At 70.5% G+C, this 41,823-nt stretch carries 41 protein-coding genes; 21 read left to right on the top strand and 20 right to left on the bottom strand.

The window, feature by feature from the left end:
• Window positions 1-91 precede the first annotated feature (91 nt).
• The 6 genes from ABT004_RS23730 to ABT004_RS23705 are packed head-to-tail and all read right to left on the bottom strand — an operon-like array spanning window position 92 to window position 5,044.
• Window positions 92-1,036 carry a threonine/serine dehydratase family protein gene (locus ABT004_RS23730; protein WP_351340308.1) on the bottom strand — a complete coding sequence of 315 codons (945 nt, stop codon included), beginning with the start codon at window positions 1,034-1,036 and terminating at the stop codon, window positions 92-94.
• Between the two features lie 47 nt (window positions 1,037-1,083).
• Entirely contained in the window at window positions 1,084-1,752 is a 669-nt protein-coding gene (locus ABT004_RS23725) for a Type 1 glutamine amidotransferase-like domain-containing protein (RefSeq protein ID WP_351340305.1), read from the bottom strand.
• 53 nt (window positions 1,753-1,805) lie between these two features.
• A complete protein-coding gene (locus tag ABT004_RS23720; RefSeq protein ID WP_351340302.1) occupies window positions 1,806-2,663 on the bottom strand; it encodes an aldo/keto reductase in 858 nt (285 codons plus the stop codon).
• Window positions 2,660-3,094: a cupin domain-containing protein gene (locus ABT004_RS23715; protein WP_351340300.1), complete on the bottom strand. Its 435-nt coding sequence runs from the start codon at window positions 3,092-3,094 to the stop codon at window positions 2,660-2,662. Before ABT004_RS23715 ends, ABT004_RS23720 begins: the two co-directional genes overlap by 4 nt.
• Before the next feature lie 58 nt (window positions 3,095-3,152).
• Window positions 3,153-4,139, bottom strand: a complete 987-nt coding sequence (locus ABT004_RS23710) for an aldo/keto reductase (protein WP_351340297.1) — start codon at window positions 4,137-4,139, stop codon at window positions 3,153-3,155.
• Window positions 4,140-4,141: 2 nt separating this feature from the next.
• Complete coding sequence (locus ABT004_RS23705; protein WP_351340294.1) at window positions 4,142-5,044, bottom strand: helix-turn-helix transcriptional regulator; 903 nt, start codon at window positions 5,042-5,044, stop codon at window positions 4,142-4,144.
• Between the two features lie 152 nt (window positions 5,045-5,196).
• Between ABT004_RS23705 and ABT004_RS23700 the strand changes: the two genes are divergently transcribed.
• The 4 genes from ABT004_RS23700 (at window position 5,197) to ABT004_RS23685 (ending at window position 8,225) form a co-directional block, all read left to right on the top strand.
• The gene (locus ABT004_RS23700; protein ID WP_351340291.1) at window positions 5,197-6,045 is read left to right on the top strand and encodes an oxidoreductase; all 849 of its coding nucleotides are present in this window, start codon (window positions 5,197-5,199) and stop codon (window positions 6,043-6,045) included.
• Complete coding sequence (locus ABT004_RS23695) at window positions 6,045-6,659, top strand: TetR/AcrR family transcriptional regulator (RefSeq protein ID WP_351340289.1); 615 nt, start codon at window positions 6,045-6,047, stop codon at window positions 6,657-6,659. The genes ABT004_RS23700 and ABT004_RS23695 overlap by 1 nt, the downstream gene beginning before the upstream one ends.
• 265 nt (window positions 6,660-6,924) lie before the next feature.
• Window positions 6,925-7,803 (top strand): MEDS and STAS domain-containing protein, encoded by an 879-nt coding sequence (locus ABT004_RS23690; RefSeq protein WP_351340287.1) that lies wholly within the window; start codon window positions 6,925-6,927, stop codon window positions 7,801-7,803.
• Window positions 7,803-8,225 carry an ATP-binding protein gene (locus ABT004_RS23685; RefSeq protein WP_351340284.1) on the top strand — a complete coding sequence of 141 codons (423 nt, stop codon included), beginning with the start codon at window positions 7,803-7,805 and terminating at the stop codon, window positions 8,223-8,225. The genes ABT004_RS23690 and ABT004_RS23685 overlap by 1 nt, the downstream gene beginning before the upstream one ends.
• A gap of 16 nt (window positions 8,226-8,241) precedes the next feature.
• Here the strand turns inward: ABT004_RS23685 and ABT004_RS23680 are convergent, their stop codons facing one another.
• Window positions 8,242-9,765: a PucR family transcriptional regulator gene (locus ABT004_RS23680; protein WP_351340282.1), complete on the bottom strand. Its 1,524-nt coding sequence runs from the start codon at window positions 9,763-9,765 to the stop codon at window positions 8,242-8,244.
• A 245-nt stretch (window positions 9,766-10,010) separates the two neighbouring features.
• Between ABT004_RS23680 and ABT004_RS23675 the strand changes: the two genes are divergently transcribed.
• The 3 genes from ABT004_RS23675 to ABT004_RS23665 all read left to right on the top strand — a co-directional run bounded on the left by ABT004_RS23675 (window position 10,011) and on the right by ABT004_RS23665 (window position 13,313).
• Window positions 10,011-11,414, top strand: a complete 1,404-nt coding sequence (locus ABT004_RS23675; RefSeq protein ID WP_351340280.1) for a purine-cytosine permease family protein — start codon at window positions 10,011-10,013, stop codon at window positions 11,412-11,414.
• Window positions 11,411-11,908: a nucleoside deaminase gene (locus ABT004_RS23670; protein WP_351340277.1), complete on the top strand. Its 498-nt coding sequence runs from the start codon at window positions 11,411-11,413 to the stop codon at window positions 11,906-11,908. The genes ABT004_RS23675 and ABT004_RS23670 overlap by 4 nt, the downstream gene beginning before the upstream one ends.
• A 61-nt stretch (window positions 11,909-11,969) precedes the next feature.
• Window positions 11,970-13,313, top strand: coding sequence for an amidohydrolase family protein (locus ABT004_RS23665; RefSeq protein WP_351340275.1), 1,344 nt, complete (start codon window positions 11,970-11,972; stop codon window positions 13,311-13,313).
• A 66-nt stretch (window positions 13,314-13,379) separates the two neighbouring features.
• On the opposite strand, the gene ABT004_RS23660 is transcribed toward ABT004_RS23665, so the two are convergent.
• Complete coding sequence (locus ABT004_RS23660; RefSeq protein ID WP_351340272.1) at window positions 13,380-14,549, bottom strand: glycosyltransferase family 4 protein; 1,170 nt, start codon at window positions 14,547-14,549, stop codon at window positions 13,380-13,382.
• A complete protein-coding gene (locus ABT004_RS23655) occupies window positions 14,546-15,688 on the bottom strand; it encodes a glycosyltransferase 87 family protein (protein ID WP_351340270.1) in 1,143 nt (380 codons plus the stop codon). Before ABT004_RS23655 ends, ABT004_RS23660 begins: the two co-directional genes overlap by 4 nt.
• A 142-nt stretch (window positions 15,689-15,830) precedes the next feature.
• Here ABT004_RS23655 and ABT004_RS23650 point away from each other — a divergent pair, with 142 nt between their 5' ends.
• Window positions 15,831-17,033 (top strand): sensor histidine kinase, encoded by a 1,203-nt coding sequence (locus ABT004_RS23650; RefSeq protein WP_351340268.1) that lies wholly within the window; start codon window positions 15,831-15,833, stop codon window positions 17,031-17,033.
• Complete coding sequence (locus tag ABT004_RS23645; protein WP_351340266.1) at window positions 17,030-17,782, top strand: response regulator; 753 nt, start codon at window positions 17,030-17,032, stop codon at window positions 17,780-17,782. The genes ABT004_RS23650 and ABT004_RS23645 overlap by 4 nt, the downstream gene beginning before the upstream one ends.
• Here the strand turns inward: ABT004_RS23645 and ABT004_RS23640 are convergent.
• On the bottom strand, window positions 17,715-18,197 hold the full coding sequence (locus ABT004_RS23640; RefSeq protein WP_351340263.1) for a MarR family winged helix-turn-helix transcriptional regulator: 483 nt from the start codon (window positions 18,195-18,197) through the stop codon (window positions 17,715-17,717). The genes ABT004_RS23645 and ABT004_RS23640 overlap by 68 nt on opposite strands.
• Before the next feature lie 172 nt (window positions 18,198-18,369).
• Between ABT004_RS23640 and ABT004_RS23635 the strand changes: the two genes are divergently transcribed.
• Genes ABT004_RS23635 through ABT004_RS23625 form a run of 3 tightly spaced genes read left to right on the top strand, consistent with a single transcriptional unit; the run spans window position 18,370 to window position 21,001 of the window.
• A complete protein-coding gene (locus tag ABT004_RS23635; protein WP_351340260.1) occupies window positions 18,370-19,593 on the top strand; it encodes a cytochrome P450 in 1,224 nt (407 codons plus the stop codon).
• 11 nt (window positions 19,594-19,604) lie between these two features.
• Window positions 19,605-19,802 (top strand): ferredoxin, encoded by a 198-nt coding sequence (locus tag ABT004_RS23630; protein WP_351340257.1) that lies wholly within the window; start codon window positions 19,605-19,607, stop codon window positions 19,800-19,802.
• Entirely contained in the window at window positions 19,799-21,001 is a 1,203-nt protein-coding gene (locus ABT004_RS23625) for an NAD(P)/FAD-dependent oxidoreductase (RefSeq protein WP_351340255.1), read from the top strand. The genes ABT004_RS23630 and ABT004_RS23625 overlap by 4 nt, the downstream gene beginning before the upstream one ends.
• A gap of 48 nt (window positions 21,002-21,049) precedes the next feature.
• Here the strand turns inward: ABT004_RS23625 and ABT004_RS23620 are convergent, their stop codons facing one another.
• From ABT004_RS23620 to ABT004_RS23610, 3 genes are read right to left on the bottom strand one after another with little or no spacing between them, the layout of a single operon-like run.
• Entirely contained in the window at window positions 21,050-21,703 is a 654-nt protein-coding gene (locus tag ABT004_RS23620; RefSeq protein ID WP_351340252.1) for a LutC/YkgG family protein, read from the bottom strand.
• Window positions 21,700-23,244, bottom strand: coding sequence for a LutB/LldF family L-lactate oxidation iron-sulfur protein (locus ABT004_RS23615; RefSeq protein WP_351340250.1), 1,545 nt, complete (start codon window positions 23,242-23,244; stop codon window positions 21,700-21,702). Before ABT004_RS23615 ends, ABT004_RS23620 begins: the two co-directional genes overlap by 4 nt.
• Window positions 23,241-24,026, bottom strand: coding sequence for a (Fe-S)-binding protein (locus ABT004_RS23610; protein ID WP_351340247.1), 786 nt, complete (start codon window positions 24,024-24,026; stop codon window positions 23,241-23,243). Before ABT004_RS23610 ends, ABT004_RS23615 begins: the two co-directional genes overlap by 4 nt.
• A gap of 284 nt (window positions 24,027-24,310) precedes the next feature.
• Between ABT004_RS23610 and ABT004_RS23605 the strand changes: the two genes are divergently transcribed.
• Complete coding sequence (locus tag ABT004_RS23605; RefSeq protein ID WP_351340244.1) at window positions 24,311-25,981, top strand: L-lactate permease; 1,671 nt, start codon at window positions 24,311-24,313, stop codon at window positions 25,979-25,981.
• A gap of 12 nt (window positions 25,982-25,993) precedes the next feature.
• Here the strand turns inward: ABT004_RS23605 and ABT004_RS23600 are convergent, their stop codons facing one another.
• Window positions 25,994-26,761, bottom strand: a complete 768-nt coding sequence (locus ABT004_RS23600) for a FadR/GntR family transcriptional regulator (RefSeq protein ID WP_451193412.1) — start codon at window positions 26,759-26,761, stop codon at window positions 25,994-25,996.
• Window positions 26,762-26,869: 108 nt separating this feature from the next.
• A complete protein-coding gene (locus tag ABT004_RS23595; protein ID WP_351340240.1) occupies window positions 26,870-27,607 on the bottom strand; it encodes a DUF4232 domain-containing protein in 738 nt (245 codons plus the stop codon).
• A 202-nt stretch (window positions 27,608-27,809) separates the two neighbouring features.
• Between ABT004_RS23595 and ABT004_RS23590 the strand changes: the two genes are divergently transcribed.
• Complete coding sequence (locus ABT004_RS23590; protein WP_351340237.1) at window positions 27,810-29,165, top strand: helix-turn-helix domain-containing protein; 1,356 nt, start codon at window positions 27,810-27,812, stop codon at window positions 29,163-29,165.
• Window positions 29,166-29,192: 27 nt separating this feature from the next.
• Here the strand turns inward: ABT004_RS23590 and ABT004_RS23585 are convergent, their stop codons facing one another.
• Window positions 29,193-30,533, bottom strand: a complete 1,341-nt coding sequence (locus ABT004_RS23585) for an MFS transporter (RefSeq protein WP_351340234.1) — start codon at window positions 30,531-30,533, stop codon at window positions 29,193-29,195.
• Window positions 30,534-30,553: 20 nt separating this feature from the next.
• A complete protein-coding gene (locus ABT004_RS23580; RefSeq protein WP_351340231.1) occupies window positions 30,554-32,242 on the bottom strand; it encodes an amidohydrolase in 1,689 nt (562 codons plus the stop codon).
• 253 nt (window positions 32,243-32,495) lie between these two features.
• On the opposite strand from ABT004_RS23580, the gene ABT004_RS23575 reads away from it, so the two are divergent.
• Window positions 32,496-33,749, top strand: a complete 1,254-nt coding sequence (locus ABT004_RS23575; protein ID WP_351340228.1) for a PucR family transcriptional regulator — start codon at window positions 32,496-32,498, stop codon at window positions 33,747-33,749.
• 47 nt (window positions 33,750-33,796) lie between these two features.
• On the opposite strand, the gene ABT004_RS23570 is transcribed toward ABT004_RS23575, so the two are convergent.
• Complete coding sequence (locus tag ABT004_RS23570; RefSeq protein WP_351340225.1) at window positions 33,797-34,411, bottom strand: TetR/AcrR family transcriptional regulator; 615 nt, start codon at window positions 34,409-34,411, stop codon at window positions 33,797-33,799.
• 110 nt (window positions 34,412-34,521) lie between these two features.
• Between ABT004_RS23570 and ABT004_RS23565 the strand changes: the two genes are divergently transcribed.
• Together ABT004_RS23565 and ABT004_RS23560 are read left to right on the top strand one after the other, a co-directional pair.
• Window positions 34,522-34,782: a hypothetical protein gene (locus ABT004_RS23565; RefSeq protein ID WP_351340223.1), complete on the top strand. Its 261-nt coding sequence runs from the start codon at window positions 34,522-34,524 to the stop codon at window positions 34,780-34,782.
• A 155-nt stretch (window positions 34,783-34,937) separates the two neighbouring features.
• On the top strand, window positions 34,938-35,279 hold the full coding sequence (locus ABT004_RS23560; protein WP_351340220.1) for a DUF4333 domain-containing protein: 342 nt from the start codon (window positions 34,938-34,940) through the stop codon (window positions 35,277-35,279).
• A 50-nt stretch (window positions 35,280-35,329) separates the two neighbouring features.
• On the opposite strand, the gene ABT004_RS23555 is transcribed toward ABT004_RS23560, so the two are convergent.
• Window positions 35,330-36,802 carry a DHA2 family efflux MFS transporter permease subunit gene (locus ABT004_RS23555; RefSeq protein WP_351340218.1) on the bottom strand — a complete coding sequence of 491 codons (1,473 nt, stop codon included), beginning with the start codon at window positions 36,800-36,802 and terminating at the stop codon, window positions 35,330-35,332.
• A 248-nt stretch (window positions 36,803-37,050) separates the two neighbouring features.
• Entirely contained in the window at window positions 37,051-37,833 is a 783-nt protein-coding gene (locus ABT004_RS23550; protein ID WP_351340215.1) for a MerR family transcriptional regulator, read from the bottom strand.
• Window positions 37,834-37,965: 132 nt separating this feature from the next.
• Here ABT004_RS23550 and ABT004_RS23545 point away from each other — a divergent pair, with 132 nt between their 5' ends.
• The 4 genes from ABT004_RS23545 to ABT004_RS23530 all read left to right on the top strand — a co-directional run bounded on the left by ABT004_RS23545 (window position 37,966) and on the right by ABT004_RS23530 (window position 41,500).
• Entirely contained in the window at window positions 37,966-39,078 is a 1,113-nt protein-coding gene (locus ABT004_RS23545) for a serine hydrolase domain-containing protein (protein WP_351340213.1), read from the top strand.
• Window positions 39,079-39,154: 76 nt separating this feature from the next.
• Window positions 39,155-39,661, top strand: a complete 507-nt coding sequence (locus tag ABT004_RS23540; protein ID WP_351340210.1) for an ArsR/SmtB family transcription factor — start codon at window positions 39,155-39,157, stop codon at window positions 39,659-39,661.
• 24 nt (window positions 39,662-39,685) lie between these two features.
• Window positions 39,686-40,540: a M23 family metallopeptidase gene (locus tag ABT004_RS23535; protein ID WP_351340208.1), complete on the top strand. Its 855-nt coding sequence runs from the start codon at window positions 39,686-39,688 to the stop codon at window positions 40,538-40,540.
• A 174-nt stretch (window positions 40,541-40,714) separates the two neighbouring features.
• Window positions 40,715-41,500 (top strand): hypothetical protein, encoded by a 786-nt coding sequence (locus tag ABT004_RS23530; protein ID WP_351340206.1) that lies wholly within the window; start codon window positions 40,715-40,717, stop codon window positions 41,498-41,500.
• Window positions 41,501-41,823: the final 323 nt, after the last annotated feature.

The raw sequence follows: 41,823 nt of genomic DNA, 5'->3' as shown, positions 1-41,823 counted from the left end.
GACACCCTCCAGGACATGCTGCGGTGCTGGACCGGCATCTGCACCACCTGCGGCCGTCCGCTCACCAGAGCCAGAACCTAACGAAGCACTACTAGCCCATGTATGCGGCCACTTCATCCACGGATACGTTGCCGCCACAGACCACCAGTCCGAGCCGCGCGCCTTCGCCGGTCTTGGCCAGGACGCGGCGGGCCGCGGGCACGAGACAGCCCGCGGCGGGCTCGGCCCACACCTTGGCGTGCTCGGCCAGCTCCTGCACGCCGGCGAAGGCCTGCGTCTCAGGTACGACGAGCACTTCGTCGACCAGGTCGCGCACCATGTCGTAGGTCAGCGGGGACACGCTGGGAGCGCCGAGCGTGGGGATGCGCGAGTCGACGGCGACCGGCACAGGACCGCCGCGGGCCAGCGCCTGCGACATGGCATCGGCACCAGTGGTCTCCACACCCCAGACGCGTACGCCCGGTCGCAGAGCCCGCAGCGCCGCCGCCACGCCGGAGATCAATCCGCCACCCCCGATGGAGACCAGCACGTCCGTCAACTCGCCCGCGTCCGCGGCGAGTTCGAGCCCCACCGTGCCCTGGCCCGCGATCACCACCGGATCGGCGAACGGGTGCAACGGCGTGAGCCCGCTTGCCTGGAGCCGCTCCATGAGGGCGAAGGCCTCGTCCACAGTGGCGGTCAGTTGCACGTCGGCACCGGCGGCACGAGCGATCTCCACCGAGCGTGGCCGAGCGCTGCGCGGCATCACGACTGTGGCGCGCACTCCCAGGACGGCGGACATCTCCGCCACGGCCACACCGTGGTTGCCGCCGGACACCGCGACCACACCGGCCGCGCGCTCCTCGCCGGTCAGCGTGAGCAATTTCGATACGACACCGCGCGCCTTGAACGACCCGGTGCGCTGCAGCAGTTCCAGCTTCACCGTCACGGGAACACCGAACAGTGTGCTCAGCCCCGGACTGGTCACCGTGGGAGTGCGCACCACGTGACCGGCGATCCTGTCCGCCGCGGCTTCCAGCTCCTCCATACCGATCATCGCGCGCTCCTCACAGTTGTGTCCGGGGCTCCTTACGACGTGTTGAGTCACTGATGGAACCTCCAGCGGCCCTCAGAAACGACATCCACCTTGCCGTCCCTGACGCGGACGGCCGTGTCGTCGTCGATGAAGTAGATCGGGAAGTCCGCCCGCTCAACGATGCCATCGACCCAGGCGTCGTCCCGCTCGGGGAAGTTCGGCGAGTACAGGTGGGGCTTGAGATACCAGTCGAAGAGGCCGAACGGCGGCTCCACGGTCGTCGCACCGAGCAGGTGGAGGTCCTTGGAGTCCCCGATGATGTCGGCGGAGTGTTCGGTGAGATGACGGCTGAAGACCATCGACCCGGCGCTGACCCCCACATAGACCCGGTCCTCCAGCGCCTCCAGGAAGCCCTCGGCCAGACCGTTGCCGGTGATGCTGCGCGCGAGGTGGTAGTGGTTGCCGCCCTCGACATAGATGACGTCGGCGTGGAGCAGCCGGTCGAGCACCACTTGCCGGGGCAGGCCGTTCGGCTCCAGGACGTCGAACTCCCGCCAGCCGAGGCCATGCAGGCGGTTCAGGTCCTCGACGAACCACCCATGGTCCCCGGGCTCGGCGACCGACGCCGTGGGAACGAACACGACGTTCGCCGATCCGAACGGCTTGCCCAGCATGTCCCGCAGTGCACCCCGGAGTGTCTCGTTGCGCAAGCCACTCGCCGTCAACAGAAAGTTCATCGCGCGAGCCAAGCACGGCCGACGGGCGCGCGCAACGAGCCCGGGGCCCTGGCCTACTTGCCGCTGTAGACGGGGAACGCGCTGTGTTCCCCGTAGTCCACGTGGCGCAGGCCGCGCAGCGCGTCCATGTCGACGTCGGAGACCTCGAAGTCGACTTCGGCGTTGGAGCGCATGTGTGCGGGGTTCGCCGTCTTGGGGAGAGACACCGTGCCCAGTTGCAGGGTGTAGCGGATGCACAGCTGCGGGACGGAGACGCCGTACTTCTCGGCCATCGCCTTGACCTCGGCGTTCTGCAGGATGGCGCCGTGGGCGATCGGCGAGTACGCCTCGACGAGGATCTGCTTGCTCTCGCAGTAGGCCAGGAGGCCGGAGGGGGTGTTGCCGGCGTGGACAAGCAGTTGGTTCACGTGCGGTACGACGGTCGCGCCGCGCAGGATGTTCTCCAGGTCCTGCTGCTGGAAGTTGGACACCCCGATGGAGCGGATCTTGCCGGCCTTGTGCGCCTCTTCGAGCGCGCGCCAGGCCTCGCGGTTGCCCTCGGCGTAGTCGCCGCCGCGGAAGTCGTCCCACGGTTGCGGGCTGTGGATGAGCATCAGGTCGATGTGGTCGAGCCCGAGCTTCGCCAGTGACGCGTCGATCGCTTCGACCGCCCGGCCGTAGTCCTTGATCTCGGCGGCGAGTTTGGTCGAGACGAACAGTTCGTCGCGGGGTACGGCGGCGGTGCGTACGCCCTCGCCGACGCCGCGCTCGTTGCCGTAGGCCTGGGCGGTGTCGATGTTGCGGTAGCCGATCTCCACGGCCGCGCGGACCGCTTCGGCCGCCTTGTCGTCGTCGATGAACCAGGTGCCGAGTCCCAGCTTGGGGATCTCGACGCCGTTGGACAGTGTGTAGGTGTCGTCCAGGATGGTCATGCGGTCGCTCCGTTCCTCGGCAGCTCGCCGTACACCTCGTCGGTGACGGGTTCGAGCCATTCGTTGCTTACGCCCTCGCCGGGCGTGATGAGGGCGACGTGGGAGAACCACGAGTCGGCCTTCGCGCCGTGCCAGTGCTTCGTGCCCGCCGGGACGCGGACCACCGTTCCCGGCTCCATGCTGATGGGGTCCTCGCCGTCGGCCTGGTACCAGCCGCTTCCCGCCGTGCACAGCAGGATCTGGTCACCGCCGCCGCCCGTGCCGTGGTGGATGTGCCAGTTGTTGCGGCAGCCCGGTTCGAACGAGACGTTGCTGACGGGGACGCTTCCCGGGGCGAGCGGCGCCAGGTAGCTCTGGCCGGTGAAGTACTGGGCGAAGGCGTCGTTCTTCTCGCCGAGCGGGAAGATCTGGTCGAATTCGTTGGCGGTCATTTCGTTCGTTCCTTCTTTCTGTTCCAGCGCGTCGCGCTGCTGTTCCGGCGCGTCGCGCCTAGCGATTGACGTACGTCATGTGCTCGGCGTTGTAGCGGTCGCCGCTGACGCCGACCCGCTGCGCGAGGTCGTCGAGATCGGCCACCTCGTCCGCGGACAGCGCGACGGCCGTCGCGGCGTTGTTCTCCTGGATGCGTGCCGTGCGGCGGGTGCCGGGGATCGGCACGATCCACGGCTGCTGTGCGAGCAGCCAGGCCAGCGCTGTCTGGCCCGGCGTCGCGCCCTTCGTTTCGGCGAGCTGCCGAACGTGGGCGACGAGCGCCTGGTTCGCAGCCAGGTTCTCCGCCTGGAAACGCGGGACCCGGTGGCGGATGTCCCCGTCGGTGAAGACCGTGGACGTGTCGACGGCTCCGGTGAGGAATCCCTTGCCGAGAGGGCTGAACGGCACGAATCCGATGCCGAGTTCGGCGAGTGTGGGCAGCACCTCGGCCTCGGGATCCCGCGTCCAGAGCGAGTACTCGCTCTGGACCGCCGTCACGGGGTGCACGGCGTGTGCCGCGCGGATGGTGGCGGCCGAGGCCTCGGAGAGCCCGAAGTGCCCGACCTTCCCCTCCGCGATCAGCTCGCCGACCGTGCCCGCGACGTCCTCGATCGGCACGTCGGGATCGACGCGGTGCTGGTAGAAGAGGTCGATCATGTCGGTACGGAGCCGCCGCAGGGATGCCTCCGCCACCCGGCGGATCTGCTCGGGACGGCTGTCGAGACCGACACTCCGGCCGTCCTGGATGTCCCAGCCGAACTTCGTGGCGATCACGACCTGGTCGCGGATCGGCTCCAACGCCTCACCGACCAGCTCCTCGTTCACGTAGGGCCCGTAGACCTCGGCGGTGTCGAAGAAGGTCACTCCCTCGTCGACCGCGGAGCGCAGCACGGCGATCATGTCGTCGCGGCTGCCGGGGTTGGGGCCGTAGCTCTGGGACATGCCCATCGCGCCGAGCCCGATCGCGGACACGTCCAGGCCTTGTCCGAGGGTTCTGGTGTGCATGATCAACCTTCCTGGGTCGAGGTCCGGTGTCCGCCGCGCGGCGGACCCGCGGCGGGCGTCGCGGCGAGGCTCGCGAGCAGTTGCAGGCGCTCCTGGCTGGGCGAACCGGGCTCCGCGGCGTAGATGAGCAAGGACAGGCCCGGCTCGGCGGTCAGCTCCATCCCCTCGTACGTCAAGGTGAGGTCGCCGACCTCGTGGTGGTGGAACTCCTTGGTGCCCGATCCGTGGCGGCGCACATTGTGTGCTCCCCACCGGGTGCGGAATGCGTCGCTGCACGTGGACAGCTCGCCGATCAGGTCGTGCAGCTGCTTGTCCCGGGGGTCCCGGCCGGCTTCAGTGCGCAGGATCGACACGGTGACGTCCGCGGCCGCCTCCCAGTTGGGGTAGAACTCCTCGGCCCGTTCGTCGAGGAAGCAGTGGCGCGCCAGGTTTCCCTGGCCGGGGCCGTCGAGCACCTCGTCGTAGAAGGCGCGCCCGAGAGGGTTGGTGGCGAGGACGTCCATGCGGCCGTTGCGTACGAAGGCGGGCCCGAGGGCGATGGCGTCCAGCGCGCGGGCCAGGCTGTCCCTGGGCGCCCATTTTTTCTTCGACCCGCGTCTGCGCACGGGCCGCGCCGCGCCATTGGCCGCTCGGGCAAGGTCGAAGAGGTGCTCGCGTTCGGCGTCGTCCAGCCGCAGCGCCCGGGCGAGCGACTCCAGGACGGCGTCCGAGACACCGGCCAGCCGGCCGCGCTCGATCTTCGCGTAGTACTCCGGGCTCACGTCCGCGAGCATCGCCACCTCGCCGCGCCGCAGGCCCGCCACCCTCCGGTGCCCGGAAACCGGCAGCCCCGCCTGTTCGGGCGTGAGGTTCGCTCGTCGGGACATGAGGAACTCCCGTGCTTCATTGCTGGCCCTCGCGTCCATGCGTTCCACGCTAAGGCGCGAAGCCGCTGTGAGGGATGCCCTGCCAGTACGCCCCTCGCCGGAATCTGCACGACGATGACAAAAATCGACGGTGTGTAGACTTTGAGGTGAGGGAGCAACCAGGCTCCTTCCGAGTCCCAGCTGGGAGAACAATGCAGGAACAGAAGTGGCTCATCACCGGCGTCAGCACGGGCCTCGGACGTGCGTTCGCCCAAGCGGTCCTGGCCGCCGGGCACACCGTCGTCGGTACAGTCCGCTCGGAGAAGGACCTGCGGGCCTTCGAAGAGCTCGGCCCCGGGCAGGCTCACGGCCGCATCCTGGACGTGACGGACGGCGACGCCGTCTCGAATGTGATCACAGAGGTAGAGCAGAGCGTCGGAGCTTTGGATGTCGTCGTCGCCAACGCCGGCTATGGCCTGGAGGGCACCTTCGAGGAGACGCCGCTGGCCGAGGTGCGGCGGCAATTCGAGGTCAACGTACTCGGGACAGTGGCCACCCTGCAGGCAGCACTGCCCCACATGCGCCGGCGTCGCCGCGGACACCTGATGGCCGTCACTTCCATGGGCGGGCTCATGGCCGTGCCCGGCATGTCCGCCTACTGCGGCAGCAAGTTCGCGCTGGAAGGCATCCTTGAGGCGCTGGGCAAGGAGGTCGCGCAGTTCGGGATCCACGTGACGGCGATCGAGCCCGGCTCCTTCCGTACCGACTGGGCCGGACGGTCCATGACACGCGCCGCGCAGTCCATCGACGACTACGACGAGCTGTTCACCCCCATCCGCGAAGCGCGGCAGAAGGCAAGCGGGAACCAACTGGGCAACCCGGCCAAGGCCGGGGAAGCCGTCGTGCACATCACGACGGTGGACCAGCCGCCGGCCCACCTCGTCCTGGGCTCGGACGCGCTGCGACTGGTCACCGCCGCGCGCACGGCCGTGGACGAGGAGATCCGCGCATGGGAGACGCTCTCCCGTACGACCGACTTCGCCGAGGGTGCTCAGCTCTGATGCCCGGCCACCACCCCACGCGAAGCCGACGTGCCGCCGAACGCAAGGGCGATGTCCGGGAGCGGGCCATTCTGGACACCTGCGAAGCTCTGCTGGCGCGGAAGGGCTACGACGCCATGACCGTCGGCGACATCGCCCAGGGCGCCGGCATCACACGCGGCGCCCTGTACTTCTACTTCGGCTCCAAGCAAGAAGTGGTCACGGCGCTCGTGGCCCGGACGGTTGAGCACCTGTGGGAACGGTCCCGGGTCACCGCGCAGGCCGATGAGCCGCGCCAGGCCATCGCGGCAGCCATACGGCGCACGGTCGACCTGTGGAACGAGCACGGCCTGGTCATGCGCACGGCGATCGACCTGTCCCTGACAGTGCCGGAGATCGGCGAGCTGTGGAACCACACGGCTGACCTGTTCATCGCGGCTATCACCGCCGTCCTGGAACGAGCCGGCATCCAGGCCGGCGCCGCACCGGACCAGGCCCCGGCGATGGCACGCGCCCTGTGCTGGATGATCGAGCGGACCTTCTACCACGCCTCGCAGGAGTCCCGCGAGAAGCTCCAAGATGCGTCGGAGACTTGCGAACACATCTGGCTGGTCAGCGCCGGCCTGACCGTCTGATTCATCTGGCATAGACGGTGGAGCACAAGAACCGGGCCTCGCGGTTTCGGCAGGACAAGCCGACGAGATCTCGGCCCGAACCTGACATTGCACGCCATCCCGCCGATCCGGCGTGAAATACGGCGTCTCCGTGCATTTTTTCGATCGTCCTGAGCGGCACTTCTGTCAGATCGTTGCGATAACCGGGCAATCGCATGGCTATTCGTTGCAGATCACTAGCATGTCCGCGTATTTGTCTCGTGGGCCGTCATGGATGAGGTGAGGGATGGCCAGCACTGGCTCGGCATCTGCCGGTACGGTCCCGGTGCAACAGCTCCGGCCCGGCGACCACGCCTTTGTCAGTTATGACGACGATGACGCGGGCCGTGACGTGGTGTCCGCTTTCGCCTGGACGGGTGTGGTGAAGCGGGAGAAGGTGATGATCTTCGCCGCGCCTCAGCTGGCCGAGGGCGAGGTGTGGAGACGGCTCGACGTGCCGGGCGCTCTGCTGGGCGCCGCCCGCGAGCGCGGTCAGTTGGTGGTCAGCAGCATGCGCGCGCTCATTCACCCCGAGGACGGGTTCACTCCCGATCGGCAGTGGCAGCGCATCACGCAGGAGACCGACCGTGCCCTGGCCGAGGGCTATCGCGGGCTGCGCGCCTATATCGACATGCACTGGGTGGGGGACCTGAACGCGGACGTCGAGGTGATGATGTATCGCGAGTCCCACGCCCACCACTTGTTCACCGAGCGCCCCTATACGGAGATCTGCGCCTACGACAGCCGCTGGTTCACCCCCGCTGTACTGGCGGCCATGCACCAGACCCACCCTTGCCGACTACTGCCCCATCTGGGCGCCTTGCACGTGGAACACGCGGACGGCGCGGTGAAGTTGGCGGGCGAGGCCGACCTGGCTACACGTGAGCAATTCATCGGTGCCATGCGCGAGGGACTGAGACGCAGTGGCGAAGCCCGGCATCTGACCGTGGACCTGTCCGGTCTGATCTTCCTCAGCGCGGGCTGTGCGGTGGACCTGCTGCGGCTGGTTCGGGCCCATACCGATGGGCCGGTCCAGGTGCGCTGCCAGCAGGTCACGGCCCGCGTACTGGCTCTGGCAGGTGCCGGTCATGTGCCCCATCTGGTGCTCAGTGAGGTGAGCCGCTGATGACGACCCCGCCCGGCCCCCGCGAGGTACCTGTTGTCACCCTGCTGGAATCCCGCTTCGCCCAGGACGACCTGCCCCGGCTGCGGATGCTCGTCGAGCAGCATGCGGACCGCGAAGGGCTGACCGAGCCCCGGCGGGGCGAGTTCATCGTGGCGATGGACGCCGTGGCCGTCAATGCGGTCGAGCACGCGGGCGGGGGCGGCACACTGGTGTTGCAGCGCAGCAACGGCCATCTCTCCTGCCACATCCATGACTTGGGCCCCGGTTTCAGCGCCACGGTCATCCCTGAGCCGGCTCCCGGGCTCGACGGCGCCGCGGACGGGCGCGGGCTGTGGCTGGCCGGCCTGCTCACCGACGACCTCACCATCACTGCGGGCCCCAGCGGAGCCACAGTGACCTTGACCGTGCAACTGCCCCACTGAAGCGCGACAGGGGCCCTCACCGAATACTCAGCGCCAGGCAGAAGTCGACGCGGTCGCGCAAGGTGGCCAGGCTGTGCCCGGTGAGCTCCTCCACCCGTCGCAGGCGGTAGCGCAACGTGTTGACGTGGACGTGGAGTTGCTCGGCGCAGCGCTGCCAGGATCCGGACGCGTCGAGGAACACGGTGAGCGTGGCCACGAGGTCGCTGCCGTGGTCGGCGTCGTAGCGTTCGACGACGCCGATCAGCCGGTCGCGGTAGAAGCGGCGTACGTCGTCGGGGACGGCCGCGAGCAGGAGTTGGTACGAGGAGAGGGCGCCGCGCTCGGCGGTGCGGACGGTGCCGGTGCCGAGGGCGGCGACCCGGAGCGCGTTGCGGCCCTCCTCCAGAGAACGGCGCAGACCGGCCGCGCCGGTGGTCGGCCCACCCGTGCCGATGGCCGCGTGGCCGTCGGCCAGCAGCGGGGTGAGCCGTTGCGCTGCGTCGGCCGTGTCGTGGTCGTCGGCCGGTACGAGCATGAGGTGGGCGCCGCCCTCGACGGGAATCGGCACCGAACAGCCCGGGTGCCGATCGGCGACGTCCTCCAGGACGGTGGCGGCGAGTTCGGCCCCGTACGGGCTGCCGGTGGTGCTCACGTAGACCGCGCTCAGAGGGGCTTCAAGCGTGAGCCCGAGGCTCGTGAGGCGGGCGGCGGCCGCCTCCTCCCGGCCGTCGGTGAGCAGGTCGACGGCCTCGCGCAGGAAACGTGCCTCGATGCGGCGGCGTTCCTGCGTGGCCGCGCCGTCGAGCGCGAGCAGCGCGCACACCTCCCACGCGGCGTCGGCCACGCCCGGCGCCCAGTCGCGGTAGTCGCCCGAGGCGGCGAGGTACCCGGCGGGCGGGCGGTGCGCGGCGGGTGACTGGACGGGGAACAGGGTGAGTTCGCCCTGGCCGGGGACGGATCGTACGGCGGGGAAGCCACCGGCGCCGAGCGCGTCGTGGTGGGCGCGGGCGAGTTGCCGCTCGCTCATCGAGGGGACACCGCCCGCCCGTGGCACACCGGTCGCGGAGAGCACCGCGCACCACACACCGGTGGCCCGCGCGAACACGTCGATGAGTCCTTCGGCGCCCTCGCCAGCGGCCATGCTCGCGACCAGGCCGCGGTGCAGGTTCGCGGACGGCGCTCGGCGGTGGCCGCCGCCGAGCGCCGCGAGCACGGTCTCGGTGAGCGCGGCGAACGACACGTCGTCGTCGACGGTGAGCAGCGTCAGGCCGTGCCGGGCACAGGCGTCGGCCAACGGCTCGGGCAGCGCGCCGACATCCGCGGTTCCCGCGACGAGCGCGGCGACTCCGGCCCCGGTCAGGGCGGCGACGAACACATCGGCGTCGCGCGGCTCTTGGTACCAGGTCGTGCTGGTCAGGACGAGTTCACCGCCGTCGAGGTAGCGTCCCGGGTCCGGCAGGTCGGTGGTGTAGACGCCCCGGACACGCGGGCTCTCGGCGCGGGGCTCCACGACGGGCTGCAGCCCGAGCCTCGACATCGCGAGCAGTTCGGCGAGCTGCACCGGTCGGCCTCCTCGACGCCGCCCACGTACGGGCCGGCGACTCGTGTTACAGGGATGCACACCGGCGTGCACGGGGTTTGGAGCATAGTACGGGCCCGCCGCGCGAAAGCGGCCGTGCGTCTGGAGAGCTGTGCAATCCCGCTCGGGCGGCGCCGCCGGTTCACTGAGGGACGCAACGAGCCGCATGCCCACCCGCACCTCCCCCGCTCCCGTACTCCCCCGTCCTGTATTGGTGAGGAGCCATCATGCGCGCCGACCCCGAACGTCCCTCGACCGTCGAACCTCCCTCAGCCATCGAACGTCCCTCGGCCATCGAACGCCTGGGAGCCCAACCCGTCCCGCTCACACGTCGGCATGGCCGCCCCTGGTCACTGTTCACGCTGTGGTTCGGCGCGAACGTGCAGTTCGCGACGCTCAGTGTGGGCGCCCTTTCGACGTCGGTGTTCGGCCTCGACCTGCTGCCCGCCGTCCTGGCGATCCTCACGGGCACCCTGCTCAGCTCTGCCCTGGTCGGCCTGTTCTCCACGCGCGGGCCGCTCACCGGTGTGCTCCAACTCGTGCAGTCGCGCGGCCCGTTCGGGCGGCTCGGGAACCTGCCGTCCGCGGCGTTCACCGTCGTCAACGGCGTCGGCTGGTGTGTCGTCGACTCGCTCCTCGGCATCTACCTCCTGCGGGACCTGACGGGCATCGGCTTCGCCCCGGCCCTCGCCCTGATGGCACTGGCCCAGGTGGGCATCGCGGTCGTCGGCTACCGGCTGATCCACACCGTTGAGCGGGTGCTCGCGGTGGTCCTCGTGGTGGTGTTCGCGGTGATGTCGGCGTACGGCTTCGGGGCGGCGCGGGCGACGGCGCCCGTCGACCCGGCCGACGGCTCAACAGCGGCGTTCCTGCTGGTCGTCGCCGTCACCGCGGCGCGCGTGCTCGGCTGGTCCGCGTACGCGTCCGACTACAGCCGCTATCTGCCGCGGCAGAGCCGGCCGCACCGGGTCTTCCTCGCGGCGGGTGGTGGCTGCGCGGTCGCCGGGGTGTGGATCGGATCGCTCGGTGCGGCGCTCGGCACGGCGGGCGGGCTCGACGACCCGAGTGCGATGGTCAGTGGCCTGCTGCCGCACGCGCTCGGCACGGTGGTGCTGTTGTGCCTGCTGCTCTCCACGCTCGCCTCCACGGTCATCGACCTGTACTCGGGTGCGATGGCGGCGCTCGTCGCCGGGTTCGCCCTTGCGCGCTGGGTGTCGGTGCTCGTCGTCGGCGGCCTCGGCACCGGGCTCGCCTGGTACGCGGGGCACGGTGACTTCGCGACGCAGCTCAACGACTTTCTCCTGATGACGGGTTACTGGCTGGCGCCGTGGGGTGCGGTGATGATCGTCGCGTACTGGGGGCGGGGGCGGCGCGCGGTCGCGGACCCGTACGACCCGGGGCACCGCTTCGGCCGGGGCCTGCCCTGCGTACTGCTCGCGGTCGCCGCCGAGCTGCCGTTCATGAACCAGTCCCTGTACACGGGGCCGTTGGCCGCGGCGCATCCGGCGCTCGGCTCGTTCGGCCTGTTCGTCGGGTTCGCGGTGGCGGGCGTCGCGTACACGGTGCTGTGCCCGCGCCCCCGCGTGCCCGAACTGCCCACTACGTACGAGACGTTGAGGAGCCAGACATGACCACCACGGCCGCATCCACCGCACCCACCGCACAAGATGAGCTGTTCCTGCGAGCGGCGATCGCCAGGGCCGCGCAGGCCCGCGACGCCGGCAACCACCCCTTCGGCGCGCTGCTCGTCCTGGACGGGGAGCAGGTTCTGGAGGCCGGCAACACCGTTGTCACCGAACGGGATGCCACCGGCCACGCCGAGACCAATCTGGTGCGCCTCGCCACGCGCGCGTACGACCGTGGCGCGCTGGCCCGCGCGACGCTCTACACCTCCACGGAGCCGTGCGCGATGTGCACCGGAGCCGTCTACTGGAGCGGCATCGGCCGGGTCGCCTACGCCCTCGGCGAGGACGAACTCCTCGCCCTGACCGGCGCGAACCCCGAGAACCCGACGATGGCCCTGCCCTGCCGGGATGTCCTGGCCAGCGGTCAGCGCGCGGTCGAGGTGGTCGGCCCGTGCCTGCACGAGGAGGCGTCCGCCGTCCACGCCGGGTTCTGGAACTGAGTCCGCTGCCAACGGAATTGAACCCGCCGCCGCCTCCCGCACCGGTCTTGAGGAGCACACCATGTCGCCGCACCGCACACTCATCCACAACGGCATCGTCATTCCCTGCGACGGCACGAAGGCCGTCCTGGACCCCGGTTCCGTCCTCCTGGAAGGCGACCGCATCGTCGCCGTCGACCGCCCGGAGGCCTTCGCCACCACCGACGCCCAGGTGATCGACGCAACCGGTCACGCCGTCATCCCCGGGCTGCACAACACCCACCTGCACTCCGGCCTGTTGCGCGGCACCGCCGAGTCCAAGTCGCTGTGGGACTGGCTGCGCGACTACGTGGACCCGGCCCACAAGGCGCTCACCCCCGAGATCGCCGAGGCCGCGTCGCTGCTGTGCTACACGGAGTCGCTGCGCGCGGGCACCACATCCGTGATGGACATGTGGCGTCACATGGAGGGCTCGGCGCGCGCCGCCGAACAGGTCGGCATCCGCGCGACTCTCGTCCCCTACGTCGCCGATCTGCCCGGCTACGACTACTTCGAGTCCCTGGAGACCAACCGCCGCCTACTGGACACTTACCGCACGTACGCGGGCGGCCGGGTCCGCTCGTGGGTCGGTCTCGAGCACCTCTTCTACTGCAGCGAGGACGCCTTCCGGGCGGCCGCCGCCCTGGCCGAGGAGTTCGACACCGGCCTGCACACCCACTCATCGGAGACGACCTGGGAAGTCGAGGAGTCGGTACGGCAGTTCGGCCGCCGCCCCATCGAAGAGTTCCACCACCGCGGCATCCTCGGACCGTGCACCGTGGTCGCCCACTGCGTGTGGCTCGACGACCGCGAACTCGATCTGCTCGCCGAGACGGGCACGGGCGTCGCCCACTGCCCGTGCTCCAACATGAAGCTGTCGTCGGGCCCGGCCCGCGTCGCCGACATGCGTGCGCGAGGCATCGCCGTCGGTATCGGCAGCGACGGCGAGAAGGAGAACAACAACCTGGACCTGCTGGAGGAGATGAAGTTCGCCTCTCTGCTCCAGAAGGTCACCTCCCTCGACCCGACGACCGGCGACCCGTGGGACATCCTCGACATGGCCACCCGGGACGGCGCCCGCGCCCTGGGCCTGGACGGCGTCACGGGTTCGCTGGAGGCGGGCAAGCGGGCCGACGTGGTGACCGTCGACCTGCGCCGCCTCCACACCACTCCCCTCCTCCACGGCGACGACTTCAACGCCGTCCCCCACCTGGTGTTCTCCGCGTCCGCCGCGGACGTCGACCAGGTGTGGGTCGACGGTGAACTGCTCGTGGACGGCGGGACGGTGCGCTCCGTCGACACGGAGAAGGTACGTCTGGAGGCGCAGGCCGCGGCCGAGGACCTGTTCCGCCGCCGGGCGACCCTCACGAAGGGACTCGTGGGGTGACACACCCGGCACCGCTGAACACAACTCCACGGAACCAGGCGGGACTCAGCCGCGGTCCGGCGGCGCTCACTCCCCCTGCCACTCCCCAGGCTGAAGCATCCCGGCCAGCGTGGCGTAGGAGTGGGACCAGGTCCATTCCGTCCGGACCCAGTGGCGCCCCTTCTCGCCCATGCTGTGGGCGAGTTCGGGGTTGCGGAGGAGTCTGGTGAGTCGGTCCGCCGTCGCCGCCACCGAGTGGCCGTCGACGACATGGCCGGTCTCGCCGTCGCGTACCGCGTCCGGGGCGCCGCCTGAGTCGCCTGCCAGGACGGGGAGTCCGGACGCGGCGGCTTCCAGGTAGACGATGCCCAGGCCCTCCACCTCCAGGCCGCGCATGCGGGTGCGGCAGGGCATGGCGAAGGCGTCGGCGGCGGCGTAGAAGGCGGGGAGGGTGTGGTGGGGGTGGCCGCCCGCGAAGACGACCGCGTCCAAGACGCCCTCCGTCACGGCGAGTTGGCGTAGTGCGGCGGCGTACGGTCCGTCGCCGACCAGGAGGAGCATGGCGTCGGGGACGGTCTTGCGGATCCAGGGCAGGGCTCTGATCAGAGTGTCCTGGCCCTTGCGTGGCACCAGACGTGCGGCGCACAGAATCACTGGCCGCCGGCCCAGACCGTAGCGGGCCCGCACCGGGCCGCCGTCCAGACCGGGGCGGAAGGCCGTGGTGTCCACGCCGGGGACCAGACGTGCGGTGCGGGTGCCGGGAGCCAGGGCCGCTTCGATCGGCCGACGGGTGCTCGCGCCCAGCCAGGTCACGGCGTCGACCTGTGTGCCGATGCGGTGCAGCAGGCCGCGGGCGCCGGGGGTGCGGGCCCACCACGCCTCGTGGCCGTGTGTGGTGGCGACGGCGGTACGGATGTCCGTCGTCGCCCGCAGGCGGCCCGCCATCAGCCCGAGGGGCGCTGCCGCGCCGAACCACACGCGGTCGCAGCCGTACCGGCGGGCCACGGACGCGGCGTGTGCGGTGGCTCGAGGGGTGGGCAGGAGGGTGCGTCCCCGGTGGCGGATCACCGGGTAGGAGAAGGTCTCGTCGGATACCGAGGCCGTCGGCGTCAGTGTCGGTGTCGGTGTCGCAGCCGGCGTCGAGGTGAAGACGGCCACCTCGTCGGGCGGGAAACGGTCGGCCAGTTCGCGGACGAAGGTCTCGATGCCGCCCTGGCGGGGCGGGAAGTCGTTGGTGACGATCAGCGTACGGCTCATGCGAGGGCCTTCTCCCTGGTGTCCGTGGTGGGGGTGAGGGTGGCGCGGCGCCGTGGTGCCCCGTACGCCGTCGCGCCGAGCACCAGCGGATGGACGAGATAGCCGAAGCGCGTCGCGGGCATCAGGGCGATGGCGAGGCCCAGGCCGAGGGCAAGCCGGACAGCCGCCGCCCGTGCGGACTTTGGTGGTCGGACCATCACCGACACCGCGAGCAGGAGCGCGCTCACCGTGAGGAGCGTGAGCGTGATCACCGTGCCTCCGGGGACGTACGTGGCGAGCAGTTGCCCGGGCAGTGGACTCGCGGCGGGCGAGGTGGTGTCGGTCAGGCCGAGTGGGAAGGCGCCGACGTTTCGGTAGAAGCCGGCGGGGTCGATGAGGGCGAAGGGCAGCACGGCCGCCGTCGTGGTGGAGAGCGCCACGGCCGCGTACCGCAGCGCGGGCCGCCCGCCCTGGCACGCCGCGATCAGTGCGAGCACCACGGGAAACGCGGGCCAGGCCGTCCACTTGAGGGCGGCAGCGACGCCGAGTACCAGGCCCGCCCGGCCCGGCCGGCCCCGTTCGGCGAGGACGAGCCCGAGGCACATCAGACCGACCACCGGCAGGTCGACTCCACCCACCGCGAGCGGCAGCGCGACCAGCGGGCAGGCGAACAACCACCCCCGGTACAGGCCGCCCGCGACGAGGCACACCACGAAGGTGCCGCCCAGCCACCAGCGGGCATCACCCGGCAGCACACCGAAGAGCGCCATGCCGGGCAGGTACGGGTTGAAGTCGGCGACGGCCACGGGATCGGTGACGTACGGACTGCCCGTCGTGAACAGGAGATGCCCCGACCGTTCGACGACCGTGAGCTCCAACTGCCCGAGCCCCGCCGCCACTTGCCAGACGAGCGGCACCATCACGGCCCCCACCACCGCGACCGGCCGGGCAGCTGGGCGGGAGCGCGCGTCGCAAGCCAGGACCGCCGCGAGCGCGTAGCCCCCGGCCGCCGCCGCGCCCCACACCTGGTGCGGCCGCAGATCCGAGGCCAGGGCGAGGCCCAGCGCGGCGACGGCACACGCGGCCCATGCGTACGGCTCGTACCGCGCATACGGCGCAGGCAGGATGTGCCGCACGTACCGTTGAAGGCTTCTGGTCATGTCCGTCGACGCTACGAATCCGCGGGCCGGAGGGCGTCAACCGTGGCTCCGCACCTGTGACTCAACCCGTGGCATGACATCCGCCGCCGACCTCAACCCGTGCGGTGACGCGCTTGCCCGCGCCGACCTGGACCATGGACGTATGAGTACGCCCCTTCAGCAGCGGTTCCGCGCCTGGATCGCCGCACCCGCCTACCCCTGGGTCACCGGCGGCGCCCAGACCGTCGGCGCCGTGGTGGAGTTGGTCTTCTTTCCCGGGTCCGTGACCACCACGATCGGGGTGCTCGTCTCCGCCGCCTCGCTGGTGTGGCGGCGGTCGTTCCCGCCGGTCACCGTGCTCACTGTGGCCGCGGGGCTGATCGGGTTCGCCGGGGACGTCAACCTGTACGTCTCGATCGTGGTGAGCGGGTTGATCGGCTGCTACACCCTGGGCCGTAACCGGGTGTTGCACCCCGCGATCACCGTCGCGGGCGGTGCACTCGGGGCGCTGTGCGTGAACCTCGTACACATCAACACATGGGCCGGGATGAACCTGCCGGTGCCCGCGCTGTGGGAGCACGATTCCCTGAGCCTGTTCGCCGAGTCGCTCCTGCTGACCGTGGTCATCTTCGGGGCCGTGATGATGGGTGACGCGGTGCGCTCCCGGGAGGAGACCCGCAATGAACGGAACCTGGCGCAGGGCCAGTTGATCGCGATGGAGCGACAGCAGGCCGCAGAGGCCGAGCGGGCCGCCATCGCCCGTGAGCTGCACGACATCGTCTCGCACTCGGTGTCGATGATCGCCGTGCAGGCCGAGAGCGCCACGTACACCACCCCGGGACTCACCCCCGACGCCCGGGACGGCTTCCAGCAGATCGCCGACACCGCCCGTTCCTCGATGGCCGAACTGCGCCGTCTGCTCGGCGTACTGCGCACCTCCCAGGGGCAGGGCGACACCGCCCTCACCGCGCCGCAGCCGACGCTCTCCCATCTCGCCGAACTCGTCGAGCAGCACCGGGTGGTGAGTGGCGAGGCCGAGCTGCGGGTCACGGGCACGCGGGTGTCGCTGCCCGCCGTGTGGGAGCTGTCCGCCTACCGGATCGCCCAGGAGGCGCTGACCAACGCGCGCAAGCACGCGCCCGGCGCCCGTACCGTGGTGGAGATCGACTACGGCGCGGACAGACTGCTCACCCTGCGCATTCACGACGACGGCCCGGGACCCGGTTCCGGTCCGGGCTCCAGTGCGGGCCACGGTCTGACCGGGATGCGGGAGCGGGCGGCCCTGGTCGGGGGCCGGCTCACCGCGGGCGCGGGCCCGGACGGAGGGTTCCTGGTGGAGGCAGAGCTTCCCTGGGAGGCCAAATGATGGACGCGGAGAAGGAGTTGGGTGTGATCAGGGCATTGGTCGCCGACGATCAGGCGGTCGTCCGCACCGGCTTTGTGAACCTGCTGGGCACCCAGGAGGACATCGAGGTCGTGGGCGAGGCCGGGGACGGGGCGCAGGCGGTGCGCATCGCCGCCGAGACCCGGCCCGACCTCGCGCTCCTGGACATCCGGATGCCGAACAAGAACGGCATCGAGGCGGCCCGCGAGATCCTGGCCGCCTCCGACGGCACGACCAAGGTGCTGATGCTGACGACCTTCGGCCTCGACGAGTACGTGTACGACGCGCTCGCGGCCGGAGCGGGCGGCTTCCTCCTCAAGGACGCCACGTTCCCCGAACTGCTGCACGCGGTACGGGTGGTGGCGGCCGGCGACGCCCTGCTCTCGCCCGAAATCACCAAGCGGGTGATCAGCACATTCGTGCATGCGCGCGCGTCACGGATTCCGGCCCACTCCGTGGGAGAGCTCACGACGCGCGAGGCGGAGGTGCTCACGCTGATCGCACGAGGGCTGTCCAACGCGGAGATCGCGGGACGCCTCACCATCACGGATCACACCGTGAAGACCCACATCAACCGGCTCTTCGCGAAACTGGAGCTCCGGGACCGGGCACAGGCCGTGATCGTCGCGTACGAGTGGGGACTGGTTCAGGTGGGAACCGGCGTCAGCCCTTCGCGTCCTGCCCCGAGCGGTTCAACGGCAGCCCTTCCAACTGTTCGATACTCCTGTTGAGTTCGCCGAGCAGGGTCAGGAACTGACGCGTCGCCTGGTCCGTCCATTGCGTGGCGTCGATGAGGCGTGCGGCGCCCTCGAGGTTGATGGCCCGGTCGACCCGGAGTCGGTCAAGACCCAGGGGGGTGGGCCGATACTTGCGTGCCATGCCGCCATCGGGGTCAGGGAGGCGCTCCACCAGGCCCTTGTCGAGCATGGCTCCGACCTGCCTGCTGATGGTGGACATGCCGAGCTGGAAGGTGTGTGCCAGCTCCTTGAGCGTGAGCGGCTCGCCGGCCTGCAGGCGGGTGAGCAGAACGTAGGCGGAGCGTTCCAGGGTCAGGCCTGCGCGGGGGCCGCGCGAGGAGACGAAGTGGCGGGACAGGAGCGTCAGCTCCCGTTCGAAATCGTCGAGTCGGCGCTCCCGCTCATCCATGCCTCTGCCCTTCCTGCGTCAACGCGTCGCTCCATCATCGCGCACGACTGCCCCGCGCTCCGACAACCTCGGCTTGTGCATGATGCAATTGATGTGCATGATGAAACTATATTGCATGATGCACATCAAGTGGTGCCCTGCTCTCCCCCACACATGAGCATTGGAGTAATGCGTGAGCGCAGACCTGTCCGCAGGACAGCCCGCCGTCACCTATCCAACCGAGCGCGCCTGCCCGTTCAGCCCGCCGGCCGAGTTCGCCGAACTTCGCGCCGCTCAGGGTCTGCCGCGGGCCCAGGCCCTGGAAGGGGCCCAGCCGCGGTTGATCACTCGCTACGAAGACGCCAAGGCCGTCTTGTCCAGCCCGAGCGTCTCCGCCCGGCTCGACCACCCGGGATTCCCCCTGTTCAGTCCCAGTGACGTCCAGCAGCGGGACGACGGGACGGAGAGCCTGATCCGCACCGACGACCCCGACCACCTGGTCCAACGCCGCCGCCTGGCGCGACACTTCACGGTCAAGCGCGTCAACGCCCTGCGCGAGGACATCCAGCGGACGGTCGACGAGGCAGTCGACGACCTGCTGCGGGCAGGCCCGTCCGCCGACCTGATCGAGCTGGTGGCTCAGCCCATCCCGGCCCGGGTCATCTGCCTGCTGCTGGGCGTGCCGTACGCCGATCACACCTTCTTCCGGGACGCCGCCACCCGTGCGCTGGCCGGTCACGCCGACCCGGCCGACGTACGTACCGCCCTGGGTGAACTGGCCGCGTATCTCGACGCGTTGGTGGACGAGAAGCTTCGCGACGCCGACGGTGACGACGTGCTGACGCAGCTGACCCGGGATCTGCTGGTGCCCGGCACCATCGACAGGCCGGAACTGATCACCATCGCCATGACGCTCCTCGTCGCGGGCTTCGAAACCACCGGCAACATGATCGGCCTCGGTACGGCACTGTTCCTGCGCCATCCCGAACAGCGGGACCTGTTCCTCGCCGGGGACGAGGCGGCGCAGGCCGAGGCGGTCGAGGAAACGCTTCGCTACCTGTCCGTCGCCCATCACCCCCGGCAGTTCGCCGTCACGGAGGACATCACGGTCGGCGGCTGCCCCATCCGCGCCGGGGACGGCGTGCTGATCTCCCTCCCCTCGGCGAACCGGGACGCGGCCGCCTACGACGATCCGGATGTCTTCGACGTGCGGCGCCAGGCGCGCGGACACCTCGCGTTCAGTCACGGCACACACCAGTGCCTCGGCCAGGCGCTGGCCCGCCTGGAACTGCAGTTGACGTTCCGCACCCTGTTCACGCGGGTGCCCACACTGCGCGCGGCCGACGCTTCGCGCCCGTACGACGTCAAAGCGAACGGCCGTGTGCACGGCCTCAGCTCGTTCCCCGTCGCCTGGTAGGAGGACCTCAGATGAATATCACCATTGACGAAGACAAGTGTGTCGGAGCGGGCCAGTGTGTCCTGGTCGCCCCCGATGTGTTCGACCAGCGTGACGAGGACGGCGTCGCCGTTCTCCTCTCCGAGGAGACGCCGGAGCAGGAACGTCCCCGCGTCGAGGAGGCCGGCCGGATCTGCCCGGCCGCGGCGATCCTGTGGGACGGCCAGTGAGCCGGCACATCGTCATCGTCGGCGCCGGCGCCGCCGGTCTTTCCGTGGCGGAGGAACTGCGACGCCTGGGTTACGACGATGCCCTCACCCTCGTCGGCGCGGAGGACCACCCGCCGTACGACCGGCCGCCCCTGTCCAAGCGTTTCCTCAAGGGCGAGGCAGGGGCCGAGCAGCTCCGGCTGGCAGCACCCGACGCTCTGGAACGGCTCGATGTCACCGAGCACCGGGGGCGCCGGGCCGTCGCCGCGGATCTCGTGGCACGCACGGTCACCCTGAACGACGGAACAGTAGTGCGCTACACCGACCTGGTCGTCGCCACCGGCGTCACGCCACGCACCCTGCCGGATACGGCGGAGCTCTCCGGGGCGGTGACACTCAAGACCCTCGACGACGCGCAGGCCCTGGCCGGGCGGCTGCGTCCGGGACAGCGGCTGGTCGTGGTGGGCGGCGGGTTCCTGGGTACGGAGACGGCGTGGACGGCGCTGAGTCTGGGGTGCGACGTCACGCTGGTGACCCCGACACCCACCGTGCTGCCGGGGCTCGGCGACCACGTCGGCACCCTCGCCGGGGAACGGCTCACCGCGGCCGGTGCCACGATCGTCACCGGGGCGACCGTCGAGAAGGTCCACCACGACGGCCAACTCCCCCTCGGTGACGGCCTCGAGGTCCTGCTCGACGACGGCACGCGGCTCACCGCCGGGACGGTCCTCGTCGCGATCGGCTCGACGCCGGACGTCGACTGGCTCACCACCACAGGGCTCGACCTGTCCGACGGCGTCCGGTGCGACGCCGTCGGCCGCGCCGCGCCGGGTGTGCACGCCTGCGGTGACGTCGCGGCCTGGTACCACCCGCAGCGCGGTCGGCACCTGCGCCTGGAACACCGGATGCACGCGGGTGACCAGGCCCGCGTGGTCGCGGCGGATCTGCTGGAGGAGCAGCGGGAGTTGGAGTGGTTGCCCTTCTTCTGGACCGACCAGGGGCCGCACAAGATCGTCGTCCACGGGCTCATCACACCCGAGACGGAGTTCGAGACCCATGAGGTCGACACGGACCACGATCGCTTCACCGGCGTCTACCGGGACCGGGCGGACGGGCGGGTGTCCGCCGTCCTCGGCTGGAACGCCCCGAAGCAGGTCCTTCGCCTGCGCCGCGAGCTGCTCACCAACCCGGCACCCGCCACCGCGTCCACGTCCGGCTGAGCGCACGGCCGCCGCCGGGGAGTGCTTCCAGCACCCCCCGGCGGGACCTCACGCGTCGGTGCGGATCACCACGTCCAGGGTGCGTGGCCCGTGCACGCCCTCCACGCGCTCCAGCTCGATGTCGGAGGTCGCCGACGGGCCGCTGATCATGGTCGTCGGGCGCTCCGGGACCAGCCGCGCCAGGGCCTCGGGCACACCGACCTCCACGGTCGACAGGTCGACGACACAGACGTGGAGGTCGGGCACGAGGGACAGCGCACGGCGGCCCTGTCCAGGGGAGGCGTCGAGGAAGATCGTGCCGGTCTCCGCGCAGCTCACCGCGGACGATGTCACCACACCGTCCAGGGCGTCGAGTCGCGGCGCCGGCACGTCCGCGGTGTCCTCGCGTACCGTGCCGTCGAACGCGCCGAGCCAGGACGGATCCAGGCCCGCCGGCACACCCACCGTGCGGGCCCCGCGTCCTGCGAGCACCCGTGCGATCGTGGCGGACGTCTCGTCGGCGGTACAGGTGACCACCGTGGCCTTGTAGTCGACGAGTCGGTCGACGAACAGGTCGAGCCGCTGCGCGTCGGGCAGCGTGCGCCCGGTGTGGTAGGACCGTTCCACGGTCACGTCGGGCTTCGGTGCGAGGGTCAGAGCGTCACGGACCCGGCCGAGCACGGTCGTTCGGGCGTCGGCCTCGGTGCCGGGGGTCGTCGTCATCGCTGTTCCTCGGGGTTCTCGGCGGCTGCCGCGCCCTCGGCGGCGGCCCGGCGCAGCGTGTCCTCGCCCTCGGCGGAGGCCAGCCACGAGCGGAAGGTCTGCTTCGGCGGCGCGGGGGTGTCCCGGGTCGCGCTCCAGCCGTCGAACGGCGGCGGCAGGTGTGTGATCTTCCGGTCCTTCCCGGCGATCACCCGGCCCAGCCCGGCGGCCTTCTGCGCGCCCGCGTACACCTTCGGCCGGGACATCACCGCGGCGGCCGCCTTCATCGCCAGCTTCTCGGCCGTCGTCCCCGAGCGCTCGGTGTTCTGGTGGCGCAGCTCGACGAGGAGCGAAGGGATGTCGATCTTCACGGGGCAGGCGTCGAAACAGGCCCCGCACAGGCTGGAGGCGTACGGCAGCGAGGAGTTGGGGTCGTCCTTCGCCTCGTGCATACCCGCCAGCTGCGGGGTGAGCACCGCCCCGATCGGCCCCGGGTACGTCGACCCGTACGCGTGCCCGCCGGCCCGTTCGTACACCGGGCAGACGTTCAGACAGGCCGAGCAGCGAATGCAGTTGAGGGCCTCACGGCCGACGGAGTCCGCGAGCGCAGCGGTCCGACCATTGTCCAGCAGCACGAGGTGGAAGTCCTGCGGCCCGTCGCCCGGCGTGACACCGGTCCACAACGACGTGTACGGGTTCATCCGTTCACCGGTGGAGGAACGCGGCAGCAGCTGGAAGAAGACCTCCAGGTCGCGGTAGCGGGGCAGCACCTTCTCGATGCCCATGACCGTGATCAGGGTCTCCGGCAGGGTCAGACACATCCGCCCGTTGCCCTCGGACTCGACGACCGACAGGGTGCCGGTCTCGGCGATGCCGAAGTTGGCCCCGGAGACGGCGACCTTCGTCGTCATGAACTTCTCGCGCAGATAGGCCCGCGCGGCGGCCGCCAGATGCTCCGGTACGGAGTCGAGCCCCGGATCGACTCCGGGGATGCCGTCGAGGAAGATCTCGCGGATCTCGTCGCGGTTGCGGTGGATCGCCGGCACCAGGATGTGCGAGGGCTTGTCGTGTGCCAACTGCACGATGAGCTCGGCCAGATCGGTCTCGTGGGCCTGGATCCCGCGCTCCTCCAGGTGCTCGTTGAGCCCGATCTCCTGGGTGGCCATCGACTTGACCTTGATGACCTCCTTGCTCTTCGTCGCCTCCACGAGCCGGGTCACGATCTCGTTCGCCTCGACCGCGTCCCGCGCCCAGTGGACGGTGCCGCCTGCCGCGGTGACCCGCTCCTCCAACTGCTCCAGCAGCTCGGGGAGGCGGTTCATCGTGTCCGTCTTGATCGCGGAGCCGGCCGTCCTGAGCTGCTCCCAGTCGGGCAGCTCGGCGGTGACCGCGAGCCGCTTGGTGCGGATGGTGTGTGTGGCCCTGTGTAGGTTGCCGCGCAACTGTTCGTTCTGCAGCTCGGTGTGGGCGGCCTTCGGGAACTTCTGGTCGCCGCGCAGGTTCCCCGCCCCGTACGGGGCGCGCGGCGGGGCGGAGGGCATGCCGAGGAAGGTGTTGCTCATCGGGCGGCCTCCGTCAGGGCGCCCGGGGCGTCCACGGTGTGCGGGGTGGTGCGGGTGGCGGCGAGGATCTGCGCGAGGTGCAGCGTTCGGGTGCCGGAGCGGATCCGGGACAGGCCGCCGCCGATGTGCATCAGGCAGGAGGCGTCACCGGCCGTGCACACGTCGGCCCCTGTGTCGCGCACGTTGGTGAGCTTGTCCTCGAGCATCGCGCTGGACGTGTCCGCGTTCTTCACGGCGAACGTGCCTCCGAAGCCGCAGCAGGAGTCGGCCTCCGGCAGCTCCACGAGGTCGATCTCGTCGACGGCGCGCAGCAGTTGCAGCGGCTTGTCGCCGACGCGCAGCATGCGCAGCGAGTGGCAGGTGGGGTGGTAGGTCACCCGGTGCGGGAAGTACGCGCCGACGTCCACGGCGCCGAGCACGTCGACGAGCAGTTCGGACAGCTCGTACGTCTTCGCCTTGACCTGCGCGACCCCCGAGCGCAGCGCCGCGTCCCCGTACCGCTCGGCGACGATCTCGTGCTGGTGGCGCACCGATCCGGCGCAGGACCCGGAGGGCATCACGACGGCGTCGATCGAGGCGTCGCCGAACTGCTCGGCGAAGTTCCGCACCAGGGGCAGGGGCTCGCGCTGGTACCCGGTGTTCACGTGCATCTGCCCGCAGCAGGTCTGGTCCGGCGGGAACACCAGTTCGTGACCGAGCCTGCTGAGCAGGACGGCCGTGGCCTTGACCGCGTCAGGGAAGAGGGTGTCTCCCAAGCACGTGGCGAAGAGTCCGATACGCAAGGGGGACCTCCACGATCTAGTCTCGCGATCCGATTTACGGTCCGACCATACTACTGTCGCTCCAAACTCCGGCCAGGCGCCACCCTCCGTATGGGAAGGACATCTATTTGGTCGGACCTCATTGACATCGGGTGTTACCGAGTGCGCTACTGGACGCGCCCGCCGCCCGGAGCGGCCGGCACCCGAACGGTCAGTAGGCGGCAGCCGCGACCGTTCCCCACCGCGCCCCGTGGGCGCGAACCCCTGAGCCCGCATGGTCCGGAACTCGACGAGGAGTACTTTTCGTGGCCTCAGCATCCCCGGCGGTCCTCGCCGCCTTCACCCCGGACGTGCACGCCGTCGGCGGCAGTCTCGCCGGCACCGCACTCCTCGGCCTCGTCCCGCTGGCCGCGTTCTTCGTCCTGCTCATGGTCGCCAAGCGGCCCGCACTGCAGTCCGCGCTCGGCGCCCTGCTCACCGCGCTGCTCGTCGCCGTGTTCGGCATGGGCATGCCCGTCGACCTCGGCCTGCTGTCCGCCACGCAGGGCGCCGTCTTCGGCCTCTTCCCGGTGATGCTCATCGTGGTCGCGGCCATCTGGTTCTACGAACTCACCGTCGTCAGCAACCGCTTCGAGGACCTGCGGCGCTCCTTCAGCGCGGTCGGCCGCGGGGACCTGAGGGTCCAGGCCATGCTCATCGCGTTCTGCTTCGGCGGCCTCCTCGAGGCGCTCGCCGGGTTCGGCGCCCCCATCGCCATCACCTCGGCGATGCTGATGGCGCTCGGCCTGCCGCCGCTGCGCGCCGCCGTCACGGTCCTCGTCGCGAACACCGCACCCGTCGCCTTCGGCGCGATGGCCATCCCGATCACCACGGCCGGCAACCTGACGGGCATCCCTGCCGACGAGGTCGCCGCCGTTGTGGGCCGGCAGAGCCCGCTGCTCGCCCTGTTCGTCCCGACGCTGCTGCTCTTCCTCGTCGACGGGTGGCGCGGCGTGCGCCAGTTGTGGCCGATCGCCGTGGTCACCGGAGCCGTCTTCGGCGTCGCGCAGTTCTGGTGCTCAAGCCACTTCGCGTACGAGCTGACCGATGTCGTCGCCGCGCTCGCGGGCTTCGCCGCTGCCGTGCTCATGCTCCGCTTCTGGAAGCCCGCCACCCCCGACGACCAGCGTTCCCGGGTCGAGGCCGAGCGGCTCACCCCGCGCCGCGTCACCCTCGCCGTGCTGCCGTACCTGCTCGTCATCGTGATCTTCGCGCTCGCCAAGCTGAAGGTGGGCGGCGTCGACGTGCCCGCCGCCCTTGCCCACTGGAACATCGAACTCCAGTGGCCCGGCCTCTACGGCGAACTCCTCGCGCCCGACGGCACCCCGGCCGGCAGCGCGGTCTACAAGCTGGAGGTGCTCGGCAACCCCGGCACCCTGCTGATCCTCTCCGGCCTGCTCGTCACCCTGATCTACCGCGTCACACGCAGCAGGCAGTACCCGATGACGGGGTGGATGGCGCTGCGCGCGGCGGGCCGCACGGTGACGAACATGCGCGTCGCCATCGCCACCGTCGCGACCGTGCTGTCCCTGTCCTACGTCATGAACCAGTCCGGTCAGACCGTGGCCATCGGCACCTGGCTGGCCGCGGCCGGCGGCGCCTTCGCACTCCTGTCGCCCTGTCTCGGCTGGCTCGGCACCGCCGTCACCGGCTCGGACACCTCGGCCAACGCGCTCTTCGCGACACTCCAGCAGACCGCGGGTCAGAAGGCCGGCATCGACCCGACGCTGCTCGTCGCCGCGAACACCTCCGGCGGCGTGGTCGGCAAGCTGGTCAGCCCGCAGAACCTGACGATCGCCGCGACCGCCGTCGGCCAACCCGGCAGCGAGCGCATCCTGCTGCGCAAGGTCGCCGGCTACAGCCTCGGCATGCTGGCCGTCCTGTGCGTCCTCGTCTACCTGCAGTCGCTGCCGGCGCTGTCCTGGATGCTGCCGTAACGTTGCCCGGCCCTAGGAACGCTTCTTGGCCCGGGGCCTGGACCGCGGATCGGCCGGGCCGCCGCCCTCGACGAGCGTGCCGTGGAAACCGCGGATGTGTTCCTCGACGAGGTCGGCGGCGCGGCCGCCCTCGCCGGCCCGGACCAGCCGCAGTAGTTCGGTGTGCTGCTCGTTGAGCGCGCGGGCCGTGCTCGGCCAGTCCTCGCCGGTGGCCTCTTCGGCCTTGAGGATCAGCGTCCGCACCGACTCCCGCACGGCGGAAGTCAGCGTCGAGATCAGGTCGTTGCCCGAGATGCGGGCGATGTGGACGTGGAACTGCGTGTCCAGGTCGTTGAACTCGCCGACGGTCAGGCCCGGTTCGCGCATCCGCTCCAGGATCTGCGCCGCTTCGGCCAGTTGTTCCTCGTACGCGGAACGAGCAGCCGCCTCGAAGCTGGAGCGCTCCAAGGTCACCCGGGCCTCCATCACATCCTCCAGGCTGTAGCTGCCGAGCGCGACGTGCAGTCGCAGCAGCCTGCCCAGAGCGTCGTCCGGGTTCTGCACGATGCGGGCGCCCGCATCCGGGCCGCGCCCCACGGTGGCCACCAGGACGCCGATGGTCTCCATGACCCGGAGCGCCTCGCGCAGCGCCGACCGGCTGACCCCGAGCACCGGGGCCAGCTCACGCTCGGGCGGGAGCCGGTCGCCGGCCTTGAGCTCACCGGCGAGCACCTGCTCCTCGATGCTCTCCAGGACGAGCTCATGTGTCCGCGACTGCCTGACCGGACGCCATTCCGCCACTGTCGGCACCTCCCCAACCCGCTCGCTGTATCGGAACCTCACTATGGCACAACTGGCGTAAGGTCCGACCATTGAGTCGCATCTGCCGGATTCGACGACGTTCGTCCGTCACCAGGTGAGCGCGTCGTCCATGTTCTGCTGCCAGTACGTGACCGTGATGGTGCTGTCGACGTAGGCGCCCTTGGCGGGCAGAGCCGGGTGCGAGGTGCCCACGGACCCCTTGCCGGAACGGCCCTGGAAGTTGACGGCGATGCTCTTCTCCGTGTGGCCGCCCTCGCCGCCACCGTCGGCGGAGGACAGGTTCACGGCCGAGTAGCCGGACTCGCCGGGGGACAACGTGACGACCGCCTGCGGCTGCGAGTCCTCGATGACCGGCGGCACGGACTGGGCCTCGCCGAACTGCACGGCCGGGTAGCCGTAGAGGTAGCAGCCGGTACTGCCGGTGTTGGTGACGGTGAGCAGCATGTGGTTGACGGGGCGGTTCACCGGCGCCGCGACCGTCTTGGTGTTGGTGTCCGTGCAGGTGACCAGCTTGGTGGAGGCGGAGCCCTTGGAGTCGGCGGGGGCCTGGGTCGCCGCCGCGTCCTTCGAGGCGGGGGCCTCCGTGGCGGGCTCGCCGTCGCTGTCGCCGGATCCGCTGGGGTCGGTGCCACTGTCGCCGGTGCCGCTGTTGTCGCCTGCGGGCCCCTCAGAGGCGGTGGGCGACGCGGTGGAGGAGGAAGGGGCGGACGCGCCCTCGTCGTTGACGCCCGTTCCGTCGTTGCACGCGGTCAGGGAGAGTGCGGCGAGTGCGACGGTCGCGGCGGCGGTCATCAGACGGGTGCGGGAGTTCCGGATGCTGGACATATGAGTGCGCCCTTTCGGTGTCTTGCTGGCTGTGGTGCTTGGATGACTGCAGCTTGTGGGGTGATCCGTCCCAACTGCCACGCCAGCCGGGGAATTGGGGACACTGGAACGCCGAAATGGGCTCTGACCTGGGGAAATACGCTTCCCCTGGAATGCGTGGATGGGACGCGGGGGGGGGATGGAGGAACGGGTGTCAGGGGATATGGGGACGAGGCCGGGGGCCGGCGCGGCGGACGAATTCGCGTCGTCGCTGCGAGAGCTGAAGGACCGTTCGGGACTCAGCTACGGGGTGCTCGCCAAGCGGCTGCACATGAGCACGTCGACGTTGCACCGTTACTGCAACGGCACGGCTGTACCGAACGACTACGCGCCGGTCGAGCGTCTCGCCCGGGTCTGCAAGGCGACGCCGCAGGAACTGGTCGACCTGCACCGCCGGTGGATCCTGGCGGACGCGGGCCGGGGGCGTAAGGGGGAACAAGGGGCGGGACCGGTCACGCCGGCAGCGTCTGCCGCACCAGCGACTCCGGCCGCGCCGGCAGCATCAGCCGCACCAGCGACTCCCGAGCTTGAGCCGGCCCTCGCGGTCGAGCCCCCGGGCGCTCCCCTGGTCGAGTCCGTGGCCGACTCCGTGGCCGAGCCCGCGGGGCGCCGACGCAACCGCACCGCTCTCATCGCCGCCGTGGCCGCGGCCGCCGTGCTCGGGGCCGTCGTCCTCGCCGTGAACCTGCCGTCCACCGGCGGACGCGGCGACTCGGCCGACCGGCAGCAGGCCGCCGGTGCCACCGCCGCCGCGACCGACGGCGGCACCCCGCACACATCACGGTCGGCCTCGCCGTCCGCGAGCGCCAAGAAGAAGGGCGACAAGCCGGCGGACGGCGCCTCCGCGTCCACCACCACGGGGCCCGGCAAGTCCACCGCGCCCGGCGGTTCCAAGGTCGCAGGCTCCGGCAGCGCCACCACCCCGCTCCACGTGGCCACCCGCCCGTACGTCTACGAAAGCCCGTGCAGCCAGCACTTCCTGGTCGACAGCGAACCGGAGCAGGTCGGCCCGCCCGCGACCGAGCAGGACGCGGTGCGCTGGGCGAACGCGTACGGGGCGGTCTCCTCCGGGGAGCAGCGCGTCGCGCTCACCGTGCAGGGCACGGGCAGCGACACGGTGGTCCTGGAGGATCTGCACGTACGCGTCGTCGGCAAGGCGGCGCCGCTCGCCTGGAACGACTACTCGATGGGTGTCGGCTGCGGTGGCGGCGTCTGGACCAAGTCGTTCGACATCGACCTCGACAACGGCAGCCCCACCGTCACCGTCAAGAACGGCCAGCGCGACTTCCCGTACAAGGTCAGCGAGTCCGACCCGGAGGTCTTCTACGTGAACGCGCACAGCACGGCGCACGACGTCCGCTGGGAGCTGACCCTGGACTGGTCGAGCGGCTCACGCCACGGCACCGTACGCATCGACAACTCCGGCAGCGCCTTCCGTACGAGCGCCAACTCCGGCCGCCCCGGCTACGACTACCCGCTGGGCGGCAGCGAGTGGATCAAGCGGGAGGAGCAGCCGTAGGGGGCGTACGGGGCGAGGTGTTGGTCCTTACTGCACGTTGTCGCGCACGCGCAGTCGTGCGCCCAACAGGCCGCCCAGCGCGGTGAGCAGCGAGATCACGGCGAGGAGCGCCGCGGCCGGCCAGGACACCGAACCGCCGGCCGCGTTCAGCAGAGCCGTGGCGATCATGGGCAGGAAGCCCGTCACCGCACCGGCGATGTTGTAGGCCAGGGCCACCCCGCTGTAGCGCAGATGCGCGGGGAACAGTTCGGTCAGCAGGGCACCCGAGACGGCGTAGGTCACCGCGAGGAGCGCGATGCCGAGCGCCACGGCGAGGATCACCGCGAAGTGGTTGCCGGTGTCGATGAGCCAGTACACCGGGAAGGCGCACACCGCGGAGGCGACGCCGCCCCAGAGGGTCACGCGGCCCGCGCCGATCCGCTCGGACACCCTGCCCATCGCCATGATGACGAAGATCTCCACCACGGCCGCGACGAGCGTCGCGTTGACCACAAGGCCCTTCGGCAGACCGAGGGTTCCGGTGCCGTAGCTGATGACGAATGTGGTCAGCAGGTAGAAGCCGCCGACGCCGAGCAGGGCGGAGGAGATCGCCACGAGGAGGCGTCCCCAGGCCGTACGGAACACCTCGACGGCCGGTACCTTGGCGCGCTGGTCCTTGCGGAGCAGCTCATCGAAGAGCGGGGACTCCTCGACCTTGCGGCGGATGAAGTAGGCGAGCGCGGTCAGCGGGAAGGCGAACAGGAACGGCAGGCGCCAGCCCCACGAGTTGAAGATGTCGTCCGGCATCATCAGCACCAGCGCGAAGGCGCCGGAGGACATCAACGTGCCGACGGGCGAGCCGATCTGCGGCAGCGCCGCGTACCGGCCGCGCTTCTCGGGCGGCGCGTGTTCCACGGCGAGTGTGACGGCGCCGCCCCACTCGCCGCCGACGGCGACGCCCTGCAGCAGCCGGAGGAAGACCAGGAGCAGCGGTGCGGCGAGGCCGATGGTCGCGTAGCCGGGGAGCAGGCCGATGACACCGGTCGCGATGCCGATGCTGATCACGGTGATGAGCAGGGCCGGGCGGCGTCCCATCCGGTCGCCGAGCCAGCCGAACAGGACGGCGCCGATGGGCCGGGCGGCGAAGCCGACGCCGAAGGTGCCGAATGCGGCGAGCGTCGCGGTCGCCGGGTCGAGCGACGAGAAGAACTGGCTGTCGAAGACGATCGCGGCGGCGGTGCCGAAGAGGAAGTAGTCGTACCACTCCAGCGCCGTGCCGACGAAGGCGGCGAAGGCCACGCGTCCGGCCGCCTGTCCGGTGACGACGGGGCCGGTCCCGTCCGGTGGCGCCTGGTCCGCCTCGGCCCGCGTGCGGTCGAGTTGCGTCATGGGGTGCTCCTTGTGCGGTGTCACGCGCTGGGCCGCGCGGGGACGGGAAGGTCGGCACTGGCGCCGGTCACGGGGCCGAGGCCGTTCAAAGAGTCGGCTCCGTGGACGCAGGCACCCTCGACGAAGGTGGCGAGGACCTCGACGGCCCCGATCCGGGACGGGTCGACCGCGACCGGGTCGTCGGACAGCACCACGAAGTCGGCGTACTTTCCGGGCGTGAGGCTGCCGCGGCGGTCCTCCTCGTGGCTCGCGTACGCGGCGTCCAGGGTGTAGGCGCGCAGCGCCTGTTCGGCGGTGGCCCGCTCGTCACCGGCGAGCAACAGGCCGTCGCGGCTGAGCCGTTGGACCATCGACTGCATACCGAGCAGCGGCGCGCCGGCGGCCACCGGCCGGTCCGAACTGCCGGGCACCCGCAGCCCGTGCTCCAGGAAGGAACGGTGCCGGTACAGCCAGCCGATCCGCTCGGGACCCAGCGCCTCGGCCATCGTGTCGCCGACCGCGTACAGGAAGTGCGGCTGCGGAACGGGGATGACGCCGAGTTCGGCGTAGCGGCCGAGCTGGTCGGGGCGGACGACTCCGGAGTGCTCGATGCGGTGGCGGGCGTCCGGCCTCGGCAGCGCCTCCTGCGCGCGGGCGAAGGCGTCGAGGGCGAGGTCGATGGCCTCGTCGCCGATGGCGTGTGCGGCGACCCGCCAGCCGGCCCGGTGCGCGGCGACCATCAGGTCGCGCATGTCGTCGGGGCTGTCCTGGTACACGCCGTGGTGGCCGTGCCCGCACAGCGGTTCGGTGACGGCGGCGGTGCGGCCGATCAGGGAGCCGTCGAGCCACAGCTTCACCGGGCCGATCCGCAGCCGGTCGTCGCCGAAGCCGGTGCGCAGGCCGAGGTCGATGCCCTTGGTGATGCCGTCGGACTCGTGCGCGGCGAGCGCGTGGAGGTTGTCACCGGCGACCATCATCTCGACGCGGACCGGCAACGTGCCGCGTTCGCGGGCGAGTTGGTAAGCGGCCGCCTCGACGGGGCTGCGCCCGATGAGCCCCTGGCCAATGCCCGCCTCGGTGACGTGGGTGAGGCCCTCGGCCGTGTACACGGAGGCTGCCTTGGAGATCGCGTCGGCGAGGCCCGCCACGGAGACCGGCAGGGTGAGCGAGGTGACCAGGTGCTGCGCGCGCTCCTGGAGCAGTCCGGTGGGGCTGCCGTCGGCATCGCGGACGACGACACCGCCGTCCGACTCGCGCACGCTGCCGTCGAGCACGCCCACCCGGTCGAGCACGGCGCTGCTGACCACGCACATGTGGCCGGACCGGTGCTTGAGCCACACCGGGCGCCCGCCCGCGGCCCGGTCGAGGGCGCCGCGGTGCGGGTGTCCGCCCATCACGGTGTCGTCGTATCCGGCGCCGACCAGCCACGCGTCGGCGGGCAGGGTGGCGGCGCGGGCCGCGACCATGTCGTAGAGGGCTTCCAGGGTGGCGGCGCCGGACAGGTCGAGCTCGTCGAGGGTCTGTCCGAACCACGCCATGTGGTTGTGCGCGTCGGCGAAGCCGGGCACGACGGTCGCGCCGTGGAGGTCCACGGTGGTGCGCGCCGGGAGGTGTGCGACGTCGTCGTCCAGGCCGACGATCCGGCCGTTCAGCACGCCGAGCGTGTGGGCGGTGGGCCGTCGGCCGTCGACGGTACGGATGCGGGCGTTGGTGAGTTTCAGATCGATCATGAGCCTCAGGCCTGGTGGTGCGGCCGGACGAGCGGGGGCCGGCGGCGGGCGAACACGGACGAAGCAGAGGAGCGGTCGGCGGCCCACGGTGGCCGGCGCCCGGTCCGGGCCGCCGCCCCTTTCGATTGGGCAATGGCCAGTGAACTTCCGGGGCCTTGGTGAGCGCGCTCCGCTCTCAATCAGCAGAATGCCTGGTGAACAGCGCTACGAACAGTGGTGGACCGCTCACGGTTCACGACGCCATAATGGGCAGATGCACAAGCGAACCGCCGCGGGGGCGGAGAAGGCCACGGACCCGCCGGCCGCGGACCCCGCCGTCTCCCCGCCCGCACCCGCGGAGGCGGCTCGGGAGCGCGGGGCGTCCGAGCCGGTGACCCGGGCGCTGCACGCCCTCGTCCGCGACTGCCTCCTCGACCTGGACCGCCTCGTCGAGCGCTACGTCGACGAGATCTCGCAGTTCGACGGCTACCGGAGCGCCGTCGACCGGGCGGAGCTGACGCGGATCGGCCGCACCTGCTACGAACTCCTGCTGCGCATCATCGCGGACCTGCCCACCTCGCCGGAGCTGCTGGCCGCCTCCGAACAGTTGGGCCGCCGCCGCGCCCACCAGGGCGTGCCGCTGGACGCGCTGATGCAGGCGATCCGCACGGACTTCCGGGTGCTGTGGACCGAGTTCCTGGAGCGCACACCCACCGCCGGTCTGCCCGACCTGACCCGGAGCGCGGTGCGGGTGTGGGAGGCCGTCGAGTACCACGCGGTCCACACCCATGCCGCCTACGTCGACGAGATCGCCGTGATGGACCGCGAGCGCGCGCGGGAACGGGCCACGCTGATCGGACGGCTCCTGTCGTCGGACGGCCGCGACCCGCAGCTTCTCGCGCAGGCCGCGACGCTGCTCCAGGTGGAGGCCACCGACGACTTCACGGTCGCCATCGCGCCGCCCGAGTCCCAGGTCCGACTACGGGAGGCCGTCGACGCCCACCTCGGTGACCGCGGCACGCATCTGCAGCAGCACCACGGCATGCTCGTCCTGATCAGCGCGCTGCCGCCCGGCGCGGACGGCAGGCCCCCGCGGTGGCTCGAGGACGTGGCGTGCGCGTTCGGCCCGACGGCGCAGGGTCTCGCGCGGATCCCCGACACCGTGCGCATCACCGAGGCCATCGCTTCGGTGTTGACCCCTGACGCCGCGGGGCCGGTCGCCCTCGCGGACGTGTGGATGCCGGTGGCCGTCGCCCGCCTCGGCCCCACGGCCGCCGTCCTGGCCCGTACGGTGCTGGCCGGTCTCACCGACCTGGCGCCGCACGAGCGTGAGCGCCTTGTCGAGGCGGTCACCACCTACTGCGACACGGGTTCGGCGAGCGCCGCGGCCCGCGAGCTGTACTGCCACCGCAACACGATCCTGAACCGCCTCACCCGCTTCGAGACCCTCACCGGCTACCGCCCCACGCGCCCCGCGGACGCGGCCACGATCCTCTTCGCTCTGCGCGCCGAGGCACAGACCACGTGACACTTCCCGTGACCCCCTGATGGCCCGGTGCGTCCGACTGCACCGGGTCAGCCGCCTGCGGGCGGGGCTTCGAGCAGGCGATCGACGTGGTGTTGGAGGATGGCCAGCGCCGCGGTCGAGGTGTGGTGGCCCGCCAGGACGTGGGCCGTGAGTCCGTCGGCCAGGGCGAGGAGTGTTCGCGCCTCGAGGTCGGGGTCGAGGTTCCGGCGTACTTCCTGCGTGTCCTGGCCGTAGCGGATGAGCCACACGACGAGGTCGTGGAGCTTGGCGTAGGTCTCGTGCAGTACCGCGGCCAGCTCTTCGCTGGCGGGCGCTCGGGCGACAAAGGCCAGCCAGACGCGAGCCTGCGTCCTCGACTCCTCGTCCAGCAGGGCGAGTTCGGCCAGGGTGTGAGAGAGCAGGGTCGAGGCGGCTTGGGGCGTGGAGGTGACGGCGATGCGCCGGCCGGCGCGTTCGCTGACATGTTGGGTGATGTGTTCCAGGGCGAAGAGCAGCATGTCCTGCTTGGTGCGGAAGCACCGCTGAACGGCACCCATGGACACCTGGGCCTGGGCAGCGACGTCACGGAGGCTGACAGCCTCCATGCCAGAAGACGCGATCAGGGCGCAAACCGCTTCCGCGATGCGTCGGCGCCGCTCCTCGTAGTCGACCTGCTTGGGCACGGCCTTCCCCTTCCCTGTTCCGATGCACTTGCATCATATCCGACTTCACTGCACGATGTGATGCGAGCGCATCACAACGATGCGTCGACGCTGGAGACGGGGAACTCACCATGACGAAGCAGGTCCAGAGGTCGAACCGCAGCTCAGGTGAAGGGTTGTTGTGGCTGTTCGGCGCCATCCTGGTGGTTCAGGGCTTCGGCTCCGCGGCCACCGAGGCGGGGTGGAATACGAGCTTTGGTGTCGCGGGCCTTCTACGGGCCGCCCATCTGCCCGAGTGGACGGCGCTCCTGATCGGCTTGGCGGGCGCGGCACTGCTGGGCGTGGCGGCGCGTAGCCACTTCGCACGGAGGCGAGCGGATCGTCGCGCGTGAGGGGCCGGCGGCAGAGTCAGGTGGGCGACGTCACTGCGATCGTGAAGACTGCGATCGTGAAGACATCGTGGGCAAAGATTGCGGCCGGAACCACGGGGCGACCTTGCGCGTCCCGGAGCTTGACGTGACCAGTCTTTGACCCAAGAGGAGCCTCCATGCAGCAGTCGACTCAGCGACGGATCGCCGTACGAGCAGCAGGGGCGCTGTTGGCGGTGGCCTTCGCGGCGGGTTGTTCGGCGAGCGTGGGATCGAAGAGTGTGAGCAAGGACGAGGTCGCCAAGCAGGCCTCGACGGCCCTGGGCAAGCAGATCGGCCGGGAGCCCGACGACATCACCTGCGAGGACGACCTCAAGGCCGAAGTGGGCGCGACCGTCCGCTGCGAACTCACCGACGGCGGGGGGAAGCTGGGCATGACGGTCACCGCGAAGTCGGTCGACGGCGACAAGGTCAACATGGACTTCAAGGTCGACGACGCTGCGGCGGGGGGCGCGTCCTGAACCCCACGGATGGGGTCACTCCCAGCCCGGCCCCCGCCCCCCCGATTCGGCTACGGGCGCCCGGAAGAGCGCGTGCCACGGCCGAAGAACAGTGAGGTCGCGAACGCCACAAGGCCGATGACGCCCGCGAGGATGAACGCCGCGCTCAGGCCACTCGCGTCGGGCGCACCGGACGCGGCCTCGGATGCCAGGGACGCCACCGTGACGAAGACCGCCGTACCGCACGCACCCGCGACCTGCTGCATCGTCGCGAGGATCGCACTGCCGTGGGAGTGCAGGTGGTCCGGGAGCGCGCTCAGGGACGCCGTCATCAACGGGGTCATCATCAGGCCGAGTCCGCCCATCAGCAGCAGGTGCATGCCGATGACCGCCACCAGCGAGGAGTCCGCGCCGAGCAGCGAGAACAGCCACAGCGAGGCCGCCAGCGCGGCCGCGCCCGGGATCACCAACGGACGGGCGCCGACACGGTCGTAGAGCCGGCCCACGGGGCGGCCGAGGAGACCGAGGAGCAGGCCGCCGGGGAGGACGGCGAGGCCGCTGACGAACGTGGTCGTCCCCATCACCGTCTGGAGGTAGAGCGGGAGCAGAATCGCGGCCGCGCCCAGCATGCACATGAACAGCAGCGCGGACAGCAACAGGGCCACGGAGAAGGTGGGGTTCGCCAGCGGACGCAGATCCAACAGGGCGCGGTCCTGGCGCTGCAGGCGCAGTTGGCGCAGGACGAACACGGTGAGGGACAGGACACCCGCGACGATCGGCATCCACGGCGCGATGGTGTGCTCCCCGCCGCCGGACTCACCGATGGACGCGAGGCCGTAGAGGACGCCGCCGAAGCCGATGGCGGAGAGCACCACCGACAGCACGTCCAGCGGCACCTTTCGGGTCTCACTGTCCAGGCGCAGCCATATCGCGCCGATCACCAGAGCCGTCAGTGACAGCGGCAGAACGATCCAGAACATCCAGCGCCAGCTCAGCGAGGACAGCACCGCGCCGCCCACCGTCGGGCCGATGGCCGGGGCGACCGCGATGACGATCGTGATGGTGCCCATCATCGCCCCGCGGCGCTCAGCGGGGACCAGGCGCATCACCGTCGTCATCAGCATCGGGATCATGACGGCGGTGCCGAAGGCCTGCACCACGCGCCCGGTGAGCAGCACGCCGAAGCCGGGCGCAAGGGCGCTGATCAGGGTGCCAGTGCTGAACGCCGTCAGCGAGGCCAGGAAGATCCGGCGCGCGGAGAAGCGCTCGAGAAGGAAGCCGGTGATCGGGATGACCACGGCCATCGTCAGCAGGAAGCCGCTGGTGAGCCACTGCACCGTCGTCGTGGAGACCCCGAGGTCGACGGTGAGGTCACGCAGGGCGACGCTCAGGATCGTCTCGTTGAGGATCATCACGAACGCGGAGGCGACGAGGACCGCGATCAGGACGCCTGCGCGCGCCTGAGGCCCGCCCGCGGGCGGGGCGGCCGAACTGCCGCCGTCGTCGGGCGCGTCCACGCGCTCGACGTTTGTTGGCTGGCTCATGTGGGGGTGTACCTCGCAAGAGTCGGTAGAAGTCATGGGCCAGGCGGTGGCGTTGAGCGCCCTGATGAGCGCCCTGAGTGGCCCGGCAGGAGAATGCGCGCACATACAGCGCGCACTCAACCCTCCAACGCCCCGTCGTAGCACCGCATTCCAGGTATGACGGTCATCACAGGTCGACGCCCGCCTACCGCCCTACCGCCCTACCGCTCTACCGCTCTACCGCTCTACCGCTCTACCGCTCTACCGCTCTACCGCTGCGGGAAGTCAACACCGGCCGCGTGCAGCCGCGCTTCGACCAACGCGTTCAGCCGGGCGAGGGCGGGCGCGTCGTCCTCCCGGTGGTGGTTGACCAGTTCGTACCGGGCCGCGCCGTCTGATCGGCCCTGAAGTCCGGTCCCCGCCGCCAGCAGCGCGCGGTCGGTCAGCACCTTCTCGGCGAGCGCGGACGCGAGTTCGTCGAGCCGTGGGTCGTCGGGCGGCCAGGAAGTCGCGTCCCAGGCACGCTTGGTCAGCTCGACGTGCCCGGGATCGTCCAGGAGGCGCTCGAGCCGGGTCAGGAAGGCGTCGAACATCTCCGGGACCACCGCGCGTGTCAGCACCAGCGCCTCTCGCTGCGTGGCCACGTACTCGGGCTTGAAGCCGAGTTCGGCCATACGGTCAAGGGCCGCGCACGCCCGGTCGGGCAGCAGGGCCCTGTCCCCGTGGGCGATCCGGTGCAGCGTGTCGCGGCGCGCGACCAGGTCCTCGATCTGGTCGGTGAGCCGGCAGTGAACGTCGTCCAGGGCGGCGGCGAACCGCTCGGTGCCCGCGTCGAGCAGTTCGCCGACCTCGGCGAGCGGCACTCCGGCCCCGGCCAGGGTCCGCGCCTGGACCAGCCGGAGCAGTTCGGCCGAGCCGTAGCGCCGGTAGCCCGACGTGTCCCGCTCCGGCTCGGCGACAAGTCCCAGCCGGTGATAGTGGCGCACGGTCTTGATCGTGACTCCGGCGTAGGCCGCCGCCTGACCGATGGTGAGCCCACCCTTGGCACGCATCCGTCCCCAACTCCCCCGTCAAGACTCGCACTTGACCTTGACCTTGACCTTGACCTTAGGGCAGGCACCAGGCTCGCCGTACTACCACTTCGGAAACGGCTCCGGAGACCACGTCACACGTAGGAGACGACCATGAGCCAGCCCCCGCGCACCACAGCCGACTCCCCCGCCCAGCCGGGCCGACCGCACCTGCGCGGCCTCCTCCAGGAGATCGTCGATTCCGGAATCACCGGAGTGCAGCTGCGGGTGCACGACGAGCGGGGCACGTGGAGCGCCTCCGCCGGTGCGGCCGAGCTGGGCGGCGACGACAAGCCCCCGGCGGACGGGCACGTCCGCATCGGCAGCAACACCAAGACCTTCACCGCGACGCTGGTGCTGCAACTGGTGGCCGAGGGCAAGGTCGACCTCGACGCACCGGCCGTCGACCACCTCCCCGAGTTCGACCTCGACCACCGCATCACGGCGCGCATGCTGCTGCAGCACACCAGCGGGGTGTTCAACCACACCGGCGAGTTCTCCGAGGACGGGACCGTGGTCCCCGGGATCCCCTCGACCATCGCGGGCAAGGAATGGGTGGACAAGCGATTCGACACGTACCGCCCGCGGGACCTGGCCCGGCTGTCGCTGTCGAAGCCGCCGCGGTTCGAGCCGGGGGCGGGCTGGAGCTACTCCAACACCAACTACGTGCTGGCCAGGCTGCTGGTCGAGAACGTCACCGGCCGCCCGTGCGCCGAGGTGACACAAGAGCGGATCCTGAAGCCGCTCGGCCTGACGGGCACGGTGGTGCCGGGCACCTCGCAGGACATCCCCGAGCCGTACGCCCACGCCTACTACCGGTACGAGGACTCCGGCCGGCCGCACACGGTCGACGTCACCCGACAGAACCCGTCCTGGGTCGATGCCGGCGGCGACATGATCTCCACCACCGAGGACCTGCACACCTTCATCTCCGCACTGGCCCGCGGCGAGTTGCTGCCCGCACCGCTCCTCGCCGAGATGAGCACGCCGCACCCGGAGAGCGGTTTCGGGCTCGGCCTGCGCGTACAGCAGACCGGCCCCGGCGGCGACACTCTCCTGTTCCACAACGGCGGCCACAGCGGCCACGCGGCCCTGATGTACAGCACGGCCGACGGCAGCAGGACCCTGACCGCCGCGCTCAACTACGTGGACGACGCGGAAATGACCCTGGCGGAACCCTTCATGAAGGCGCAGGAGCGGCTCGCCCAGGCGGTGTTCGGCAGCTGAGCCCGCGCAGGGGGCCAGGACCGTGCGCGGCACGATACGGCTTGCACGGGATTACATAATTACGTAATCTCGTGCCATGGATCTGGAAGAGCGTGTCTCCGAGCTCGAGCGACGCCTGGCGCAGTTGGAGAGCGTGACCCCTGCTGCGCCGGTCGTGGGAGAGGGCGAGTTGTGGGCCCTCGACGCGCTGAAGGAGCGTCACCCGGTGACGCAGGACACGGACGGAGCCGTCCTGTTCACCGGGGCGGTACGTGTGCCGACGGGGCACCGCTACGAGTGGCAGTACGGCGTGCTCACCCAGACGCTGTTCGACGACGACTGGTCAGAGGTGGCCGAGTCGTTCGCCGCGCTCGGCCACCCGGTGCGGCTGAGGCTGCTGCGGGAGATCCTCGGCGGCCTGCGCACCGCCGCCGAACTGGCGTCGCTCGAGGACATCGGCACGACCGGCCAGATCTACCACCACCTGCGCCAACTCACCGGTGCGGGCTGGCTCCACACTCCGGAGCGCGGCCGCTACGAAGTGCCTGTGGGCCGAGCGGTGCCGCTGCTGGTGGCACTCACCGCCGCGCGCCCCGTGACCTGACCACTTTTCGTACGAGGGGGAACCATGTCCGTAGACCGACGCAAGGTCGCCGCCAGGATCCAATACGCGCTGTGGCTGGTCTTCTTCGCCCAGATCGTCGTCAGATTCTTCATGGAACTTCCCTACAACTACTGGGTGAGTTGGCTGCCCGCACTCGGCGCGATCGGCATCGGCCTGGTGACCTCGCGCTCCGCCCGGCATCGAATCGAGACCCGGCCGCCGGCGCCGGTGGAGGTCGCACCCCCGGTCACCGGCCGCTGGTCGGCCGTCAACAGCCCCGCGGACAAGGTGCCGAGCCACGGAACGCACCACCTCGCCCAGACCTACGCCATCGACATCGCGGCGGAGCCGGCGGAGGGGCCCGCTCGTCCCGCCCCCGTGTGGTTCTGGCCGGTCGCCCACCGCAACCGGGACTACCCCGCCTTCGGGGCACCGCTGTACGCGGTCGCCGATGCCACCGTCGTGCACGCCGAGGACGGCCAGCGTGACCACCTCAGCCGTAGCTCCCTCGCAGGAGTGCTGTACTTCTGGCTCATCGAGGGTGTCTTCCGCACGCTCGGCGGGAGCCGCCGGGTCGTGGGCAACCACATCGTCCTCGACCTGGGCGAAGCGACGTACGCCGTGTACGGACACGTCCAACGGGGCTCGCTGGACGTCCGGGCGGGCGACAAGGTCGTCGCCGGCCAACTGCTCGGCCGTTGCGGCAACTCCGGCAACTCCACGCAGCCGCATCTGCACTTCCAGCTGATGGACGGGCCGGACCTGGAGACCGCGCGCGGCATCCCGTTCAGCTGGCACGAGGTCGGAGTGCCCGCCGCCGGTACGGCCTTCACCGTCGGCGAGCGCACCTCGGCCACGGAACCGTCCCACCACGCCTGACGAGGCCGCGGTGTCGGTCGGCCCGGTGTCTCAGGGACACGCCGAGATCGTCATCACCTCGTAACTGCGCTTCCCCCGAACACATCCGATCAGGCAAGCTCAAGATCAGCGAAGGGCACACAGCCCGGCCGATCGACCATCCGCACATCCGTACAACAACGGGGGAACCACATCATGCTCCGCAACCACCGCCGCAAGGCCGTCCTCACCGCCGCCGCCCTGATGGCCACGACCACGCTGCTCACGGCCTGCCAGGGAGGCGCGGACGACAGCGCCGCGTCGGGCGGTTCCGAGTCGTCGAACGCGGCGTCGGACACGAAGGACAAGGGCGGCGACACCGGTTCGGCTTCCGCGGGCAACGCGGAGTCGCAGGCCGGCAGCGGCTCGGGCAGCGCGTCCAAGGGCAAGGGTGTGAGCGGCACCTGGTTCGGCAACGTCTCCTACCTGGCGCCCGGCAAGTACACCGTCTCCGACCAGAAGGACACCAAGCAGGCCTTCTTCACCTCGACCGACACCGACATCCAGGGTGCCGGTGTCATCTGCGGCGACGCCGAGGGCCAGGCCGCCACACCGTGCAGCGAGCAGGAGCTCGAGGCCGCCTCCAAGAAGGGCGTCTCCGCCACGGTGAAGATCAAGAACGGCATAGCCGTCAGCATCGTCGAGGACCACTCCAGCAGCGGTGGCGGCTCGGACACCGACAAGCCGAGCAAGCTCAGCTCCGGGGAACTCGGCTACCTGGCCCCGGGCAAGTACACCCTCGACAACGACGGCAACACCACTTCCTTCTTCACCGCCACCGACACGACCATCAACGGCAACGGCTGGATCTGCGGCGAGAACGGCGACAACAAGCCCTGCACCGAGGACGAGCTCGAGGCCGCGGCGAAGAAGGGCGGCGTGCGGGTGGTCGTCGATCTCGACAACGGCACCGCCGTCACCATCGACGAGGAGCACAACTAAGGCAACTGACTGGGCGACCAGGGCAACCAGGGTCTTCCTGAAGGAACTTGCTCACCGGTCGTTGGCTCGGAGCGTCGCCACGGCGGAGACGGTGGCATAGCCGCGCCATTCGAGCGTCGCGGCTTCGGAGTAGCTGGTCACCTTCTCGGCCGTGAACGGCCGAGCTTGTACGGCTCGGTTCGTTCACACCTTGTCGCGCTCCCGACTGCCCCCTACGACAGGGCGGTTACGGGTCGCATCTCTCCTCAGCGGCTGCGTGCCGGTGAGGGGACGGGCATGGTGACGAATGCCCACGCCGAGCGTGCGCGGTTGCGCACGTTGAC

The sequence above is a fragment of the Streptomyces sp. NPDC002790 genome (assembly GCF_040295505.1).
GTDB lineage: Bacteria > Actinomycetota > Actinomycetes > Streptomycetales > Streptomycetaceae > Streptomyces.
The sequence above is the reverse complement of the archived record's forward strand: the minus strand, read 5'-3'. Positions and strand labels throughout refer to the sequence as shown.

Excerpts from the sequence above, each read along its gene's own strand:
- ABT004_RS23705 (WP_351340294.1), bottom strand. The coding sequence starts at position 5,044 with ATGGACGCGAGGGCCAGCAATGAAGCACGGGAGTTCCTCATGTCCCGA.
- ABT004_RS23560 (WP_351340220.1), top strand. The coding sequence starts at position 34,938 with ATGCAGCAGTCGACTCAGCGACGGATCGCCGTACGAGCAGCAGGGGCG.
- ABT004_RS23730 (WP_351340308.1), bottom strand. The coding sequence starts at position 1,036 with ATGATCGGTATGGAGGAGCTGGAAGCCGCGGCGGACAGGATCGCCGGT.
- ABT004_RS23720 (WP_351340302.1), bottom strand. The coding sequence starts at position 2,663 with ATGACCATCCTGGACGACACCTACACACTGTCCAACGGCGTCGAGATC.
- ABT004_RS23650 (WP_351340268.1), top strand. The coding sequence starts at position 15,831 with ATGAGTACGCCCCTTCAGCAGCGGTTCCGCGCCTGGATCGCCGCACCC.
- ABT004_RS23565 (WP_351340223.1), top strand. The coding sequence starts at position 34,522 with ATGACGAAGCAGGTCCAGAGGTCGAACCGCAGCTCAGGTGAAGGGTTG.
- ABT004_RS23530 (WP_351340206.1), top strand. The coding sequence starts at position 40,715 with ATGCTCCGCAACCACCGCCGCAAGGCCGTCCTCACCGCCGCCGCCCTG.
- ABT004_RS23695 (WP_351340289.1), top strand. The coding sequence starts at position 6,045 with ATGCCCGGCCACCACCCCACGCGAAGCCGACGTGCCGCCGAACGCAAG.
- ABT004_RS23685 (WP_351340284.1), top strand. The coding sequence starts at position 7,803 with ATGACGACCCCGCCCGGCCCCCGCGAGGTACCTGTTGTCACCCTGCTG.
- ABT004_RS23660 (WP_351340272.1), bottom strand. The coding sequence starts at position 14,549 with ATGAGCCGTACGCTGATCGTCACCAACGACTTCCCGCCCCGCCAGGGC.
- ABT004_RS23640 (WP_351340263.1), bottom strand. The coding sequence starts at position 18,197 with ATGGATGAGCGGGAGCGCCGACTCGACGATTTCGAACGGGAGCTGACG.
- ABT004_RS23550 (WP_351340215.1), bottom strand. The coding sequence starts at position 37,833 with ATGCGTGCCAAGGGTGGGCTCACCATCGGTCAGGCGGCGGCCTACGCC.
- ABT004_RS23700 (WP_351340291.1), top strand. The coding sequence starts at position 5,197 with ATGCAGGAACAGAAGTGGCTCATCACCGGCGTCAGCACGGGCCTCGGA.
- ABT004_RS23645 (WP_351340266.1), top strand. The coding sequence starts at position 17,030 with ATGATGGACGCGGAGAAGGAGTTGGGTGTGATCAGGGCATTGGTCGCC.
- ABT004_RS23590 (WP_351340237.1), top strand. The coding sequence starts at position 27,810 with ATGGGGACGAGGCCGGGGGCCGGCGCGGCGGACGAATTCGCGTCGTCG.
- ABT004_RS23675 (WP_351340280.1), top strand. The coding sequence starts at position 10,011 with ATGCGCGCCGACCCCGAACGTCCCTCGACCGTCGAACCTCCCTCAGCC.
- ABT004_RS23575 (WP_351340228.1), top strand. The coding sequence starts at position 32,496 with ATGCACAAGCGAACCGCCGCGGGGGCGGAGAAGGCCACGGACCCGCCG.
- ABT004_RS23715 (WP_351340300.1), bottom strand. The coding sequence starts at position 3,094 with ATGACCGCCAACGAATTCGACCAGATCTTCCCGCTCGGCGAGAAGAAC.
- ABT004_RS23585 (WP_351340234.1), bottom strand. The coding sequence starts at position 30,533 with ATGACGCAACTCGACCGCACGCGGGCCGAGGCGGACCAGGCGCCACCG.
- ABT004_RS23555 (WP_351340218.1), bottom strand. The coding sequence starts at position 36,802 with ATGAGCCAGCCAACAAACGTCGAGCGCGTGGACGCGCCCGACGACGGC.
- ABT004_RS23630 (WP_351340257.1), top strand. The coding sequence starts at position 19,605 with ATGAATATCACCATTGACGAAGACAAGTGTGTCGGAGCGGGCCAGTGT.
- ABT004_RS23580 (WP_351340231.1), bottom strand. The coding sequence starts at position 32,242 with ATGATCGATCTGAAACTCACCAACGCCCGCATCCGTACCGTCGACGGC.
- ABT004_RS23690 (WP_351340287.1), top strand. The coding sequence starts at position 6,925 with ATGGCCAGCACTGGCTCGGCATCTGCCGGTACGGTCCCGGTGCAACAG.
- ABT004_RS23665 (WP_351340275.1), top strand. The coding sequence starts at position 11,970 with ATGTCGCCGCACCGCACACTCATCCACAACGGCATCGTCATTCCCTGC.
- ABT004_RS23655 (WP_351340270.1), bottom strand. The coding sequence starts at position 15,688 with ATGACCAGAAGCCTTCAACGGTACGTGCGGCACATCCTGCCTGCGCCG.
- ABT004_RS23725 (WP_351340305.1), bottom strand. The coding sequence starts at position 1,752 with ATGAACTTTCTGTTGACGGCGAGTGGCTTGCGCAACGAGACACTCCGG.
- ABT004_RS23540 (WP_351340210.1), top strand. The coding sequence starts at position 39,155 with ATGGATCTGGAAGAGCGTGTCTCCGAGCTCGAGCGACGCCTGGCGCAG.
- ABT004_RS23670 (WP_351340277.1), top strand. The coding sequence starts at position 11,411 with ATGACCACCACGGCCGCATCCACCGCACCCACCGCACAAGATGAGCTG.
- ABT004_RS23535 (WP_351340208.1), top strand. The coding sequence starts at position 39,686 with ATGTCCGTAGACCGACGCAAGGTCGCCGCCAGGATCCAATACGCGCTG.
- ABT004_RS23615 (WP_351340250.1), bottom strand. The coding sequence starts at position 23,244 with ATGAGCAACACCTTCCTCGGCATGCCCTCCGCCCCGCCGCGCGCCCCG.
- ABT004_RS23710 (WP_351340297.1), bottom strand. The coding sequence starts at position 4,139 with ATGCACACCAGAACCCTCGGACAAGGCCTGGACGTGTCCGCGATCGGG.
- ABT004_RS23545 (WP_351340213.1), top strand. The coding sequence starts at position 37,966 with ATGAGCCAGCCCCCGCGCACCACAGCCGACTCCCCCGCCCAGCCGGGC.
- ABT004_RS23595 (WP_351340240.1), bottom strand. The coding sequence starts at position 27,607 with ATGTCCAGCATCCGGAACTCCCGCACCCGTCTGATGACCGCCGCCGCG.
- ABT004_RS23620 (WP_351340252.1), bottom strand. The coding sequence starts at position 21,703 with ATGACGACGACCCCCGGCACCGAGGCCGACGCCCGAACGACCGTGCTC.